We start from the raw sequence: 55,674 nt of genomic DNA, 5'->3' as shown, positions 1-55,674 counted from the left end.
CTACGCGCTGCCGAACATTATCCTGCTGGTCGCCTGGTCAGCCATTGGCATCCTCGCGCTGTTCGCCAAGATCTTCTTCTTCGCGCTGATCATCAGTGTAATCCTGTCGTGGGTCGCCCAGGGCAGCTACAACCCGGCGGTAACGCTGATCAACCAGTTGTGTGAGCCGCTGCTGGCACCGATCCGCAAGATCCTGCCGGCACTGGGCGGGCTGGACCTGTCACCGATCTTTGCCTTTATCGCCATTCGGCTGTTCGACATGCTGGTCATCGCGAACCTGGCGGCCGCGGCCAGCATGCCCCGCGGCCTGACGCTGGCACTCTGACGCCAGTGCCGTTCTACCACTGGCAAGGCAAGGATCTGATCCTCGACTGCCATCTGCAGCCCGGCGCCAAGCGCGCCGAGTTTGCCGGCCAGCATGGCGAACGGCTGAAAATCCGCATCAGCGCACCGCCCGTTGACGGCAAGGCCAACGACGCGCTGATGCGCTTTCTGGCCGACGCCTTTGCGGTCAGCCGCCAGCAGGTCAGCCTGCTCAGCGGCCAGACCAGCCGGCAAAAACGCCTGCTGATCAAACAACCGCTGCAGCTGCCCGAGGATCTGGGTATCAGCCGCTGCTGAATGTTGCACCGGACCAACGCCCTCTTTAGACTGGCGCCTCTATTATTGGCCCTTCGCCTGCCTGCAGCACCCCGGAGCAAGCCTCCTTGCGAAGTCCGGCCAAGCGACACAGGAACAGGTTACCGATGTCCAGACTACCTGCTGACTCCGTCGGCCTGGTCACCCCCCAGCGCCAGACCTTCACCGAGCCTCTACCCCTGGCCTGCGGCACGCCGCTGAACAGCTACGAGCTGGTCTACGAGACCTACGGTGAACTTAACGCCAGCGCCAGCAATGCGGTGCTGGTTTGCCACGCCCTGTCCGGCCATCACCACGCCGCCGGCTACCACAGCGCCGACGATCGCAAACCGGGCTGGTGGGATAACTGCATCGGCCCCGGCAAGGCCATCGACACCAAGCGCTTCTTCGTCGTCAGCCTGAACAACCTCGGCGGCTGCCACGGCTCCACCGGCCCGTCCAGCATCAACCCGGAAACCGGCAAGAGCTACGGCGCCAGCTTCCCGGTACTGACCGTTGAAGACTGGGTCCACAGTCAGGCGCGGCTGGCGGACGTGCTGGGCATTCAGCAGTGGGCTGCGGTGGTGGGCGGCAGCCTTGGCGGCATGCAGGCGCTGCAGTGGGCGATCAGCTACCCGGAGCGCGTGCGTCACTGCGTGGCCATTGCCACCGCGCCCAAGCTGTCGGCACAGAACATCGCCTTCAACGAGGTGGCCCGGCAGGCGATCATTACCGATCCGGACTTCCACAACGGCGACTACGCCGCCTTTGGCGTAATCCCCAAGCGCGGCCTGATGCTGGCGCGCATGGTCGGCCACATTACCTACCTGTCGGACGACTCGATGGGCGCCAAGTTCGGCCGCGATCTGCGCTCCGATCAGCTCAACTACGACCTCACCAGCGTCGAGTTCGAGGTGGAAAGCTACCTGCGCTATCAGGGTCAGGAGTTCTCCGGCCGCTTCGACGCCAATACCTACCTGCTGATGACCAAGGCGCTGGACTACTTTGACCCGGCCGCGGCCAACGGCGGTGATCTGGCGCGAACACTGGCGGTGGTCCAGGCTCGCTGCCTGGTGATGTCGTTCACTACCGACTGGCGCTTCTCGCCGGCACGCTCGCGCGAGCTGGTCGACGGCCTGCTCGCCGCCCGCAAGGACGTCAGCTATCTGGAGATCGAAGCCGCGCAGGGCCACGACGCCTTCCTGCTGCCGATTCCCCGCTATATCGAGGCCCTGAGTGGCTACATGAACCGCATCGAGGTGAACCAATGAGCCTGCGCGCCGATCTGGAGATCATCCAGCAATGGATTCGCCCGGGCAGCCGGGTACTCGACCTGGGCTGCGGCGAAGGCCAGTTGCTGCGCCACCTGCGCGATCACAAGCAGGTGCAGGGCTACGGACTGGAAATCGACCCTGACAAGATCAGCAGCTGTATCCGTCACGGCGTCAACGTGATGGAGCAGAACCTCGACGAAAGCCTCGACAACTTCGAGGACAACAGCTTCGACACCGTGGTCATGACCCAGTCGCTGCAGGCCATGCACTACCCCGACCGGGTACTGGAAGACATGCTGCGCATCGGTCACGAAGGCATCCTGACCTTCCCCAATTTTGCCCATTGGCGCTGCCGCTGGTATCTGGGCACCAAGGGCCGCATGCCGGTATCCGAGTTCATGCCCTACACTTGGTACAACACCCCGAACATCCACTTCTGCACTTTCAAGGACTTCGAGCAGCTGTGCCGGGAGCGCAACATCAAGGTGCTGAACCGCCTGGTAGTCGACCAGACCCACCAGAGCAGCTGGTTGAGCGGCCTGTGGCCCAACATGCTGGGTGAAGTCGCGATCTACCGGGTCAGTCGCTAGTCCAATTTCGAGGAGAACTGCCATGTTTCGTCGTCTCTGCCTGCTGAGCCTGATGATGCTCAGCCTCAACGTGTTCGCCGGCCCCGAGCCCACTCGCTTCGGTGATCTGGTGGTCTACCACAACGTATTCAACAGCACCCTGTTGCAGCCCGATATCGCCGCCAACGCCGGCCTCAAGCGCGGCCCGACCCACGGCGTGATCAACGTCGCCGTGCAGCGGCCGGACGGCAGCGCGGTCGACGCTATCCTCAAGGGCGAAGTGCGCAGCCTGATCGGCCAGCCTGTCGCGCTCGACTTCAACCGCATTCAGGAAGGCGACGCCATCTACTTTGTCGCCAACTACACCTCTACCCAGCGCGGCATTTTGCTGTTCAAGGTCGATATCCAGGCCGAAGCAGGCGCCATGGTGCACAGCCTGAGCTTCCAGCAGGAATTCTTCCCCGATGACCAATAAAACAGCCCTGCCCTTCAGTGAGTTGGTGCTCGCCAGCAACAACAAGGGCAAGCTCGCTGAACTCCAGGCCATGCTGGGTGACAGCATCACCGTCCGCCCGCAAAGCGACTTCACCGATATCGAAGCCGAGGAAACCGGCCTGACCTTCGTCGAAAACGCCCTGATCAAGGCGCGTCACGCCGCCCGCATCTCGGGCCTGCCGGCGCTGGCCGACGACTCCGGACTCGCAGTCGACGCCCTTGGCGGCGCACCCGGCATCTACTCTGCCCGCTACGCAGGCGGTGGCGGTGATGCCGCCAACAACGCCAAGCTGCTTGACGCATTGAAGGACGTACCGGACGCCGAGCGCGGCGCCCAGTTCATCTGCGCGCTGGCCCTGCTGCGCCACGCCGAAGACCCTATTCCCGTCATCTGTGAAGGCGCCTGGCAAGGCCGCATCCTGCATGCGCCCAGCGGCGAGCACGGTTTTGGCTACGATCCGCTGTTCTGGGTGCCGGAGCGCGACTGCTCCAGCGCCGAACTCAGTCCGCAAGAGAAGAACCAGCTCAGCCACCGCGCCCGGGCAATGGCCTTGCTGAAAGCCAGGCTGGGCCTGTGAAGCCACAAGCGGCAAGCGGCAAGCGGCAAGCAAACCCAAACGCCGGCACGGACCGCTTGCAGCTTGAGGGAGCAACGCCCCCGTCTTGTGGCTTGCAGCCGCCGCCCCTGGCGGCATATGTCCACATCCCCTGGTGCGTAAGGAAGTGCCCCTACTGCGACTTCAATTCGCACACCACTCACGATGCCCTGCCCGAGAATGAGTACGTCGATGCCCTGATCGAGGATCTGGAGCAGGATCTGCGCGCGCTCGAAGGCCTGCCCGCTCGCCCGCTGACCTCGATCTTCTTCGGTGGCGGTACGCCGAGTCTGTTCTCGGCCGCCGCGCTGGATCGCTTCCTGCAGGCGCTGAATCAGCGCGTGCCGTTCGCAGACGATATAGAAATCACCCTCGAAGCCAACCCCGGCACCTTCGAGCAAGCCAAGTTCAGAGACTACCGGCTGGCCGGCATCAACCGGCTGTCGATCGGCATCCAGAGTTTCAACGCCGAACATCTGAAGGCGCTGGGCCGCATCCATGATGACCGTGAAGCCCTCGGCGCCGTCGACATGGCGCGTCGCGCCGGCTTCGACAACCTGAACCTAGACCTGATGCATGGCCTGCCGAATCAGGAGCACGCCCAGGCGATGGCCGATCTGGATCAGGCGATGGCGCTCGCACCGGAGCACCTGTCCTGGTATCAGCTGACGCTGGAACCCAACACGGTGTTTTACTCGCGCCCGCCCACGCTGCCCGAGGAAGACATTCTCTGGTCGATTCAGGAGGCCGGGCTGCAGCGTCTGGCCGCCGGTGGCTACGCCCAGTACGAGATTTCCGCCTATGCCAGAAATGGCCGCCGTGCCCGCCATAACCTGAACTACTGGCAGTACGGCGACTTTCTCGGCCTGGGCGCCGGCGCGCATGGCAAGCTGACCGACGCCAATGGCAAGGTGCAGCGCTACTGGAAGACCCGCCTGCCCAAGGACTACCTGAATCCGGACAAAGCCTATCTGGCCGGCAGCAAGACGCTGGACGCAGACGAGCTGCCGTTCGACTTTCTGATGAACGCCCTGCGGCTGGTCGATGGCGTGCCCAGCGCCTGGTACGCCGAGCGCACCGGCCAGTCACTGGAGCAGATCGCCGATACGCTCAATCAAGCCGAGGCCAAGGGCCTGCTCGAGCCCTGGCACCAGCAGCTACGCCCGACCGAACGCGGCCGGCTGTTCCTCAACGACCTGCTGGAAATGTTCCTCTAGGCTGCCTAGGAAGGCCGAGTTCCAACGCCGCCACGCGCATGCAGCACCTTCGCTGGTCGAGCGGGAGCTCGACCCTCCCGAACCCCACAACCATCCCTGCGTGCTCGCCGGGAAGGCCGAGTTCCAACTCGGCCACGCGCACGCAGCAATCTCCATGGTCGAGCAGAAGCTCGACCCTCCCACCTCGCCGCGCTGTGAATTACCATCGCTAACATCAATAGCCCTTGCCGCATGAACGTACAGTCAGCAGAATTGACTCAGTCTGGAAACTGATTTCGATCTCGCCAGTCGGCAAACAGCCGGCGACGACCACACATCAACCGCGGCCCACGGGCACGCAGCAGATCGAACCCGCACCCAACCCGGAGGCCCGATGAATCCCTTCAGCTTTGCCACCACTGCGCAGATCCTCTGCGAATCCGGTTCCGCCAGCCAGCTCGGCGAGCTGTGCAAGGTCCGCGACGCCCACCGCGTAGTGATTGTCACCGACCCCGGCATTACCAAGATTGGTCTGCTGGACGGCGTACTGCCTAATCTGAGCAGCGCCGGCATTGCCGTTGAGGTATTCGATCAGGTCGAGGCAGACCCGCCGGAGTCCGTGGTACTGGCAGCCGTCGAGCAAGCCAAGGCCATGCAGGCCGAGCTGATCATCGGCTTTGGCGGCGGCAGCTCGATGGATGTGGCCAAACTGGTTGCCCTGCTCGCGCACCCGGGCTGCACGCAGACCCTGCAGGACATCTACGGCGTCGGCAATGCCCGCGGCCAGCGCCTGCCGCTAATTCAGGTGCCGACCACCGCCGGCACCGGCTCGGAAGTCACCCAGATTGCGATCATCACCACCGGCGCCACCACCAAGATGGGCGTGGTGTCACCGATTCTGTTGCCGGATCTGGCCCTGCTGGACGCCGACCTGACCCTGGGGCTGCCCGCCCACGTCACCGCCGCTACCGGCATCGACGCCATGGTGCACGCCATCGAGGCCTACACCAGCAAGCTGAAGAAGAACCCGCTGTCCGACATGCTCGCCCGCGAGGCCCTGCGCCTGCTGGCCGCCAATCTGGATGCGGTGGTGCAGGACGGCGGCAACCGCGAAGCCCGCCAGGCCATGCTGCTCGGCGCCCTGCTCGCCGGCCAGGCCTTCGCCAACGCGCCGGTTGCCGCGGTCCACGCGCTGGCCTACCCGCTCGGCGGTCACTTCCACATTCCCCACGGCCTGTCGAACGCGCTGGTACTGCCAACGGTGGTCGAATTCAACGCCCCGGCTGCCGCGCCGCTGTATGCCGAACTGGCACCGCTGATCGTCGGCCCCGGCCTGGTTGCCGGTGACGCCGACAGCCTGACCTCGCAGATGATCAGCGCGTTGGCTGAGCTAAGCCCGCGCTGTGGCCTGCCGAGCCGCCTGCGCGACGCTGGCGTACCGAAGGACGCACTGGAAATGCTGGCCAGGGACGCCATGCTGCAGCAGCGTCTGCTGGTCAACAACCCACGCGAGGTCACCGAAGCGGACGCGCTGGCCATCTACAACCAGGCTTACTGAGCCAAGCGGAGCATTCATGAGTACGAGCAAGCCCACGCGCAGCGATTACCCCTACCTGCACGCCATCACCACCCGCTGGCACGACAACGACATCTACGGTCACATCAACAACGTGACCTACTACAGCTACTTCGACAGCGCGGTGAACAGCTGGCTGATCGCCGAAGGCGGGCTGGACATCCACAACGGTGATCAGGTCGCCTTTGTGGTCAGCTCCAACTGCGATTACTTCGCGCCCATCGCCTTTCCTGACGCCATCGAGATTGGCGTCAAGGTCGCGCGTCTGGGCAGCAGCTCGGTGCATTACGAACTGGCCGTATTCAAGCAGGACCGTGAAGAAGCCTGCGCGGCGGGTCGCTTCGTCCACGTATTCGTCGACCGCGCCAGCAATACCGCCTTCCCGATCCCCAACCGCTGCCGCGCCGCCCTTGAGCGGCTGATGGACCCGATCTGATGCGCCGCAGGTGGCTGTTACCGCTGCTGCTCGGCCCATTGCTGATATCAGCAGGCCCGAGCAGTGCCGAGCCCCGACTGCAGAGCCGGGTGGAGAGTTTTGATGTCAGTGGCGCCACGGTCGACACCATTCGCGCCAGCCTGAACCGCAACCGCCAGCACAGCGCCAACCGGGTCAATTGGAACTTCCGCTGGGAGTCCACGCCCGGTCAGTGCCGCATCACCGAAGCGACCACAGACGTCACAGTGACGGCCTACCTACCGCGGCTGCAGCCCGACCCGCAGCGCGCCACAAGCGTGCAGCAGCAATGGGACAGCTACCTGCTTGCCCTGCAGCTGCATCAGGATGGCCATGTGGAGTTGGCAATGAACGCTGCCAGACAGATCGAGCAGGCGATTCTAAACCTGCCGCCCGCAGCCACCTGCGAGCAACTGCAGCAGGCCGCCAACGCGGCCGGCCGCCGCCTGCTGGAACAGCTCGCCGTCGACGACCGCGAATACGACAAGCGCACCCAGCAGGGGACGCTGGAAGGCGCGCACTTCCCCTGACACTCGCAGGCTTGTCCACTCGGCAACACGGATAGATCGAGCCGGGGCTTTGCCAACACGCCGTACCCCGGCACCGCAGGCCGGCTTGGAAGCCGGCCTCCCGGGAAGGTCGAGCTCCCGCTCGACCAGCGTCAGGCGTGAACCGCTCTATTACGCCATCCCACCCGGCGCAAAGATCTCAATCCAATACCCATCCGGATCACGGATAAAGGCGATGTTGTGCATCTTGCCGTCCTGCGGACGCTTCACGAAGGACACACCCAGTTCCTCAAAGCGCGCGCAGGCCGCTTCCAGGTCCGGCACCGCAAAACCGATATGGCCGAAGCCGCGCGGGTCTTCGTTACCGTTGTGATAGCTGAACTCCGGATCATCTTCGGTGCCCCAGTTGTGGGTCAGCTCCAGCATGGCCGGACGGCCGAAGGTCTGGTGGGTGCGCTCGACCGGATCGTCAGACCAGCTGTCCAAGGCGTTACTGTCGACGGCGGCCAGGAAATACAGGCTGAACTTGCCGGCCGGAAAATCCAACTTCTTCACCAGCGTCATGCCCATCACGCGGGTATAGAAATCCAGCGTCGCTTTCGGGTCCTTGATGCGCAGCATGGTCTGGTTGAAGACAAAGCCCTCGGTAGCCGGATCGCGGTTCTCGCACAGGCCCGGGGCAGATTCAAAGTGACGACTCATGGCAACAGCTCCCATTGGGTAGAAAAAGCCAAAGCCTAACACTGAAAGGCCCGCACACAGAACGTGCGCGGGCGTCGTATCCGGTCAGCATTACGCCAACCGACGCTTCTGCTTTCACAAATGGTGAGAAGCGTCGGCGAGGCCGGCAGTACAAGGCAAAACCGGGAGAAGGTGCGCAGTTTACGAACAGTAAATGAGCAGGCTTCGAGCGGTTTTAACGCAGTAATGCCAACGCAGCCAGCTTCTCAGCGGAACTTGCGCTCTTCCCACCACGGGAAGAACGCTGGCTTGTCCGTGCTCGGACGCAGCTTGAACTCCGGCGCGCGCTTCTCCAGGAAGGAGCTGACGCCCTCTTTCGCGTCCTCGGACTCACCCATAAAGGCAATCGCGCGCGAGTCGATGATATGCGCTTCCATCGGATGATCCGCCGCCATCATGCGCCACAGCAGCTGACGGTTCAGCGCGGCGGACATGGCCGAGGTGTTGTCGGCAATCTCACGGGCCAGCTCACGCGCCGCCGGCAGCAGCTCGTCCGGCTCGTGGACGCTGCGCAGCAGACCGCCCTTGAGCGCTTCTTCGGCGCTGAAGACACGGCCGGTATAGACCCACTCGGCGGCCTGCATCGGGCCAACGAGGCGCGGCAGGAACCAGCTGGAGCAGGCTTCCATGGTGATGCCGCGACGGGCAAACACGAAACCGAACTTGGCATTGGTCGAGGCCATGCGAATGTCAGCAGGCAGGCTCATGGTGACACCGACGCCGACAGCCGCGCCGTTGAAGGCAACGATGACCGGCTTGATGCACTCGTAGATACGCAGCGAGACAGTACCGCCGCCATCACGCAGGTCATCACCCTCGGGCTGATCCTGACGCTTGTGACGGTTGAAGGTATCACCGCCCTTCTCCAGATCCGCACCGGCACAGAACGCACGGCCGGCGCCAGTCATGATCACCACACGCACCGCATCATCGGCATCCGCCGCATCAAAGGCCGCAATCAGCTCACGACGCATCAGGCCGTTGAAAGCGTTCATGCGGTCAGGACGGTTCAGCGTCAACGTGAGGACACCGTCCTCCACCTGGTAATCGAGGGTCTCGTAAGTCATTGGGGCTCTTCCTGTTTGGTCAAATGCCGCCCAGTGTAGAACCGGCCAGTCACGGTAACCAGTTGAGTTACCGTGGCGTATGTGAGGGTATTGGCGGTATGGATGGCAGGGAGCAGCAAACCTCACGCGCGTGCGGATAACTTGCGGCTGGCAAACAAAGCAATAGTTATCCTCACGATCATGCGGATTGTCCAAACAACAACCGGACATACCGCCAACTCCCGGACAAAGGCGAACTCAGAGTTCAGCCCCGGGGCCCTGCACGCAGGTTCTAGCAGTGCATCGCCCGATTGCGCCCCGCATCCTTCGCCGCATACAGAGCGCGATCAGCACGCTTGAAGGTGTCATCAACGCCGGCATCTGTCGGGCGCCAGTCGGTATAGCCAATGCTGACGGTCACACCGGGTAAGCCCGGCTCGCTGATCAGGGCGGCCAGGCGCAGCCGTTCGGACAGCTCACCGGCCTGAGCCATGGTTGTTGCCGGCAGCAGAACGATGAACTCCTCGCCCCCTACCCTGCCGAACACATCAGACTGGCGCAGGGCATCTTCCACATGCCGACAGAAGACCTGTAAGACGCGATCACCGGCCTGATGACCGAACTGGTCGTTAATCGCCTTGAAGTGGTCCAGATCGAGCGAAAGGACTGAAAAAGGCTCTCCGCTCCGCCTGCTGCGCCGGAACAGGTCACTGGCGGCATTGGCCACTGCGCGGCGGCTGCGCACGCCAGTCAACGTATCGACCATGGCAAGGTCTTCAAAATTGCTGCGGATACGCTCGGACACGAGTAGCAAAAAACCGATATTGACGATCACCAGTCCGAAGGTGAAGGTACCGAGATACAGCGCCTGCATCCAGGAGGTATCCAGCATGCCCTGGCCGTCCTGCGGCTGGAACACCGCATGTACCCAGCGCGCACCAAATACCAGGGTGGAGAAGCAGACCCAGAAACCGGTGAACGTGACACCCAGCAGATACTGCCGGTGATCGCTGCGGCGCTGGAAGATCGCCATTGCAAACACGATGGCATGCATCAGGCTGGCGGCAAACACATAGCCGGTCAGACTCAGGTAACGCCCACGCAGGCTGTCCTCGACGTGGGTAAAGTAGGCCTGGCCGATCCAGGCAACAACAAACAGCACCACCCAACCCTTGAGTCTCGGCTGCTGACCGAAGTAGCGGGCGCTGCCGATCCAGTACAGGGTATAGGCCAGCATGGCGGCGGTATTCGGGATCGTATAGGTAAGCCAGTCGAGGGCCTCACCACGCAAACTGATCAGCAGCCCGGAGAACATGGCCAGCAGCGAGCCGGCCGCCCAGTGACGATACCCCGCAATAGCAGGAGTGCTGGCGCGACCCATCAGCAGCAGAACGATACCCATCACAGCCATCAGCAAGCTGGTCAGCATGATCAGGGTACCGGGATCGTATACGGGTGTTACATCCATCGATTGCACGTCGTCATCGGGTTCCTTCTTATTATGTTCCATGGATGGGGTAAGGGCACGGAAAGAGTGGCGGATTGCCACTTTTTAGCCTGCCAGCGCAGCGTTCAGCCGTAACGCGGCATCGCTACAGTGTGATCGGCTCTGCACCCTGGCAACCCGACAGCCAACCGTCATCCGGCTGTAACCTGAATGTTATTTCCTTGTCGCACTCTGGCAGCCGACTCACACGCTGCCCGTTGAAACGAGGACCCTCATGCATTCAGTTCGCCGCTATCTGCGCCACCTGTGGCTTTCGTTCGCCCTGCTACCCGGCCTGGCCAGCGCCCATGTACTGGAGATCCACGGCTCCAATACCATCGGCGCTACGCTTGCGCCGATGCTGATGACCGGTTTTCTGCAGCAACTGACCGGTAACCCGGTGACGGCCAGACCGACCGGGACAGCCAACGAAACGGTGCTTGCCACCAGCTACAACGGCAAGCCGATGACAGTGCTGGTCGCGGCGCATGGCACGAGCACTGGCTTCAGCGCACTGGCGGCGGATCACGCCGATATCTGGGCCGCATCACGTCGAGTCAAGGGCAGCGAGCGCGAGGCCATGACCTCGCGAGCCGACATGACCAGCCCGGACAGCGAGCATGTAATTGCAATTGATGGCCTGGCGATTCTGGTACACCCCTCCAACCCGGTCGAGCAGCTCAATATCGATACGCTGGCGCGCGTCTTCGCTGGCGAAATCAGCAACTGGTCCGAGGTTGGCGGCCCGGATCGACCAATTCGGATCTATGCCCGTGACGAGCAATCCGGCACCTGGGATACCTTCAAGGAGCTGGTGCTGGCCGGACGCTACAACCTGACGCCGAGCGCGCAGCGTTACGAGTCGAACGACCAGCTGTCGAACGACGTGAGCAACGACCCGTCCGGTATCGGCTTTGCCGGCTTCGCCTCGGCGGGCAACAGCAAGCTGCTGGCGATTGCCGACGGCAACGCCCCGGCGCTGAGACCCAGCGCGCTGTCGGTCGCCACCGAAGATTATCCACTGGCCCGCCGGCTGTATCTGTACACGGCAGGAGACACCGGCGAGCCACTGGCAAGGCAGTTTATCGAGTACGTTCAGAGCCCGACGGGACAGGCGATTGTGGCCGAATCAGGCTTCTTTTCGCAGACCCCCTTTGCCGTCGACCTGCCGCCGGATGCCAGCGTGCCCGATACCTTCAGGCGCCTGACCGAAAATTACCAGCGCCTGTCGGTCAACTTCCGCTTTGCCGAGGGACGCACCCAGCTGGATAACAAGGCCCGGCGTGACCTGCAACGCGTACAGCAGTATCTGGAGGGCACCGGCAAGACCGGTCGCGACCTGATGCTGATCGGTTTTGCCGACCAGCAGAGTCACGAACTGCGGGCGCAGATGATCTCCGAGCTGCGCGCGCTATCTGCCGCCAAGGCGCTGCGGGAAATGGGCACTCGGGTACAGGGGTATGTCGGTTACGGACACTACATGCCGGTCGGTTCAGCCGGCGGGGAAAGTGGCGCGCGTCGTAATGGGCGGGTTGAGGTGTGGGTGCGACGGTAATAAAGCGGCAGAGAGCCGCCGTCAACTCAGCGCGCCAGGCAAATACCCAGCGCCATCAGCCCCGGTACCAGCAGGCTTTGCAGCACATTGCTGCGCAGAGCCAGCAACAGGTCGCCATCCGGACGACCGAGCCACAGGCTATGCAGACCCAGCGCGAAAGCCGGCAAGGCCAGCAGACTGGCAACCGGCAACCAGCCCGCCAGCACGGCCAGCAGCAGCACCAGCAAGGCCAGCAACCAGTTGGCCGCATAGACCCGGCGGGCCAGCGCCGGCCCGTACCGCAGCGCCAGATTGTCGCGGCCGACGCGGCGGTCGGCGTCGCAATCGGGAAGCTGGTTGAGCAGTAACAGGTTATTGATCAGCGCCCACAAGACCACGCCGGCCGCCAGCCCGGCGGCCGTGTATTCACCGGCCAGTACGCGCTGGCTGCCGAGCAGCATCAGCAGACCGAAGCCGGTACCCGGCGCCAGCAGACTGAGCCAGCGATTGCGGGTAATCCACGGGCTATAACCGGCCACCAGCAGCACGCCGGCGATGCCGACCGGCAACAGGCCGGGGCCGGTACGCCAGCTCAGCCACAGGCCGATCAGCCCGGTCAGCAGCAACAGCGTCAGGCCCAGCGCAAGGGCGGCCGACGCAGCGTGCGGGTGCGCCGGCAGGTAGCCACTGCCGCCACTGAAGGGCGTGCGCTCGGTGTGCAGATCCAGGCCGCTGCGAAAGTCGGCGTACTCGTTCAGCACATTGACTGCGCCATGTGCCGCCAGCGCGCCCAGCAACACCAGCAGCCAGTCACTCTCGAGCAGCAACGCCGGCGGGGTCAGCGCCGCGCCCAGGGCCACGGTGACCAGTGCCAGCAACAGAAACGGCGGGCGCAGGGTAAGCAGTAATCCCATAATCATTCGTCCAGCTGGAAACCTCCGTTGATCCGGCCATCGGCAGTGCCTTGCCAACGCTGGAAGGCGCACACTTTACCCACGTCCAGGCCCCGCCAACAAGCCGATTACACCTGTCTGCTCTGGCCAGACCGGCACTCTTCGCCAGCAAAGGGGCAGTAGCACCTGCAGGATCGTGCAGAGTGTCCGATACTGATGGTGATTACTGAATGCAGGATGCCCCATGCTGGATTTTTTCCTGGTCGTTTTATTTGGCCTGCTCACCTTTGCCGCGATTGTGCTGTTCTACCATCACTACCTGTGGAAGCGCCTGCGCAGCCCGCGTCACGAACAGTGGGCTCTGGGCGCCTTGATGGGGCTGGGCAGCCTGTTTGTCATGCTCTCGGCGGTCGATGTGGGCGACGGTGTGCTGCTCGATGCACGGGTGTTGCTGATGGGCTTTGCCGCCCTGCTGGCAGGCTGGCGCGGAGCGCTGGCGGCCCTCATGATCACCCTGCCAGCACGTCTGCTGATTGGCGGAGCAGGCGCCTATATCGGCTGTCTGACGCTGCTCATGGCGCCGCTGATCGGTCTGGCCTGGCGGCAGTTCGAGGCGCGCCTGAGCTGGGGGCCGTCCTGGCGCTTTCTGGTGTTCGGTGCCCTGCTGCAGCTGTCACTGGGGACTATCATGCTATTCCCGGAACCACAGCGCACCCTGGCTCTGAGGGATGCCGTCTTGCCCTTGCTGGTACTGAACATGATTGGCGCACTGCTGGCAGGCTGGATGGAACTGGGTATCAACCAGAGCGTCGTACGTGCCGAGCGCTGGCGCAGGAGGGCACTGACCGACGATCTGACCGGCCTGGGAAATCGACTGCAACTGACCGAAACCATTGAACGCAAGCTGCAGGAAATTAAACAGCAAGGCGGCTCCTTTGCCCTGATTTCACTGGATCTCGACAACTTCCGCCACATCAACGATACGCTGGGACACAAAATCGGCGACGCAGTGCTGGTGGCCATCGCACGGCGTCTGTCTGACTCACTGACCCCGCAGGATATGCTCGTGCGTGTGGCGGGCGACCAATTTGTCGTCATGATGCCCTCGGCGTCGGCAAACGAGATTATTCAGCACGCCAGACAGCTGCTCAGCACGGCAGCGGCGCCGCTGCAGATCGAGCACTACGTGTTGCTGCTGACCGCCAGCATTGGCGTGGTCTGGTCACCACAGAACGGGGCCGAGTCCCGCCTGCTGCTGCAAAACGCCGAAATCGCCATGTATCGATCCAAGTACCGCGGACGCAATCAGGTCACCTGCTTTGACGACAACATGCGCACTGAACTGGAGCGCCAGACCGGCCTGACCCAGGCACTGCGGCTGGCACTGGAAAGCAAACGCGACCTGCGACTGGTGTTTCAGCCCCAGTTTTCACTGGTTGACCGACACCTGACCGGGGCAGAAGTGTTGCTGCGCTGGCGGCAACCGCAGTTTGGCGACATCAGTCCGGCGGAATTTGTTCCGCTGGCCGAACAGGCCGGTCTGTCAGGGCTGCTCGACCGCTTTGTAATGGAACAGGCCGCGATCCAGCAGGCCGCCTGGGTCCGGGCGGGCTTCAATCTGAAACTCTCGATCAACCTGTCCGTGCTCAGCCTGCGCGTCACAGGCCTGGCAAAGGAGATTCTTGCATTGCTCGGCAAATACGACATACCCGCGCAATTGATGGAAGTCGAGGTGACTGAGTCGGTCGACCTTGAAGGGTCCAGCGAGGCGATGGCCGAAATTCTGCAATTACGGGCAGCCGGCGTCAGCATTGCACTGGACGACTTCGGTACCGGCCATTCTTCCCTGAGCTACCTGCAACACCTGCCCCTGGATATCGTCAAGATCGATCAGAGCTTTATTCGCAGCATTCAGCCCACAGAGTGCCCGGGCAATGCCATTTTGCGGGCCATCATCGCCCTGGCCAAGGCCCTGCACCTGGAGATCATTGCCGAGGGCGTGGAAACGGAGGAGCAGCACCGCTGGCTTGCCGCAGAGGGCTGCGACATCGCCCAGGGTTATCTGCATGGCAAACCGGTGGAAAGACTGGAGTTTGAGCAGCGGTACCTGCGGCAATCAGCCTGAGCGGCTCACTCGACCCGCTCGAACTTGAGATCCCAGACGCCGTGCCCCAGGCGCTCGCCACGGCGCTCGAACTTGGTCACCGGGCGCTCTTGCGGGCGCGGCACGTAACCGGCGTCACCTGCCTGGTTGCGATACCCCGGCGCGGCGCTCATCACCTCAAGCATGTGCTCGGCGTAGTGCTCCCAGTCGGTGGCCATGTGGAACACGCCACCAACTTTCAGCTTGCGGCGCACCTGCTCGGCAAAGGCCGGCTGCACAATGCGGCGCTTGTTATGCTTCTTCTTGTGCCACGGGTCCGGGAAGAACAGCAGCAGCCGATCCAGGCTGCCGTCCGGAATGCAGCGGTTGAGCACTTCGATCGCATCGCAGTCAAATACCCGTACGTTGCTCAGGCCGCTGGTCAGCAGACCATTGAGCAGCGCCCCCACACCCGGGCGGTGTACTTCAATGCCGATAAAATCCTGCTGGGGCGCAGCCGCTGCCATCTCCAGCAGCGAGTGGCCCATGCCGAAGCCGATCTCCAGCGTACGCGGCGCACTGCGACCAAACAGGGCGTCCAGATCGAGCATGCCCTGATCCAGGCTCAGGCCGAAACGCGGCCAGCCCTGATCAATCCCCTTCTGCTGACCTTCGGTCATGCGGCCGGCACGCATGACGAAACTGCGAATGGCGCGGCGCGGTGGGCTCTCGGGGTTCGGGGTGTCTGCGCTTTCGGGCAGTTCGGGAGTATCAGACATGGGCAACTCGGTAATGATTCGGATGAGACAGCGCCCCGCAGGGCGCCTGACAAAAGGATAGCCTGCTCAGCGCAGGGTGCCGTCCAGCGGCGACGAGGCCGAGGCGTACAACTTGCGCGGCATGCGGCCAGCCAGATAGGCAGCGCGACCAGCCACAACGGCGTGGTGCATCGCCTGGGCCATCAGCACCGGGTGATCGGCATGGGCAATGGCACTGTTCATCAGCACACCGGCGCAGCCCAGCTCCATCGCGATGGTCGCGTCGGAGGCGGTACCAACCCCGGCATCCACCAGCACCGGCACGGTGGCTTCTTCCAGAATGATGCGCAGGTTCCAGGGGTTGCAGATGCCCATGCCGGAGCCGATCAGACCGGCCAGCGGCATCACCGCAACGCAACCCATGGCCGCCAGCTCGCGGGCGATGATCGGATCATCGCTGGTGTAGACCATGACGTCGAAGCCGTCCTTGATCAGCACCTCGGCCGCCTTGAGGGTTTCCACCACGTTCGGGAACAGGGTCTTCTGGTCGGCCAGTACTTCCAGCTTGACCAGCTTGTGCCCGTCCAGCAGTTCACGGGCCAGACGGCAGGTACGCACGGCTTCTTCTGCGGTGTAGCAACCGGCGGTGTTCGGCAGGATGGTGTAGCGATCCGGCGGCACCACGTCCAGCAGGTTGGGCTCGTCCGGGTTCTGGCCGATATTGGTACGGCGAATGGCAACGGTCACGATCTCGGCGCCCGAGGCTTCGATGGCGCGGCCGGTCTCGTCCAGATCCTTGTACTTGCCGGTGCCGACCAGCAGACGGGAACGGTAGCGAACGCCGGCGATTTCCAGCGCGTCCTGGGTCATATCAGTCATCAGGTTCTCCAGCGAAGGGATTGGGTTAGCCGCCACCGATGGCATGCACGATCTCCACCCGATCCCCTTCGGCCAGACGGGTTTCGGCGTGCTGACTGCGCGGCACGATATCGAGGTTCAGCTCAACCGCCAGACGCTTGCCGGTCAGCCCCAGGCGGGCGATCAGCTCAGTCAGGGTCAGCGGCTGGTCGAGGTGATAGGGCTCACCGTTCAAATGAATCTGCATGGGCGGCTCGGCAACGACGGATGGAGATAATAGGGCAGCTCAGCGCGGTCAATGTTGACCGGCGACAAGGGCGCTATGATAACGCCCTTTGCCACCCGCTGACCACGGCGGATCAGAGCGTGCGCCAGACGGCGAGCCCCAGACACAGCCAGGCCACCAGCCAGAGCACGCCGCCGAGCGGAGTAATCATGCCGAGCTTGCCGATGCCGCTGAGCGTCAGCAGATAGAGGCTGCCGGAAAACAGCACGATACCCAGCGCAAAGAGCACACCGGTGGCTTTGAGCAAAGTGCTGTCCGGGCTGCGCAGCAGCAGCAGCGCCACCCCGATCAGCGCCATGGTGTGCCACAGCTGATAGCTCACGCCGGTCTGAAATACATTCAGCATGTTCTCGGACAGTTTGCCGCGCAGCCCGTGGGCAGCAAATGCGCCCAGTGCTACGCCGGTGAAACCACTCAGTGATGCCAGTAACAGCAGCCATTTGGCCATGCTTTGCCCCCTCGGTTTATACTCCGGACCAACTCACTGGCCGGATTCCCATGTTCAAACTCATATTGCGCAAGACCGCCAAGTGGCTCCTGATTGTCGCCCTGCTCAGCCTGCTGCCCGTACTGGTGCTGCGCTGGGCGCCTGCGCCCGGCTCGATGCTGATGGTCGAGCGCTGGATCAGCCAGCGTGACGACGCCGACTACCGCCGCCAGTACCAGTGGCGGCCCTACGCGCAGATCCCCGACAGCATGAAAATGGCGGTAATCGCTGCCGAAGATCAGCATTTTGCCGACCACTACGGCTTTGACCTCAAGGCCATTCGCGCCGCCGTCGAACATAACATGCAGGGCGGCAATCTGCGCGGCGCCAGCACCATCAGCCAGCAGGTAGCGAAGAACCTGTTCCTCTGGTCGGGCCGCAGCTATCTGCGCAAGGGGCTGGAGGTCTGGTTTACCGCCGGTATCGAGCTGCTCTGGCCGAAGCAGCGGATTCTGGAGATGTACCTGAACATCGCCGAGTGGGACAAGGGCGTCTACGGCGTCGAGGCCGCGTCACGCCACCACTTTGGAATCGGCGCCAGCTATCTGTCCAGCCAGCAGGCTGCGCAACTGGCCGCGGTGCTGCCCAGCCCGCTCAACTGGGACGCGGCCAGCCCGCCACCCCACGCCCTGCGCCGCGCCAACTGGATTCAGCGCCAGAGCAGACAGTTGGGCGGGCGCCACTATCTGGATCGAATGGAAGCAGGCAAGCCGTTGCCGGACTGGCTGACAGTGCGGTATTGGCGCAATCGACTGGATATCTGAGCCCGGCGGCTTACTGCTCCGCCGGCAACGCGTCGCGCAACCCAAACATGATCGAATGCGCCTGCTCTTCACCAACGGCAACCACCGCCCCCTCCTTCGGATACACCCAGGCTTCGCCCTCGCTGACCGGCAGACGCAGATCCGGATTGCCGAAGGTGCCCTGCACCTGCGCCAGTGACATCGGCTCGTTGGGGATCAGGCTCAGGCGCACGACCTGACGGTCTTTCAGGGCATCACCCACCGCCGAACTGATCGGCTGATCGGGCAACTCCGGCTGCCAGGCCTGTGCCTGCACCAGACTCTCGGTCTGCTCCGGCGTCAGACCGATGACCGCCTGCACGCGCCAGCTCAGATCGTCACTCTCCATGGTATGGCGGCTGACCAGCAGCGGCTTGCCTTCAGCGCTGATCATCCACAGAGTGCCGTGGCCCAGCGCCGCGCCGGCGTCTGCCAGGGTCAGGCGCTGGGCCTGCAGGGGCTTGAGCAGGGTGTCCTGATATTGTCCGTACCACGCCATCGGCTCCGGCGCGGCCGGCCGCGACTGCCAGTAACCGAAGGCATAGAAGGCGAGAATCACCACGGTGAACAGTGTGGCCAATCGCACACCCTGACGGCGCGTCATGCAATACTCCTTGATCTTGTTATGGAAACGGAAAAAATGTGCTTTTCTCGCCGCTGGCGGTGTCAGCGGCCACGGCATGCCGTGGCCCTACGGCTCGGTACAGCACGAGAAACCTAAACCGGGGTACCTGCGACACCAACAAAAAGGGCATCCTGCGGATGCCCCTTTGCGATCAGTGCTGCAAGCGTCAGACTTCAACCTCGGCTTCGAGGTTCTTCTTCAGCTTGTTCATGGCGTTCTTTTCGAGCTGACGAATACGCTCGGCAGAGACCTGATACTTGGCTGCCAGCTCGTGCAGCGTGGCCTTCTCTTCGGCCAGCCAGCGCTGGTAGAGAATGTCGCGGCTGCGCTCGTCCAGCGCCTCCAGACCGGTCAGCAGGCTGGCGCTGGCACTGTCGGACCAGTCGGCCGACTCCAGCTGGGTAGCCGGGTCATAGCGCTTGTCTTCCAGATAATGCACCGGTGCGTAGGCCGCATCGTCGTCATCGTCCTGCGCGCCGTCGAAGCCAAGGTCCTGACCGTACAGACGGCTTTCCATCTCGCGGACTTCACGCTCGGCAACACCCAGGTCGGCAGCAACCGCCTCGACTTCGTTCTGCGACAGCCAAGCCAGCTTCTTCTTGGCGCTGCGCAGGTTGAAGAACAGCTTGCGCTGGGCCTTGGTGGTTGCGACCTTGACGATCCGCCAGTTGCGCAGGATGAACTCGTGAATCTCGGCGCGAATCCAGTGCACCGCGAAGGAGACCAGGCGCACGCCCATCTCCGGATTGAAACGCTTGACCGCCTTCATCAGGCCAACGTTGCCTTCCTGCACCAGATCGGCCTGCGCCAGACCGTAACCGGAATAGCTGCGGGCGATGTGCACGACAAAACGCAGGTGAGACATGACCAGCTGACGCGCAGCTTCCAGGTCTTCGTGGTAGTACAGGCGATCAGCCAGCACCCGCTCCTCTTCCGCACTGAGAATCGGAATGGCGCTGACGCTTTGAATGTAGGCTTCGAGATTGGCTCCCGGAGCCAAGGTATGAACAGGCTGCAATGCAGTGCTCATGTTCGAACTCCCCAAATAAAGACGACTGAGTGTATCACCGCAAAATAGGACTGTGAACGTAACCTAAAGTTCAGCGTGGCGGCAAGCGGCAAGCCCAACCAGGATGTTTCCGGCGGGCGGCCGGTGAACGGCTTATCCCGGCGTTTACTGCCGCGCCGCACTCGACGGGTAAACGCGCCACTAGACGCCTCGCGGGTTGCGCTTGAAGCTTGCGGCTTGTCGCTTGCGGCTGCCTTATTGCGGCTCAATCGCCCGCACGTGCTGCCCAACCGCCAGCCAGGCACCGGCCAGCCCGAGCACCATGGAACCGAACACCAGCGCCAGCCCATCGGTAAAGGGCATGCCGAACAGGGCGAACTCGCTTTGGTACAACGCGGCAACCCGCTCGACGGTGACATTCAGCCAGGCCAGACCCAGCGCCAGCAGCACCCAGGCCAGCACCCCGGCGAGCAGGCCATAAAGCACACCGATATAGAGGAATGGGCGACGGACGAAGGCATCGGTGCCGCCCACCAGCTTGATCACCAGAATCTCTTCACGGCGGCTTTCGATGGCCAGCCGGATGGTGTTGGCCATAACCAGCAGCAGGGCGATGATCAGCAAGACGCCAAGGCCGCCGGCAAAACGTTCGAACATCGCCAGAATCGCCGCCAGCCGCTCAACCCAGAGCAGATCAATCTGCACCTGTTCAACGCCGTCAATGGCGACCAGGCGATCACGCAGTGGCTCCAGCGCCGAAGCGCCGCCATCGATACTCAGTGGCGTGACCACAATCACGCTCGGCAGCGGATTGTAGTCGAGCTGCAGCAGGGCATCACCCATGCCGGCGTGCTGCTGGAACTCGGCCAGCGCCAGATCCTTGTCGAGCAGCTGCGCCTGCGCCACACCCGCCAGCTGGCGTATCTGCTCGGTCAGGCTCTGCTGTTTCTCGGCGCTGACGTCATCGGCCAGATACACGGAGATCTGCGCCGCCTCCTGCCAGTTCACCCCCAGTTGCTTGACCTGGCCGATCAGTACCGACAGGCCCATCGGCAGCGCCAGGGCGATGGTCATTACCAGCACCGTCATGGCGCTGCTGAACGGATAGTGACGCACCCGCACCAGCGCCTGACGGGCACTGTCACGGTGGCTGCCGAACCAGCTGCGCAGCGGGTGACGCCAGTCGCGCTGGGAGCGCGCCGCCCCGCTGGGTGTCTTGCGGCGGCCTGGCTGGGGTTGCTTGGCGCTCATCAGGACTCTCCATCGGCCAGCAGACGGCCTTGATCCAGCGTCAGGGTGCGGTGATGCAGGCGAGCAATCAGCGGCAGGTCGTGGCTGGCGATGATCACGGTCACGCCAACCCGGTTGAAGTCTTCAAACAGCGCCATGATTTCCGCCGACAGCTCGGGATCGAGGTTACCAGTCGGCTCGTCCGCCAGCAGCAACGCCGGCTTGTGCACCACCGCACGGGCGATACCGACCCGCTGCTGCTCGCCGCCAGACAGCGCGATCGGGTAGCTGTTTTCCTTGCTCAGCAGGCCGACCTTGTCGAGCGCGGCGCGCACCCGGCGCCCTACTTCGTCAGCCGGGGTGCCGTTGATAATCAGCGGCAGGGCGACGTTGTCGAATACGGTGCGGTCGAACAGCAACTGGTGATTCTGAAACACCACGCCGATCTGCCGACGCAGATAGGGAATGTCGTCACTGCCGAGGTCACGCAGGTTCTGACCGCCAACGTGCACGGCGCCGCTGCTGGGGCGCTCCATGCACATGATCAGCTTGAGCAGGGTGCTCTTGCCCGCGCCGGAGTGGCCGGTAATAAACACCATCTCGCCGGTCCGGATATGGAAGCTGAGGTTATCCAGCCCCTGATGCCCGTTGGGATAGCGCTTGCTGACCTGCTCGAAGCGAATCATTTATGGCTTCTGTCCAAACAACGCGGCAACAAAATCCGGCGCGGTGAAGGGGCGGAGGTCGTCGATCTGCTCGCCCACACCGATAAAGCGGATCGGCAGACCGAACTGCTTGGCCAGCGCGAAGATCACCCCGCCCTTGGCGGTACCGTCCAGCTTGGTCAGGGTCAGACCGGTCAGGCCAACCGCCTGGTCGAACAGCTTGGTCTGGGAAATGGCGTTCTGGCCGGTACCGGCGTCGAGCACCAGCATCACTTCATGGGGCGCGTCGGGGTCCAGCTTGGCCATGACGCGCTTGACCTTGGCCAGCTCGTCCATCAGGTGGTCCTTGTTGTGCAGGCGGCCAGCGGTGTCGGCGATCAGCACGTCAGCGCCACGGGCCTTGGCGGCCTGCAGGCCGTCAAAGATCACCGAGGCAGAATCCGCACCGGTGTGCTGGGCAATCACGCCAATCTGGTTGCGCTCACCCCAGACCTGCAGCTGCTCGACCGCTGCGGCACGGAAGGTGTCGCCTGCGGCCAGCATGACCTGCTTGCCTTCGCCCTGCAGCCGCTTGGCCAGCTTGCCGATGGTGGTGGTCTTGCCGACGCCGTTCACACCGACCACCAGAATCACGTAGGGCTTCTTGCTGCTGTCGATTTCCAGCGGCTTGGCGACATGCGCCAGCAGCGCTTCCAACTCATCCTGCAGGGCACGGTAAAGCGCCTTGCGACTGGACACCTGACGGCGGGTCACGCGCTGCTGCAGGGTTTCCATGATCATAGTGGTGGCTTCAATGCCGACGTCAGCCATCAGCAGCCGGGTTTCCATGTCTTCGAGCAGTTCGTCGTCTATTTCCTTTTCGCCGAGGAACAGGTTGGCCATGCCTTCGCCGAGGTTGACGCTGGTCTTGGACAGGCCCTGACGCATGCGTGCGAAGAAGCCCTTGGCCTCCGGCTCGGCGACCGGTTCCGGGGTTTGCTCGACCGGCGCCTTCTGGCCCAGCTCGGAAAACAGCGAGGCAGCCGCCTCACGGGCCGCGGCTTCGCGGCCCTCAACGGTATTCAGGTCGCCAGTGAGCGGGGCTGGTGCATCGGCCTGCGGCTCAGCGGGCGCCGGCTCTTCCCGGCGGCGTGCCCAGCCAAACAGCCCTTTCTTTTCAGGCTTGGCGGAGGTCTTGGCATCGGGGTTTTGCGGTTTGTCTTTGGAACCAAACATGAAGAGTCACTATCTGAGTTCGACGGCGAATGCTTCGCCATATTGAAGGTTGGGTTATCCTACCCCACTTCCGCCAACGGCGGTATGACCCAGCGGCAGGCGGTACGCCGGTCTGCGCGCAGGGTCTCACGATTACCGCGCTGTATAACAGGACACCTGCATGTTGCGCTTGCGTACTCTCCTGCTGCTGCTTCCACTGCTGACGCCGACGGCCATGGCCGACAGCCGGCAACCGACCCATAGCTACACACTCGACAATGGGCTGAACGTCATCATCCGCGAGGATCACCGTGCGCCGGTGGTGGTCTCGCAGGTCTGGTACAAGGTCGGCGGGGTTGACGAGCCACCGGGGCAGACCGGCCTGTCCCATGCGCTGGAACACATGATGTTCAAGGGCAGCGAACACCTTGAACCCGGCCAGGCCTCGCGCCTGCTGAGCAGTCTTGGTGCCAGCGAAAATGCCATGACCAACCGCGACTACACCGCCTATTACCAGATGCTCAGCCGCGATCAGCTGCCGGTGGCACTGGAGATGGAGGCCGAGCGCATGCACCTGCTGACCCTGCCGGAAGACGAGTTCCTGAAGGAGATCGAGGTCATCAAGGAAGAACGTCGCATGCGGGTAGACGACAACCCGAACGGCGTCGCCTACGAGCGCTTCCTCGCCCAGGCCTACACCGCCAGCCCCTATGCCCAGCCAGTGATCGGCTGGATGCACGACCTCGACCGCATGCAGATCGAAGACCTGCGCGCCTGGTACAAGAGCCACTACGTGCCGGGCAACGCCACATTGGTGATTGTTGGCGACGTCTACCCGGAAACCGTCAAGCCGCTGGTCGAGCGCTACTTCGGCGCGGTGCCGGCCGGCCCGCTGCCGGTGGTACGCAAGCCGCTGGAGCTGCCGGTCATTGGCGAGCGCAGCCTGACCCAGCATCTGGATCTGCAGCTGCCGAGCCTGCTGCTCGGTTTCAATGTGCCCTCGCTCAATACCGTCAGCGAGCCATGGGAAGCCCACGCTCTGCGTCTGCTCGACGCCGTGCTGGACGGCGGCTACAGCGCCCGCCTGCCAAGCCACCTGGAGCGCGGCGACGCCATCGCCACCTCGGTTGGCACCGGCTACGACGCCTTTACCCGCGGCGACAGCCTGTTCGTTTTCAGCGGCATTCCCAACGAGGCGCGCGACATCGACCTGCCCACGCTGGAAGCCGCCATCTGGAAAGAGATTGACGCAATCAAGCAAGCCCCGCCGAGCGCCGAGGAGCTGGCCCGTGTGCAGGCCCAGGTGGTGGCCGGACTGGTCTACGCCCAGGACAACATCATGCAGCAGGCCAACCGCATCGGCGAACTGGTCACCGTCGGCCTGCCGTGGCAGCTGGTCGACAACGATATCGAAGCGTTGCAAGCGGTTACCCCCGAGCAGGTCAGCGAGGTCGCCCGCCGTTATCTGGTCCGCGAACGTCTGACCCGCAGCTACAACCTGCCGAACGCCCGTGAGGAGCAGCAGCCATGAGCCAGAGCAAACCCTTTTCCGTGCTGCGCTGGCTGATCGCCCTGGTCGCCCTGGGTGGCATGCTGTTTCTGCTGATGGAGCGTGCGCCTGACAGCCAGCCTGCACCTGATACCCCCGCCGTTGCCCAGGCACCTGACGACGGCCCGGCCGATACCGCCACCGAGGTCTTCGGCTCGCCACTGCCGGCGCTGAGTTCGCTGGAAGAGCTCGATCTGGACACCCCGCCCGCCCGCCGCGGGCTGGACCTGCAGCACTGGCAAACCCGTCAGGGAACGCCGGTGTACTTCATGCACGCCGGCGAGCTGCCGATGCTCGACATTCAACTGCTCTACGCCGCTGGCGCCAGCCGCGACGGTGAGCTGCCCGGGCTGGCCATGTTCACCAACGCCATGCTCAACGAGGGTACCGGCAGCCTGGATGCCGGTGATATTGCTGCCGGCTTCGAGCGCCTCGGTGCGCAGTTCGGCAACAGCTCGCACCGCGACATGGGCCTGATCAGCCTGCGCACCCTGACCGCCGCCGACAAGCTGGATCCGGCACTGACCCTGTTTGCGCAGATCCTGTCCAAACCCAGTTTCCCCGAGGCATCGCTGGAGCGCATCCGCGAGCAACTGCTGGCCGGCCTGCGCTACGCTCGCCAGCGCCCCGGCAGCCAGGCCAGCGAGGCGCTGTGGAGCACGCTGTACCCGGATCACCCCTACGGCATCCCGCCAGATGGAACCGAAGACAGCCTAAAGGCCATCAGTCGGTACGATCTGCAGCGCTTCCAGCAGACCTACTACAGCGCCGGCAACGCGGTGATCGCATTGGTCGGCGATATCGACCGCGCCCGGGCCGAGCAACTGGCTCAGCACCTGGCCGATGCCATGCCGCAAGGACCTGCTGCCGAGCCAACGCCACCAGCGGAAAAAATCGCAGCCAGCAGCCAGCACATCGACTTTGCCAGCAGCCAGACCCATGTGCTGGTGGCCCAGCAGGGCATGAGCAGAACCGATCCGGACTACGCCGCGCTGTACCTCGGCAACCAGATCCTCGGTGGCAGCGGCTTTGGCTCGCGACTGGTCGAGGAAGTGCGCGAAAAACGCGGGCTGTCCTACAGCGTCGGCAGTAACTTCAGCGCGATGCAGGCCCCCGGCCCGTTCGTGATCTCGCTGCAGACCCGCAGCGATCAGGCCGAACAGGCGCTGGAGGTGGTCAACCAGACCCTTGACCGCTTTATCAGCGAAGGTCCGACCGATGCCGAAGTGAACCGCGCCAAGCAGCAACTGCTCGGCGAGTTCCCGCTCAGCACCGCGAGCAATTCGGCGATCGTCGCGCAACTGGCAGCCATCGGCTTCTACGACCTGCCACTCAACCACATGCAGCTGTTCCTCGACCGTGTTCAGGCGCTGACCGCAACGGACATTCGTGAGGCCTTTGCCCGGCATCTGCCCGCCAGCGAGCGCGTAGTGATCACCGTAGGGCCGCCGCAACCACCCGCAGAACCCGAAGACAATGCCGACCAGCCGAGCGCGGCGGCAGAGCAGGAGCCCAGTGCATGAAGTCCAACCAGGCCAAGGCCAGAGTCAGCCAGCTGCGCATCATCGCTGGCGAGTGGCGCAGCCGCCGCTTCACCTTTACCGAACAGCCGGGCCTGCGTCCGACCCCGGACCGGGTGCGCGAAACACTGTTCAACTGGCTGAGCAGCGACGTACCCGGCGCCCATTGCCTTGATCCATTCACCGGCAGCGGCGCGCTGACCCTGGAGGCTCTGTCGCGCGGCGCCGCCAGCGCACTGGCCGGCGACCTCAGCCGCGACGTGGTACACACCCTGCGCGGCCATCTGCAAACGCTGAACTGCGACCGTGCCGAGGTAATCCAGCAGGACGGCCTGTCACTGCTGGCCGGCACGCCACCAAGGCGCTTTGATCTGGTGTTTCTCGACCCGCCGTTCCGTCAGGAACTGCTGGAGCCGGCCTGCGCGGCACTGGAAGCCAACCAGTGGCTGGCCGACGACGCGCAGATCTACATCGAAAGCGAACAGCCACCAAGTCAGCTGGCGCTGCCGGGCAACTGGCAGCTGCACCGCGAAAAGCGCGCCGGCCAGGTCTGGTACAGCCTGTGGCATCGGCAGGCTTGAGCAGCTTCCGACCGTCGCGCTGGCTGCCCGGCGGTCATCTGCAGACCCTGTTTGGCCCGTTGCTGCGACGCCCGCCGAGGCTCGAGCGTAAGCGCGAACGGCTGACGCTGGCGGACGGCGATTTTCTCGATCTGGACTGGTTCGGCCCGGATCACGCCGGGCAACCCTGCGTGATTCTGCTGCACGGGCTGACCGGCAGCTCCAGCTCGCTGTACATCCTCGGCCAGCAACAGCAGCTGGCCAAACTCGGCTGGCGCAGCGTCGCGGTCAACTGGCGCGGCTGCTCGGGTGAGCCCAACCACAGCGCCCGCGCCTACCACTCAGGCGCCAGCGACGACCTGGCCGAAGTCGTCAATCATGTGTTGTTGCGCTACCCCGGCCGCACACTCGCTGCCGCCGGCTTCTCCCTCGGTGGCAACGTGCTGCTGAAGTATCTGGGTGAGTGCGCGCATGAATGCCCGCTGCAGGCTGCGGTCGCGGTGTCGGTGCCGTTTCGTCTGGATGAATGCGCCGACCGCATCAGCGTCGGCTTTTCCCGCGTCTACCAGAGCCGCTTCATGCGCGACATGCTGGCCTACGTCAGCAATAAGAAGCGGCTGTTCAGCCACCAGGGCTGGCACAGCGAGCACGCACGGCTGGATGCGCTGGGTTCACTCGACGGGATGGATACCTTCTGGGATTTCGACGGCCGGGTGACCGCCCCGCTGCATGGCTTTGCCAGTGCCGAGGACTACTACCGGCGCTGCAGCAGCCGCTATTTTCTCGGCTCGATCCAGGTGCCTTGCCTGCTGATTCAGGCCGCCAACGACCCCTTTGTCTACCCACGCAGCCTGCCGCAGCTGAGCGAGCTGGGGCCTCGCACCGAGTTCGAGCTGCATCAGGGCGGCGGTCACGTCGGCTTTATCGAAGGCTTGCCGTGGCGCCCACGCTACTACCTTGAGCGGCGCATTCCCGGCTGGCTGGCGCTGCAGCTTCAGGCCTCAGGCAGCTCGGCGTAATACTCGCGCAGCATCGCCTCAACCCGCGGCCGCGCCGCGTCACTCAACAACCCAAGTTCCTGCGCCAGCACCTGATAGACCGCACGGCGCTGCATCTGCGGGGTCAACTGAGCCTGTGGATCAGTCAAAACGGTAGTGCAGAGAAAGTTGGTCCAGCTGTTCATCAGCAGCCAGCTGTTGAGTGCCAGCACCTCGGCGTTGGCGTAGCGGGCGTCGAGAATGCCGGCGTCGATGGTGCCCTGAAATATCCCCTCAACCGCCTGCAGTGCCCGCCGCGAGAACAGGCGGTAACGCTCGGCCACCTGCGCATCGCTGGCCAGCAGGTGCTCAAGGTCGCGCTGCAGGAAACGGTAGCGCCACAGCGACTCACTCAGACTCTCGACGTAACGTGCCTTGTCATCCAGATCCAGCCCGCGGTCGGTCGGCAGCGCCAGACTGTCTTCCAGCTCGCGCTCGTAGTGATCAAACAGCTCGGCGATGATCTGCTGCTTGTTGCGGAAGTGGTAATAGAGATTGCCCGGCGACATCCCCAGATGAGCGGCGATGTGGTTGGTGGTGACAGCGCGCTCGCCCTGCTCGTTGAACAGCTGCAGACTGGCTTCAAGAATACGGTCGCGGGTTTTCATGGCAGTAGATCGGCTTCGCTTGCTGAATATTTGACACTTTAGAGCAATTACTCTAAAACTTGCATCCCATACCCCTGGCTGGCGGGCACTAGAGTTCAACCGGCAGCCGAAAAACAACAACAGTGGTGAAAACCACAGGTCAGCCCACGGGAGGCCCCATGGTAGCCGATATTGCTTATCTGCAAGAGCAACAGCAGTCCATCAGCCGCATGCAGGCATTATTCGAGTCACAGCGCGCGGCCTTCCGCAAGGCGCCCATGCCCTCGGCCGACGACCGTATCCGGCACCTGAAAGCACTCAAACAGGCCATCCTGAAACATCAGCAAACGCTCATCACCGCCATCAGCGAAGACTTCGGTCGCCGCTCGGCAGACGAAACCCGCCTGGCCGAGATCATGCCCTCGCTGGAAGGCATCCACTACGCCTGCAAGCATGTGAAGCGCTGGATGAAGCCCTCCCGGCGCAAGGTCGGCCTGGCCTTTCAGCCGGCCAAAGCCGAGGTGGTATACCAGCCGGTTGGCGTGGTTGGCATCATTGTGCCGTGGAACTATCCGCTGTTTCTGGCCATCGGCCCGCTGGTCACCGCCCTGTCGGCCGGCAACCGGGCGATGATCAAGATGAGCGAATCCAGCCCCCGCACTGCAGAGGTGCTGGAGCAATTGCTCAGCGAGATATTCCCCGAAGAGCAGGTCGCCGTCGTCACGGGCGAAGCCGATGTTGGCGTTGCCTTCTCGAAACTGCCGTTCGATCATCTGCTGTTCACCGGTGCCACCAGCATCGGGCGCCACGTGATGCGCGCGGCCGCCGATAACCTGACACCGGTCACCCTGGAACTGGGCGGCAAATCGCCGGCGATCATCTCCGCCGACGTACCGCTGAACGACGCGGCCGAGCGCATCGCCTTTGGCAAGGGCGTCAATGCCGGTCAGACCTGCGTCGCGCCGGACTATGTTCTTTGCCCGCGCAACCGGGTGGAGGAGTTTACCCAGGCGCTGTTCAGGCAGTTTGCGCAGATGTACCCGAGCCTGCGCGATAACGCCGACTTCACCCAGATCATCAACCCGCGCCAGTATCAGCGCCTGCAGGGCTACCTGAGCGATGCGGCCGAGAAAGGTGCACGTATCCTGCCGGTCAACCCGGCCAACGAAGACCTCGGCGACACCCGCATCATCGCCCCCACCCTGCTGCTCGACGTCAGCGACGACATGAAGGTCATGCAGGACGAGATTTTCGGGCCGCTGCTGCCGATCCTGCCGTACGACAGCCTGGACGCCGCGCTCGACTATATCGCCGAGCGCCCGCGCCCGCTGGCGCTCTACTACTTCGGCTACGACAAGGCCGAGCAGCGACGGCTGATGGAGCAGACCCACGCCGGCGGCATGTGCATCAACGATGCGCTGCTGCACGTTGCCCAGGATGACATGCCGTTCGGCGGCATTGGCGCTTCCGGCATGGGCCACTACCATGGCCACGAGGGTTTTCTCACCATGAGCAAGGCCAAGGGCGTGTACATCAAGCAGCGCTACAACGGCGCCAAACCCATCTATCCTCCCTACGGTGGCGCACTGCTGAAACTGGTGTACAAACTGTTCCTGCGCTGACACGGCGCCGATGAAATCCGGCAGGCCCGCCCTGCCGGCAACAACAAGAAGACAGAACATGTCAGACACGACCTCTCCCAATCTCGACCGGCGCAGCCTGCTCAAGCTCGGTCTCGGCGCCAGCCTGATGCTTGGCACCGCAGGCCTGACCGCCACCCTGAGCGGCTGCAGTTCCTCCGGCCCTGCCGGCAGCATGGCGGTGCTGCGCGAATCCGACCTGCCCCTGCTGGCAGCGCTGTTTCCCGCCGCAGTCGGCCCGCACCCGGCCTTTAGCGAAAACAGCAATGCCATCCAACTGGCCATCGCCCAGCTTGACCGCTCCCTGCACTACAGCTCGCCGTTTGTTCAGAGCGAGGTGCTGAACCTGCTGGGCATGCTCTCGATGCCGCTGACCCGTGGCCCGCTGACCGGCATCTGGGGCGACCTGGCCACGGCCAGCCCGGACCAGCTCGAGGCCTTCCTGCTGCGCTGGCGTGACAGCCGCTTCGAGCTGCTGCGCAAGGGGCACAAAAGCCTGCTGCAACTGCTGCACATGGCCTGGTACGCCACACCCCAGTCCTGGGCTGCCGTTGGCTACCCCGGCCCGCCCATTATCTGACTTCGACTGCAGGGAATTACCATGCCCGTACCCGATCTGTTTTTGCAGGGAATTGAGCGCGGCTGGCAGGTCATCGACGCCAGCGCCCTCGCCCAGGAAACCACCCTTGAAGCCGACGTCGTGATCATCGGCACCGGCGCCGGCGGCGGCACCAGCGCGGAAATTCTGGCCAACGCCGGCCTGCGTGTGCTGCTGGTGGAGGAAGGCTCGCTGAAAACCTCCAGCGACTTCAAAAATGACGAAGCCAAGGCCTACGCCGAGCTGTATCAGGAAGGCGCCGCCCGGGCCACCGCCGATGCCGGGATCGGTATTCTGCAGGGCCGCACCGTAGGCGGCACCACCACGGTGAACTGGACCAGCAGCTTCCGCACTCCGGACCAGACGCTGGCCCACTGGGCTGAGGCGCACGACGTCAAGGGCCTCGACAGCGCCAGCATGGCGCCCTGGTTTGCCCGCATGGAAGAACGCCTCGGCATTGCCCCCTGGGCAGTGCCACCGAATGCCAACAACGATGTGATTCGCCTGGGTTGCGAGAAACTCGGCTACCACTGGAAAGTGATTCCGCGCAACGTGCGCGGTTGCTGGAACCTTGGCTACTGTGGCACCGGCTGCCCAACCAATGCCAAGCAGTCGATGCTGGTCACCACCCTGCCCGCAGCGCTGGAGAAGGGCGCGGTGCTGGTACACAGCGCCCGTGCCGAGCGCCTGGTCTTCGAGGGTGATCGTGTCAGCGAAGTGGAGTGCCGGGCGATGGACGCCACCCTGAGCCAACCGAGCGGGCAACGCCTGCGCCTGCGTGGCCATCATATCGTGCTGTCCGGTGGCGGCATCAACAACCCGGCGCTGCTGCTGCGCTCGAAAGCGCCGGACCCGCACCAGCGGGTCGGCAAACGCACCTTCCTGCACCCGGTCAACCTGACGCTGGCCCAGTACGACCGCGATATCCACGGCTATTACGGCGCGCCACAGTCAATCTACTCGGATCATTTCCAGTGGGATCAGGGCACCACCGGCCCGGTCGGCTACAAGCTCGAAGTGCCTCCCATGCAGCCCAGCATGACCTCGACCCTGATGGGCGGTTTCGGCTTGCAGCATCTGCACCACATGGCCTCATTGCCGCAGAGCAATATCCTGCTGGCACTGCTGCGTGACGGTTTCCACGAGCAGAGCCAGGGCGGCAGCGTGGCACTGCGCGACAATGGCGATCCGCTGCTCGACTACCCCGTTACCGACTACCTCTGGGATGGCGTTCGCCGCGCCTTCCTCAGCATGGGCGAAATCCAGTTTGCCGCGGGCGCCAGGGCGGTGATGCCGAGCCACGCCCACGGCCGGCTGAGCACCAGTTGGGCGGACTATCAGGAGCAAGTTGCCGGCCTGAGCTACCGCCTGCACGACGTGCGCCTGGCCAGCGCCCACGTCATGGGTGGCTGCGCCATGGGCGAGGACCCGACGCGGGCGGTGGTCAACAGCCAGGGCCGCCATCATCAGCTGGAAAACCTGTCGATCATCGACGGTTCACTGTTCCCGACCAGTATCGGCGCCAACCCGCAGCTGTCGGTCTACGGCCTTGCAGCCCGCCTGGCCAGCCAGCTGGCAAGCGACCTGGGCTAACCGGCAAAGCGGCGGTGCCTGATGGGTGCCGCCGCTCTGCATCTGGGTTTTCGCTGGTTGTTGAGCTACCATCTGCCTCTCGACAACCTCTCATCAACCCAGCCGCAGGACCCGATCACGCATGAACACCGTACTCTACCCCGGCACCTTCGATCCCATCACCAAAGGTCATACCGATCTGGTCGAGCGGGCATCACGGCTGTTTGATCGGGTCGTCGTCGCCGTCGCCGCCAGCCCGAAGAAGAACCCGGCATTCCCGCTCGAGCAGCGGGTTGAACTGGCACAAACCGTACTGGGCCATTTGCCCAACGTCGAAGTGGTGGGCTTTTCCTCACTGCTCGCGCACTTCGTCAAAGAGGTCGACGCCAACGTCCTGCTGCGCGGCCTGCGCGCGGTATCCGACTTCGAATACGAATTTCAGCTGGCCAACATGAACCGGGTCTTGGCGCCGGACGTTGAAAGTCTGTTCCTCACGCCGTCGGAAAAATACTCCTATATTTCCTCTACCCTGGTGCGCGAAATCGCCGCGCTGGGTGGCGACGTCACCAAGTTCGTTCATCCGGTTGTCAATGAGGCGCTGATTCAGCGCTATCACGCCTGAAGCTGCGGAGAGTAGGCCCATGTCCCTGATCATCACCGATGACTGCATCAACTGTGACGTCTGCGAGCCCGAATGCCCCAACGGCGCCATCTCCCAGGGCGAAGAGATTTACGTCATTGACCCCAACCTGTGCACCGAGTGCGTCGGCCACTTCGACGAGCCCCAGTGCCAGCAGGTCTGCCCGGTCGACTGCATCCCGCTCGACCCGGACAACGTCGAGAGCCAGGAGGAACTGATGGAAAAATACCGGATCCTCACCGGCAAGGCCTGACCATGCTCGGTCTCAGCGTGCGACAACTCCCCCGCCTGCTCGGCCTGACCGCCCTGCTGGCGCTCGCTGCGCCGCTGCTGGCCGCCGACGGCCCCGGCCGCAACGCCGTTGCCAGCGCCCACCCGATCGCCACCGAGGCGGGCCTGCAAATCATGGCCGACGGCGGCAACGCCTTTGATGCGGCCGTCGCCGTCGCCGCCACGCTGGCGGTGGTCGAGCCCTACAGCTCCGGTATCGGTGGCGGCGGCTTCTTCCTGCTGCGCCAACCCGGCAACCCCGACCAGCCCTACCGCTTCATCGACGCCCGCGAGACCGCACCGGGCAAGGCGGGTCGCGACCTTTACCGCGACGCCAACGGCGAAGTTCAGCGCGACCCGGCCATCAACGGCCCGCTCGCCGCCGGCATTCCGGGCATCCCGGCCGCGCTGGTGCACCTGGCCAGCCACTATGGTCGGTTGCCGCTGGCCCAGTCGCTTGCCCCGGCCATCGACGCCGCCGAACAGGGTTTCACCAGCAGCGAGCATTACCGCACCCTGGTCGGGTATCGACTGGACGCCATGCAGCGCGACACCGAGACCGCACGACTGTTTCTGCGCAACAACCAGGCGCCCGAGGTCGGCACCCTGATCACCCAGCCGGAACTGGCCGCCACTCTGCGGGCGATTGCCAGCAACGGCCGCGACGGCTTCTACCGCGGCCCGGTTGCCGAACGACTGCTGAGCGGCGTGCAGGCCGCCGGCGGCGTCTGGCAGCAGCAGGATCTGGATAACTACCGCGTCATTGAGCGCAGTCCGATCCGCTTTGTCAGCGGCGGCTATCAGGTCATCAGCGCGCCGCTGCCGTCGGCCGGCGGCATTGCCCTGGCGGGCATTCTGCAGGCATTGCCCGCCCTGCCGGCCAGCGCCAATGGCTCGATCCAGCAGACCCACCAGTTGGTCGAGCTGATGCGCCGCACCTACCGCGACCGCGCCATGCTGCTCGGCGACAACGACTTCGTCCCGGTCCCGGTTGCCGAACTGACCTCCAAGGCCTACGCCGTGGCCATGGCCCGGGATATCGACCCCGAGCGCGCCACACCGAGTAGCGCCCTGGGCCCGCTGCGTGACTTCCATGAAGGCACCAACACTACCCATTTCTCGCTGATGGACGCCGATGGCAATGCGGTATCGGCCACCCTGAGCATCAACCTGCCGTTTGGCGCGGCCTTTACCCCGCCCGGCACCGGCGTGCTGCTTAACAACGAGATGGACGATTTTGCCGCCGACCCCAGCGGCAGCAACGCCTACGGGCTGGCCGGCAGCGAGGCCAACGCCATCGCTCCGGGCAAGCGCCCGCTGTCGAGCATGACCCCGACCATGCTGGAGAACGACCGCCAACTGGCACTGCTCGGCACCCCGGGCGGCAGCCGCATCATTACCATGGTGGCGCTTGGCGCACTGGAAGCAATGCACGGCGAGCCGGTCGAGCGCTGGGTCAGCCGTCCGCGCTTCCACCATCAATATCTGCCTGACCACATTCAGGTCGAAGACAGCGCCTTCAATGCGCAGCAGCGCAAGGCGCTCGAAGCCATGGGCCACCGCATCGAGCCGGTTGGCCGGGACTACGGCAACATGCATGCGGTGTCATGGAACAAGGCTGACAACAGCGTCAGCGCCGCCAGCGATCCGCGCGGTATTGGCAGCGCCGAAGTCCGACCGGCTACCCCTGCGCAGCCTGTTGCCCCCTAAGAGGCTGATTAGCGGACGACGAAAAGACATTACGGCCAGCGTTGATACTGCTAAGCTGCACGCGGGTCTCACTGCTCCACCCCGTCAGAGGTTACCTGTCACACCTGCGCAGCTCCCTTGCGCGTCCGACCGGCTCTGGCGAGACCTTCCACGGTGCGTTGCAGAGCGCTGCCGGGGCTCGCTGTGCTTTTCATCGCAAAAGCAGAGCGTATCGCCCAAGAATCCTGTATAGTGTCGCCCTATTTTCAAACCCGGCTATCAGAGAGTGCCATGACTGATCTATCCCTTTACCGCAATATTGGTATCTTCGCCCACGTTGATGCCGGTAAGACCACCACTACCGAACGTATCCTCAAACTCACCGGCCGTATCCACAAGCTGGGTGAAGTACACGAGGGCGAGTCCACCACCGACTTCATGGAACAGGAAGCCGAGCGCGGGATTACCATTCAGTCCGCTGCTGTCAGCTGCTTCTGGAAAGGCCACCGCTTCAACGTCATCGACACCCCCGGCCACGTTGACTTCACCGTAGAAGTGTATCGCTCGCTGAAGGTTCTCGACGGCGGTATCGGCGTATTCTGTGGTTCCGGCGGCGTTGAGCCCCAGTCCGAAACCAACTGGCGCTACGCGAACGACTCCAAAGTATCCCGTCTGATCTTCGTCAACAAGCTGGACCGTATCGGTGCCGACTTCCTGCGCGTAACCGAGCAGGTCAAGAACGTACTGGGCGCCAAGCCGCTGATCATGACCCTGCCGATCGGCCGCGAAGACACCTTCACTGGCGTGGTTGACCTGCTGACCCGCCAGGCTTACGTCTGGGACGACACCGGCATTCCGGAAAACTACAGCATCCAGGAAGTCCCGGCCGACATGGTCGACGACGTCGAAATGTACCGCGAGCAACTGATCGAAACTGCCGTGGAAATGGACGACGACCTGATGATGGCCTACATGGAAGGCGAAGAGCCGGCCATCGACGACATCAAGCGCTGCATCCGCCTGGGTACCCGCGATCTGGCGTTCTTCCCGACCTACTGCGGCTCCGCGTTCAAGAACAAGGGCATGCAGCTGGTTCTCGACGCCGTTGTTGATTACCTGCCGTCCCCGACTGAGGTCAACCCGCAGCCGCTGACCGACGAAGAAGGCAACCCGACCGGCAAGTTCGCCATCGTGTCTCCGGACGAGCCCTTCCGCGCACTGGCGTTCAAGATCATGGACGACCGTTTCGGCGCCCTGACCTTCTGCCGCATCTACTCCGGTAAGCTGGCCAAGGGTGACACCATCCTGAACTCCTTCACCGGCAAGACCGAGCGCGTCGGCCGCATGGTAGAAATGCAGGCTAACGAGCGTAACGAACTGACCAGCGCCCAGGCCGGTGACATCATCGCCATCGTCGGCATGAAGAACGTTCAGACCGGTCACACCCTGTGCGACCCGAACAACGAGTGCACCCTGGAAGCGATGGTCTTCCCCGAGCCGGTAATTTCCATCTCCGTTGAGCCGAAAGACAAGGGCTCCACCGAGAAAATGGGTATCGCGATCGGCAAGATGGTTGCAGAAGATCCGACCTTCCGCGTTGAAACCGATCCGGATTCCGGCGAAACCATCCTCAAGGGCATGGGCGAGCTGCACCTGGACATCAAGGTCGACATCCTCAAGCGTACCTACGGCGTTGAACTGGTTGTTGGTCAGCCGCAGGTTGCCTACCGCGAAACCATCACTCGCGAAATCGCCGACAGCTACACCCACAAGAAGCAGTCTGGTGGTTCCGGTCAGTACGGTAAGATCGACTACGTCATCCGTCCCGGCGAGCCGAACTCCGGCTTCACCTTCAAGTCCAGCGTTGTTGGCGGTAACGTTCCGAAGGAATACTTCCCGGCCATCGAGAAGGGCTTCGCCTCTCTGATGGGCACTGGCCCGCTGGCTGGCTTCCCGGTTCTGGACGTTGCCTTCGAACTGACCGACGGTGGCTACCACGCCGTTGACTCCTCGGCCATCGCGTTCGAAATCGCGGCCAAGGGTGCGTTCCGTCAGTCCATGCCGAAGGCCGGCCCGCAGATGCTGGAGCCGATCATGAAGGTTGACGTGTTCACTCCTGAAGACCACGTTGGTGACGTTATCGGCGACCTGAACCGTCGTCGCGGCATGATCGCAGGCCAGGAAGCCGGTGTAACTGGCGTCCGCATCAAGGCTGATGTACCGCTGGCAGAAATGTTCGGCTACATCAGCACCCTGCGTACCATGACCTCCGGTCGCGGCCAGTTCTCCATGGAGTTCTCGCACTACTCACCGTGCCCGGCCAACGTTGCCGAAGCCGTGATCGCGAAGGAAAAAGAGAAGCGCGCAGCCAAGAACTAAGGCTCGCGTTACTCGGTAGTAACAAAAAACGCCTGATGCAGTGCATCAGGCGTTTTTTTATGCCTGCCATGCCTGGAATGTAGCCACTGAAAACGGCCGCCGAACGTCCGGCGCTGCAGCTCAGGCAGCGGCGGTCAATGCCGCACGGGTGTAGATCATGTCGTGCGCGGCGCGCAGATTGCTGCTGATCTCCAGCAGGTAATGCAGGTCGTTGATCAGACTGGTCGCCTGCCAGCCGTCCAGCTCGCCAGAGCGCAACTGCTGCTGGAGACGCTGCTCAAACTGACTGCGGAACAACTGCTCCTGATCCAGGTAGTCCGCCGACTGCTGCTGGTCGGCAGCCCCCGACAGCGAGTCCGACTCTTGCCGTGCCTGACTGCCAAGCAGTAATCGCCCCTGCTCCCGCAGCAACCGGTAGCCCTCACGCAGAGCCGGCCGCGGACTCTCAACATGCTTGCGCAGATTGGTTTGCAGGTGCTTGGCCGCCTTCACCGCATCAACCAGATCCCGTGCTGCCAGATTCACATCCATCAACGCCTGTTGCTGCTCAGGCAGCAATTCGCAATCCAGATGCCCGATAAAGTCGACAATATCAGCGTAAATACCCTTGATGTGCTGATGATAGAGCGCATCGGCGTCCTCTCGCTCGGCCAGTGGCGGCACCGAAAGCACCTCACCCAGCGCCGGTTCGCGGGTCATGTCCTGGCGAAACTCGCTCGGCAGATACAGCGCCGACGCAATGACCTGCCGGCTGGTCGCGGCCAGGTGCCCAAGCTCCTGCTGCAACACCCTGACCGCAGTATCGGCATGCAGTCGGGCAGCGCCGTCCAGATACAGCGCGCGGGAACGCGGACGCTCCGCAAGCTCGTCGTTGACCGGCTCAGCTGGCGGCGGCAGCAAGCGGACCAGCACGCGCACCAGCAGCGGCACCCAGGGCAGCATCAGCACCAGCCCCAGCAAATTGAACAGGGTATGGAATAGCGCCAGCTTGAGGGTAAAGGCCGTCTCCATGATACCCAGCCAGGCCGACAGCGTGTCCACCAGCTGGGCCAGCAGCGGCAGAATGGACAGCGCTACCGCGGCGGTCAGCAGATTGAACAGGATATGCGCCGCCGCCAGCTGACGTCCGGCGTTATTGGCGCCAACAGCGGCAATCAGCGCGGTTACCGTAGTCCCCAGATTCGCACCAACAGCCATCGCCAGGGCATTGCTGTAATCCAGCTGACCGCTGGCCAGTGCCGCCAGGGTAATCATCAGGGTCGCGTGACTGGACTGCATCAGCACCGTCGCCAAAACCCCCAGCAGCGCATACAGCAGCACCCCCTGCCAGCCCTGGACACGATACGCGGAGAGATCGAACAGCTGCTGCATCCCGTCGAATCCGGCCTTCATCAGATCGATACCGAGAAACAGCAGACCAATACCCAACAGCACCTGGCCGGTGCCGCGCCAGCGCGCCGCACTATTGCGCTCGAACAGCACGCCGAGTACCAGCAGCGGCATGCCAACCTGGGCCAGATCGACTTTCAAACCTACCAGGGCAATCAGCCACGCACCCGTAGTGGTCCCCAGATTGGCACCGAAGACGATACCAATCCCCGCCGTCAGACTGATCAGCCCGGCGCTGAGAAAGGCAATGCAAAGCAGGGTAATAAGCGAACTGGACTGCACCAGCGCGGTACTGACCGTACCAAAAGCGAGACTTTTCCAGAGACGATCGGTACTGGCAGCCAGCCAGCGCTCCAGAGCGCCGCCGGTAAAGGCCCTGAAGCCGTCTTCCAGATAGCGCATGCCGAGCAGAAACAGGGCAACACCGGCGAAGAGCTGGGCCATCGACTGCTGCTTGAGAAACAGCAGGACAACCAGCACCAGCCCGAAGGCCATGCCAAGCGGGCGCAGCGTCGCCAATCGCGAGCGAAGCAGCCGACCGGCATTGAGCGCATCAGCCATCAGCAGCTCCCCGACAGGGGGATATCAGCGCCAACGTCGATACTCCTGGCGCGTCAATCAATTTCAGCGAATCTCTTCCTGCTGCTGGCGACCGTAGCCGGCACGGGTGCAGCCCAGGCAGCGAACAAAGGTTTCTTCCGCCGGGCGGATAACCAGTTCATGACCGGCTTCCGAAACATTTCCACCCATGGCACTGAACGGCAAGCTGACCAGAAAGGCGCCGGCCCCGACGACCGTCACGCCCAGCAGCAGCGGACGGGCAATGATCAGGTCACCCATCATGGCGAAGTAGCCAGGCTTGTCCTGCTGGTAATCGTTGTAGGAATCGGCCGCCATGACGCTGGCGCTCATAAGCAGACCGGCAACAAGTGCGGTGGAATGACGTAACAGGCGCATAATTAATCCCTGGTTGTGGCCCGAAAGGCATTGATCTGGTGGCCGGCCCGAACTCCTGCGGACTCACGGCATCGCCCTCATTGTAGGCACAATCCCGGCATTACGGAACGTGCCAGACAAAATTTGCGAACCAGGCCGCCACGCCGGACAGCGCTATCGCTGGCAGTGTCGGCAGAACACCGTACTGCGCTGGCCAAGGCGACATTCCGACAACGTAGTACCGCACTGCTTGCACAGCTCGCCGCGGCGGCCATAGGCAAACAGCTCCTGCTTGAAATAGCCCGGCTGGCCATCACCACCTACGAAGTCACGCAGGGTCGTTCCACCCTGCTCGATGGCTTTGGCGAGAATGCGCTTTATTTCCTCGGCCAGTTGCTGGTAACGCTGACGACTGACACGTCCGGCTTCGCGACGCGGATCGATACCGGCAGCAAACAACGCTTCGGTCGCATAGATATTGCCGACCCCGACTACCACCGCGTTATCCATGATAAACGGCTTGATGGCCATACTCTTGCCCCGTGACAACTGATACAGGCGCTCACCATCAAAGGCGTCAGACAGCGGCTCCGGCCCCAGCTTGCCGAGCAGTGCATGCGGCTCGTCCGCTCGGGCCCAGAGCAGTGCGCCGAAACGACGCGGATCGGTGTAGCGCAGCACCATGCCTGAATCCAGCTCGATATCGACATGATCATGCTTGCCCGCCGGCGTACCCGCCGGCACCAGGCGCAGGCTGCCCGACATACCCAAATGGCCGATCAGGGTGCCGCCACCAATCCGCATCAGCAGGTACTTGGCGCGACGATCTATACATTCGAACAACTGCCCTTCGATCTGGATCGCCAGATCCTCCGGAATCGGCCAGCGCAGACGGCGGTCACGCACGACAAGACGCGTCACCCTGCGCCCTTCCAGGTGAGGTGCAATCCCGCGACGGGTTGTTTCAACTTCAGGTAATTCAGGCATGTCAGCTCTGCAACCAGTAGGTAACGAAAATCAGCAACAACAGCAACGGCAGAACACTGGCGACAAAGCGCCCATTCCAGCCAAAGGCGACCCGGTAGGGTGACTCGCCACTGTAGCGCGACAGAATCAGGGTCGAGGGACCGAAGGGCGAGAAGATCATCGCCAGAGAGAAGCCACACATCAGACCCACAGCCGGCGTCATGATCGGCACGCCCAGCAGCGACAGCTGCGCCAGCAGGCCCGCCGTCAGCGACAGCGACACAATGGGCGCTAGCCCCAGCACTGCCAAAATGATGGTACTGAACAGGCTGCCGATCGCCAGCAGCACGTTGTACTTGGGTTCCTGCGCAAGCCACGCCGCAATCTGCTCAAGCGGTGCTACCGCGCCCAGCACTCCGCCCAGCAACGCGGCGCAGCCAAAGATGAACATCTCGTTGTGCATGCTGACCATATTGTCGGTCACTTCCTGCAGCACCTGCGCAGGCTTGCGTTCGCGCCACAGCAGGTAGCTGATGACACCAGCCGGCACCAGCACCATCGCCGCCTGCGACGCGCTGAGTGTTGTCACGGAAGCCAGCAGGCCGATGGCACCAAGCCCCAGCAGACTGCCAACCAACAACTGCGGCATGCCATCAGCCTTGCTGCTGTCGCCAATATTGTCGCGCAGCGCCAGCAGTCCGCGGGTTTCCCTGCGCCAGCCGACCACGATCATCATCAGCGCAGCAACCGCGCCGTAAGGCACCATGGTGCTCCAGGACTGCTCGGGCATTTCCCGCGAGATGATGGCGATGGTCACGCTGGTTGGCGCCAGCAGCGGCACCAGAGCAAACCCTCGCAACGTCGTCACCATGACGCTGCGCAGACCGGCACGGCGCTGCTCCTCGCTCAGCGAATAACGCTTGAGATGCTCACTCAGGGTGCCACAGAGCAGATTCATCATGCCGAAATTGAGAATCGAGCCAATGCTGCCGGCAGCCAGCACGTAGCGCGGATACAGCACGACCTTGGAGCCGGACAGCAGCGCCTTGTGCAGCTCGCGCAACTGCGGCAGACGCTGCGCCAGCAACTGCATCAACCCCAGCGCACCCAGAAAGCTGGTGTAGTAAGCCACCGAACTGGCCAGCTTTGGCCAGAGCTCGGCACCTGGACGTGCCAGCACGATGGCCGCCACCAGCACTGCCAGCGTGCCGATCCCGAGCCAGCGCGGATAGGGGTTCAGGCGGGTGAAAAAGCGCAGGAAATAGACAGCAAAGGCGCCAGCAGCAAGCCAGCTCAACCAGTGCTGGTGACTGAGCAGCCCCGCCAGCTCAAGAGCAACGCCAAGCGGCAGCAGCGCCGCACTCACGGCAGATCCTTGCGGTAAGCGCCCTTCTTGAATACACCTTCGCCAAAGCCGATCAGCCTGTCGTTCTGGTCCAGCAGGTCACAGCTGGCCATGAAAATCTTGTGCCCCGCGTTGCGACAGGTGGCAACGGCACGCACATGGGTGCCGACCGGAGCGGTTGAAGTGAAGTTGGTATTGAGCGACAGGGTAATGGCAACCCGACGCTCCTGCGGCGATGCCGCCCAGGTGCCGCACAGCCCCATGGCGATATCAAGCAGACTGGCGGTCACCCCACCGTGCAACGAGCTGGCGTTGTTCATGTGCTTTTCGGTCAGGGTCAGGCCGACAACAGCGCGCCCCTCCGAGTACTCTTCCAGCTGGGCACCAAGCTCCTGAAAGAAGCCGGTAACGGTACGGGCAATGGCCTGACGTTCATCTTGATTCACGGGTGCGACACCTTTTATTCACTACACTCGATCTGGCTGGCCAGCGGGAGAGCGCGACGGGCGAGCCTGCCCGGCACGCAATGACGGCCAGTTTGAAGAGCGCAAGTATGCCACGCACAAGCGCCGCCAGACTGTCGCCAAACTTGCACTCCTACAGCGCAGGATTTAATCTCGCAGCACTTTAAACGAAATACCGTTTCGCCATGCGAAACAGAGCGTACTTCAGGAGGCAAAGCATGTTCAAGCGGATTGGCGTCATCGGCGCCGGAGCCATGGGGCGTGGTATCGCCCAGCTGTTCGCCAGCAGTGGTCAGCAGGTTCTGCTGTTCGATACCCGTGCAGAGGCCATCGACGATGCACTGGCCTTCAACCGCAACCTGCTGCAGCGCGCCCAGGCCAAGGGCAAGATGACCGAAGCCGAGCTGGAAGCGACCGTCGCGCGCATGCAGCCGGCTGCCAAGCTGACCGATCTGGCCGACTGCGACCTGGTAATCGAGGCCATTGTCGAGCTGCTGGAAGTCAAACAGAAGCTGTTCGCTGACCTGGAAGCCATTGTCAGCACAGACTGCGTGCTGGCAACCAACACCTCCTCGCTGTCGGTCACCCGCATCGCCAGCACGGCCAAGCATCCTGAGAGGGTAGCCGGCTTCCACTTCTTCAATCCGGTGCCGCTGATGAAGATCGTCGAGGTCGTGCGCGGCGAGCGCACCGACGAGCGTCACATTCAGTCTCTGGTAGCGCTGGCCGAACAGGCCGGTCACTTCCCGGCGATCACCCCGGACACCCCCGGCTTCCTGGTCAACCACGCCGGCCGTGCCTTCGGTACCGAGGCCCTGCGCATGCTCAGCGAAGGCGTTGCCAGCGTGCAGCAGATTGACCGCATCCTGCGTGACGGCCCGGGCTTTCGCATGGGGCCGTTCGAGCTGTTTGATCTGACCGGTCTGGACGTTTCCCACGCGGTGATGGAATCGGTCTACGAGCAGTTCTATCACGACCCGCGTTACACCCCATCCTTTATTGCAGCCCAGCGTGTTGCCGCCGGCCTGCTGGGTCGCAAGACCGGTCAGGGCTTCTACCGTTACGAAGACGGCCAGAAGATCGAGCCGTCCGAGCCGCAGCCCGAGACCGTGCTGATCACTCGTCCTTTCTGGCTGGAAACCGATGATGACGCGCTGCGCAATCAGGTCGCAGACGTATTGACCAAGGCAGGCGCCACCCTGGAAACCGGCAGTAAGCCGTCGGACGACGCCATCTGCCTGGTCACCCCGCTGGGCGATGACTGCAGCACCGCGCTGACCCAACTGGGTCTGCCGGCTGAACGCACGCTGGCACTCGACAGCTTTGCCAACTGGGAAAAACGCCGCACGCTGATGCGCCAGCCCGCCGCCAGTGCCGATGTTGTCGCCCAGGCGCGCCAGGCCCTCAGCGCCGATGGTGTACCCGTCGAGGTGATCAACGACTCTCCCGGCTTTGTCATCCAGCGCCTGATCGCCAGCGTGGTCAATCTGGGCTGCGAAATCGTGCAGAAGGGCATTACCACCCCGCAAACGCTGGACCGCGCCATTCAACTGGCGCTGGGCTATCCCAAGGGCCCGCTGGCCTTCGGTGAGCATTACGGCGCAGCCAACATTCTTGCCGTCCTCAACAACCTGCAGACCAACTATGGCGAGCCGCGCTACCGCCCCAGCCCCTGGCTGCGTCGTCGCGTACAGCTGGAACTGCCTTTGACCACACCCGATTTCCAGGAGTAAGAGCATGACTGCCTATATCTATGATGGCCTCCGTTCGCCTTTCGGCCGCCACGCCGGCGCCCTGGCCAGCGTGCGTCCCGATGACCTGCTGGCCGAAGTCATTCGTGCCGTAGTCACCCGCAACCCCTTCGAGGGTCAGGACTACGAAGACGTGGTCATGGGCAATACCAACCAGGCCGGTGAAGACGCGCGCAACGTCGCCCGCCATGCCGGTCTGCTGGCCGGTCTGCCACAGGAAGTCGCCGGCGTCACCGTCAACCGCCTGTGCGGTTCCGGCCTCGCGGCCATTCTCGACGCCGCCCGTGCGGTCAAGTCCGGTGAAGGTGAGCTGTTCGTAGCCGGTGGTGTTGAAAGCATGAGCCGCGCGCCATTCGTTATCGCCAAGAGCGAAAGCGCCTACAGCCGCGACTTCCGCGCCTTCGACAGCACCATCGGCGCGCGCTTCCCGAACCCCAAGGTCGAGAAGCAGTACGGCGATGACACCATGCCGCAGACCGCCGACAACGTCGCTGCCGATCTGGGCATCAGCCGTGAGGAAGCCGATACCTACGCCGCTCGCAGCCAGGCGCTGTACGAGAAGGCTCGCGCTGACGGTTTCTTCGCCGAAGAGATACACCCGGTCGAAGTTTCCCAGGGCCGCAAGAAGCCGGCGAAGGTGATTGATCAGGACGAACATCCGCGCCCGAGCAGCGATCTGGCTGCCCTGTCCGGTCTGCGCCCGCTGTTTGAAGGCGGCGTGGTTACCGCAGGCAACGCGTCTGGCGTCAACGACGGCGCTGCTGCGCTGATCATCGGCAGCGAAGCCATTGGTCAGAAGTACGGCGTCAAGCCGCGCGCCCGCATCCTGGCCGGCGCCGTGTCCGGTGTCGCTCCGCGCGTCATGGGCCTGGGCCCGGTCGAAGCCTGCAAGAAGGCACTGAGCCGCGCGGGCCTGACACTGGATGACATGGACGTGATCGAGATCAACGAGGCCTTCGCCTCCCAGGTCCTCGGCTGTGCCAAGCAGCTGGGTATCGCCTTCGATGACCCGCGCCTGAACCCGAACGGCGGCGCCATCGCAGTCGGCCACCCGCTCGGCGCCTCCGGCGCGCGCCTGACCCTGACCGCCCTGCGCCAACTGGAGCGCACCGGCAAGCGTTACGCACTGGTCAGCCTGTGTATCGGCCTGGGCCAGGGTGTGGCGGCGGTGATCGAGCGCGTTTAACGCGCTCGCGGAGCTACAAGCTACAAGCTACAAGCTACAAGCTACAAGCTACAAGCTGAGAACCCCTGCCTCGTCCTGGTTTGGGTTTTAGCTTGCGGCTTGAAGCTTGCGGCTTGAAGCTGATAGCTTCTACCCCTCATTCCCTGTCAGCGACCCCTTGCATGCAGCTCAACTCCAGCAGCCCCTTTGAATGGCTCGGTTCCGCCATCGGCAGCGTCGTCCGCGTTGTTATCGACAGCCTGATCTGGCTGTTTACCATGCTGAGCAATGCCAGCTCCGATTTCATCAACGGCTTTTCCCGCGCCCTGGGCGTCAACAGCAACCTGTTGAGCATCGCCGCGGTGATTCTTGGCCTGTTTTTGATCTACACCGGCGTGCGGGCCTTTATCCGCCGCAAGATCGTACTGGGGATCATCTGGGTCCTGCTCGGGCTCTGGCTATTGAGCGCCCTGATCAATTGACACGCGCTTGTCGGCAGACCGGTGCATAGTAGTATTTCGGTAGTTTTCGGCTAAAAAATCTGAGGAGAACACCATGGGATTCGCATTTTCCAATGAACTGGAACTGACCAGCAGCGCCTTTGCCAACAACGGCGCCATCACTGCCAGGCACACCGGCGACGACGTTGACGTGTCTCCCGCCCTAAGCTGGAAGAACGCACCAGCGGGTACCAAATCCTTTGCCGTCATCTGTCACGATCCGGATGCCCCGCTGATTTCCGCCAACGGCACCTACGGCTTTGTGCACTGGGTGCTGTACAACATTCCGGCGAGCGTCAGCGAACTCGCCGAAGGCTGCGCCGACTACACCCAGGGCGTGAACAACTTTGGCAACAGCGGCTACAACGGTCCGCTGCCGCCGGAAGGTCATGGCCAGCACAAGTACTATTTCTGGGTTATCGCGCTGGACGCCGAGCTGAATCTGCCAGCCGGACTGTCGCTGTGGCAACTGCTCGAGAAGATCGAGCCACACGCCAAGGCCATGAACCGGCTGATTGGCACCTATCAACGCGGCTAACTCCCCTGTTGCGGCACCTGCAACGGGTGCCGCAACGCTGGCAGACAGCCGCACCGAATCAGCTCCCGCCCCGCTTCTCCCCAGTCGATAGCGCCGGATTCACAGCATCAAGCTTGCTGGTCTACGCATTCAACAGCAGCCTATTATGACCGTCATATTGAATCGCTCCCGCCGTAACGGAATCCCGCAAATGACCGAAGCCCCCCCCCACAACCATGCCTTTGACCGTGCCATTGCGCTGACCGCGGCTGGCCCCAACCTGTTCAAGGGCAACGTCGACGACAGTTTTCAGAACATGGTCGGGCCATTCGGCGGCGTGACCGCAGCCATCCTGCTCAACGGCGCCTTACAGCACCCGGAACGTATCGGCGAGCCGATCTCGCTGACCGTCAACTTTGCCGGCCCGGTCCAACTCGGCGACTTCGAGCTGGAAACCATCCCCCTGCGCACTAACCGCTCGACCCAGCACTGGCTGCTGCTGCAGAAACAGAACGGCGAAGTTGTCACCAGCGGTACCGCGTTCTTCGCCACCCGCCGCGAGACCTGGTCAGAGCAGCAGCACAACATGCCTGCAGCACCGGCCGCTGACAGCCTGCCGCGGGTGGAACGTGGCGAGCGCAACTGGTTTCGCAACTATGATTTTCGCTACGTTTCAGGCTTGTTTGACCCTGGCCGTGGCGACGGCAACCCCGAGGACGCCCACAGCGAAACCCTGTTGTGGACCCGCGACAACCCTCCCCGGCCACTGGATTTCGCGTCACTGACCGCGCTGGGCGACGTATTTGCGCCACGGATTTTCCACCGCCGTCAGCGCTTTACTCCCGCCGGCACAGTGTCGCTGACCCACTACTTCCACGCCGATACCGATCAACTGGCACGCGCCGGCGACCGCCACCTGCTGGGCCAGGCCCGGGCGACACGCATGCACAACAATTATTCGGATCAGATCGCCCACCTGTGGAGTGATGACGGCCAGCTGCTGCTGACCACCACCCAGGTTGCGTATTTCAAGGAATAAACAGAATGGAAAGGTCGAGCTCCCGCTCGACCTGCAAGGCTTCGAGCACCGCTATGGCCGAGTTGAAACTCGGCCCTCCCGTTACCCCTGCAGACCGACAAACGCCTCACGCAGCGGCGCATGCAGAAGCGCACGGGTCTCCCGGTAGGCGCGGCGATTCAGCCCGGCCAGCTGTCGGGTCTTGGCACGGGCACGCTGAAGCAGTTGCTCCGCCGGCTGCAGCTCATCAAAGAAACCGACTTCCAGCGCGCCGGCCGAGGCAAACACCTCGGCCTGCAACACACAGCGGTTGAGCCACTGAGGCGACAGCCGTGCCCGCGCCTGCAACATGGCGCCATCGGGCATGGTCATGCCGATGGCCACTTCATTCAGCGAGACGCGGTAATCGCCTTCAGTGCCCAGTCGGTAATCAGCCAGCAGCAGCATAAACGCCGCCTTGGCCATGGCATGACCGGTGGCAGCAATCACCACTGGCGCGGGATAGTCGAGCAGCGCCAGCGTTAGCCGGTCACCGGCTGCGCGCATGGCATCACAGGCCGGCCCACCGGCATCGATCAGCTTGCGGTCATAACCGCCGCTGAACACGCCGGGACGGCCGCTGATCAACAGCGCGGCGTCCGCCTCCGCCGCCTTGGCAATGGCCGCGAGCAACTGTTCCAGCATGCTTTCCGACAGCGCGTTGACCTTGCCGTCGTCCAACCGGATTTCGGCAATGCCATCTGCAATGGTCAACTGCAGCGGCGCGCTCACGCCTTGGCCTCACCGCGCGCTTCGTCGCGCAGCACCCGACGCAGCAGCTTGCCGACAGTCGACTTGGGCAGGTCGTCGCGAATCTCGACGTGCTTGGGAATCTTGTAGCCGGTCAGATTCTCGCGGCAGTGGGCGATGATGGCCGCTTCATCCAGAGTCGCATCGTTGAGGCTGACAAATATCTTGATCGCCTCGCCGGTCCGTTCGTCCGGCACGCCAACGGCAACACACTCGCGAATGCCGGCATGACGCATGACCGCGTCTTCAACATCGTTGGGATAGACGTTGAAGCCGGAGACCAGGATCATGTCCTTCTTGCGGTCCACCAGCTTCAGGAAGCCCTCCTCGTCCAGCAGGCCAACGTCGCCGGTCTTCAGCCAGCCGTCTTCGGTAAAGGTTGCGGCCGTCTCATCCGGACGGTGCCAGTAGCCCTGCATCACCTGCGGCCCCTTGATCAGCACTTCGCCCGGCTCACCACGCGGTGTTTCCTTACCGTCGTCATCTACAGTCTTGACCCAGGTATCGATTACCGGCTGACCGATAAAGCCTTCCTTGTAAGGGGTCTTCGAGGTCGAAGCGACCACCACAGGAGAGGTTTCGGTCAGGCCGTAACCTTCCCGCACCACACTGCCGGTGCGCTCCTGCCAGCGGCGGGCGATCTCGGTGTTCAGCGGCGCACCTCCGGAGTTGACCCACTTCAGCCGGCTGAAGTCGACACTGTCGAAGTCCGGGTGATTCATCAGCGATACAAACAGCGAGTTGATGCCGGTCAGCAGGGTGAACGGATGGCGTTTCAGGTCGGCGATCATGCCATCGAGATCACGCGGATTGGTGATCAGGATGGTATGGAAACCGGTAAAGACCGAGGCGATGCAGTTCGCGGTGAAGGCAAAGATATGGTACAGCGGCAACGGCGAGACCCGCACCTCACCGCCATAAGTCACGTCGCCTTCCTTCAAGATGCTGACTGCCTGCAGCACGTTACAGAGAATATTGCGGTGGGTCAGCATTGCGCCCTTGGAGACACCGGTAGTACCGCCGGTGTACTGCAGCAGCGCCAGGTCGTCCAGTTCACGATCGATGGTCACCGGGGCCAGCTCGTCACCCAGACGCAGCGCCTGCATAAAGCGCACTTCATCGGCGGCACTCGCGTCGTACTGCGGGTTGCTGAAGTCATCCATACTGGTGACGATCAGCGTTTCGATCTCGGTCTCGTCCTGGATCTTGCGCACCAGCGGGATCAACTTGTCGAGTACTACCACCGCACGGGCGCCGGAGTCGGCGAACTGGTGGCGGGTTTCGTAGGGGGTGTACTGGGGGTTGGTGTTGACGATCACCAGGCCGGCGCGCAGCGCGCCGAAGATAGCAATGGTGTATTGCAGCAGGTTGGGCAACTGAATGGCCAGTCGATCACCCGGCTGCAGGCCGGCATGCTGACGCAGGTAGCGAGCAAAGGCATCGGCCCTGCCACGAAGCTGGTTAAAGGTCAGAGTGTCGGCACCGCAGGAGAACGCAGGCTGGTCGCCATAACGACGGCAGGATTGGTCAAGAATATCGAAGATCGTGGTGTGACCCAGCTCTGCCAGTTGTGCGCTGACGGCGTAATGCTCAGGAGTAGACATCTCAGCCTCTTGTTTTTGAACTATTGTTTTGCACTGCGAAATGAAATACCAAAAAGATGCTATTCTATTCGAGGCAGGCTGTGCAATGATCGAGACAGTCGGCATTGCCCCCGGTAACAAAACAGCAACAGAGTGTCAGTGTGTCACTGTGCAGAACCATTGATCGTGATATCGTTCCGCGCTCTGACCATAACAATAAAAGAAAGCATCAAATCACATTCGGCCGCACCCTCCGATGGGCCACAAGGTATACAACCCAATGAAAGATGAGTTGGAAGCAACAGTAAAGGAATCCCCTGCCAAGGATCGCAAGTTCGTCGAAGCACTCTCTCGTGGGTTGGACGTGTTACGCGCCTTCAGTCAGGGCTCGGTGGTCATGGGCAATCAGGACATCGCCCGCATCACCGGGCTGCCCAAGCCGACCGTGTCGCGCATGACCTATACCCTGACCAAGCTCGGCTATTTGAGCTACTCAACCCAGCTGGAAAAATACCAGCTCGACTCCGGGGTGCTGGCACTGGGATATGCCTATGTGTCCAACCTGCGGGTACGCCAGCTCGCCAAGCCCTATCTCGACGAATTCGCCCGCAACACCAATACCTCGGTCGGCCTGACCTGCCGAGATCGTCTGTCGATGATCTACGTCGAAAACTGCCGCCCGTCGGAATCCACCTCGCTGCGCATGGATGTGGGTGAACGCCTGCCGCTGGCCACCACCGCCGCCGGCCGGGCCTACCTTGCAGCCATGAAGGAAGACGAGCGCAGCCACCTGCTCGATGCCATCCAGGCGCGCAACCCGGATACCTGGCCCGAACTGCAGGCCTCCCTGCAACGCAGCTTTGACGAGTATCAGCAGCACGGCTTCTGTCTGTCGCTCGGCGACTGGGACCGCAACGTCAACGCCGCCGGCGTCCCCCTGCACCTGCAGGACGGCAGCCTGATGGTCCTGACCTGCGGCGCACCCTCCTACCTGGTGTCCGAAGAGCGGGTCAAAAACCAGCTCGCCCACCAACTCGCCATGCTGGCGCGGGATATCGAGCGGCTTGGGGTTTAACCCCAGCGGCAAGCCGCAAGCTTCAAGCTGCAAGAAAACCCGGCCCTGTGTTAGCCGGGTTTTTTGTGCCCACCTGAAACAACGTTTTCCCGGTTCGGGGTTCGCTTGAAGCTTTTCGCTTGCAGTTTGCAGTTTGCAGTTTGCAGTTTGCAGTTTGCAGTTTGCAGTTTGCAGCTTGCAGCTTGCAGCTTGCAGCTGTGATGAATCCAGCGGTCGCTAGCGACCGCTGGATTCATCACCTTAACTAATAAACCGCCATTTCCCCCACCGGGGGCATCGACAAGCGGTTTTATTTTTTGTATTTTGCCTAGCGAAACGCGGTTTCACTATTTCGCCTAGTGAAACGCCATCCCCAATCCTGACGGAGGTCAAGCATGTCGGACGTGGTCACTCTGGAGCGCAAAGGCGCCATCGCGGTCATCACCGTGAACAACCCACCGGTCAATGCGCTGGGTATTGCCGTGCGCGAAGGTCTGCAGCAGAGCTTCAACGCCGCCGAAGCCGATCCGGACGTAAAGGCAATCGTACTGGTCTGTGAAGGCATGACCTTCATGGCCGGCGCGGACATCAAGGAATTCGGCAAGCCGCCGAAGGAGCCGAGCCTGCCTGAAGTCGTCAACGGTATCGAAGCGGGCAGCAAGCCGAGCGTTGCGGTCATCCACGGCACCGCGCTGGGCGGCGGTCTGGAAGTCGCCGTCAGCTGCCATTACCGCATCGCCGTCAAGAGCGCCAAGGTCGGTCTGCCGGAAGTCAAACTCGGCCTGCTGCCGGGTGCCGGCGGTACCCAGCGTCTGCCGCGTCTGGTTGGCGTAGCCAAGGCACTGGACATGATCGTCAGCGGCAACCCGATCGGTGCCGCGGAAGCGCACGACCTGGGCGTGATCGACGAACTGGTTGAAGGCGATCTTACCGCTGCCGGTATCGCTTTCGCCGAGAAGTTGCTGGCCGAAGGCAAGGGCCCGCGCCGCACCGGCGAGCGTACCGACAAACTGGAAGGCGTCGACAACGCCGCAGCAGTCGCTGCCAAGCGCGCCGAAATCGAGAAGAAGATGCCCGGCCTGTTCTCGCCCCAGCGCTGCGTCTCTGCCGTTGAAGCTGCCTTCGCCCTGCCGCTGGCCGAAGGTCTGAAGCGCGAGCGCGAACTGTTTGCCGAGTGTCTGGTGTCGCCGCAGCGCGCCGCCCTGGTTCACGCCTTCTTCTCCGAGCGTCAGGCCTCTAAGATCAACGACCTGCCGAAAGACACACCGGTGCGCGACATCAAGTCCGCCGCGGTCATTGGCGGCGGCACCATGGGTGTCGGCATCGCCATCTGCTTTGCCAACGCCGGCATCCCGGTCAAGATCCTGGAAATCAGCAGCGAAGCACGCGACAAGGCACTGGAGCGCGCCCGCGACACCTACGGCATGAGCGTCAAGCGCGGCAGCCTGACTCAGGACGCGCTGGAAAAGCGCATGAGCCTGATCAGCGGTGTAACCGATTACGCTGACCTGTCGGACGTCGACGTGGTTGTCGAAGCCGTCTTTGAAGACATGGGCGTCAAGCAGAAAGTCTTCGAAGCACTGGACGCCAACTGCAAGCCGGGCGCCATTCTGGCTTCCAACACCAGCTCGCTGGATCTGAACCAGATCGCCCAGTTCACCAAGCGCCCGCAAGACGTGGTTGGCCTGCACTTCTTCAGCCCGGCCAACGTCATGCGCCTGCTGGAAGTGGTACGCGGCGAGAAGACCAGCTTCGAAGTACTGGCTACGGCCATGGCAATCGGCAAGAAACTGAAGAAAGTCTCTGTCCCGGTTGGGGTTTGCGACGGCTTCGTCGGTAACCGCATGGTGTTCCAGTACGGTCGCGAGTCCGAGTTCCTGCTGGAGGAAGGCGGCACGCCGGAGCAGATCGACGGCGCCCTGCGCAAGTTCGGTCTGGCCATGGGCCCGTTCGCCATGCGCGATCTGTCCGGTCTGGACATCGGTCTGGCCATTCGCAACCGTCAGCGTCAAACCCTGCCGGCCGAATTCAAGCTGCCGACGGTACTCGACAAGATGGCCGAAGCCGGCCTGCTGGGTCAGAAAACCGGCAAGGGCTTCTACGTCTACGAGAAGGGCTCGCGTACTCCGCTGCCGAACCCCGAGCTGCCGGCCATCATGGAAGCCGCCTCGAAAGAACAGGGCATTGAGCGCCGCGAACTGAGCGATGAGTACATCATCGAGCGCACCATCTATGCGCTGATCAACGAAGGTGCCAAGATCCTGGAAGAAGGCATTGCCCAGCGCGCCAGCGACATCGACGTCATCTACCTGAACGGCTACGGCTTCCCGGCCCACCAGGGTGGCCCGATGTTCTATGCTGACTCGATCGGTCTGGATCGCGTATACGCCCGCATCTGCGAGTTTCACGAGCAACACGGCGCCTGGTGGAAACCGGCCGCCCTGCTGGAAAAACTGGCCAAGGAAGGGCGCAAGTTCGCCGATCTGTGATGAATCAGCGCGACCGGTGACGACACCGGTCGCCAGATACCCGTATTACAACGAGGACACAAAATGGAAATCCATTACTCCCCCGAACAGCTCGCCTTCCGCGACGAAGTGCGTGAATTCCTCAAGCAGGAACTGCCTGCCGACATCGCTGCCAAGGTCAAACTGGGCAAGCACCTGCACAAGGCCGACCACGAGCGCTGGCAGAAAATTCTGTCCAAGCGTGGCTGGTACGCGCCGGGCTGGCCGGTCGAGCACGGCGGCACCACCTGGGGCCCGATCGAGAAGCACATCTTTGACGAAGAGTCCGCCGCCTTCGGCGCACCGCGTCTGGTGCCGTTCGGCGTCAACATGGTTGCCCCGGTAATCATCAAGTTCGGTACCGAAGAGCAGAAAGCCAAGTACCTGCCGCGTATCCTCGACGGCACCGACTGGTGGTGTCAGGGTTACTCCGAGCCGGGCGCCGGTTCCGACCTGGCATCGCTGAAGACCCGCGCCGTGCGCGATGGCGACTACTACATCGTCAACGGTCAGAAGACCTGGACCACTCTGGGCCAGCACGCCAACTGGATCTTCTGCCTGGTGCGCACCGATCCGGAAGCCCAGCAGCAGCGCGGTATCTCCTTCCTGCTGATCGACATGGCCACCCCGGGTATCACCGTTCGTCCGATCATCACCCTGGACGGCGATCACGAAGTCAACGAAGTCTTCTTTGACGACGTCAAGGTTCCGGTTGAGAACCTGGTCGGCGAAGAGAACAAGGGCTGGACCTGCGCCAAGTACCTGCTGACCCACGAGCGTACCGGCCTGGCAGGTATCGGCGCATCCAAGGCCGCGCTGACCAACCTCAAGCGCATCGCCTCCAAGCAGCAGAAGAACGGCAAGCCGCTGATCGAAGACGCCCTGTTCCGCAGCCAGATCGCAGAAGTGGAAATGTCACTGATGGCCGCTGAAATGAGCACCCTGCGCATCGTCGCAGCCGCCTCCGAAGGTGGCGTACCGGGCTCGGAAAGCTCCATCCTGAAAGTACAGGGCACCGAAATCCGCCAGGCCATCACGCACCTGATGCGCAAGGCACTGGGCCCGTACGCGCTGCCCTTCCTGCCGGAAGAGCTGGACCTGGACTTCGATGGCGAGATGCTGGTCGACGACTACGCTGCCTCCCCGGCGTCGCAGTACTTCAATATGCGCAAACTGTCGATCTTCGGCGGATCCAACGAGATCCAGAAGAACATCGTCTCGAAAATGATTCTTGAGCTCTGAGGAGGCTGACCGTGGATTTCAAACTGACTGAAGAGCAGCAGATGCTGCAGGAAACCGCAGAACGCCTGGTTCGCGACGTTTACGACTTTGAAAGCCGCAAGGCATTCAGCGAGAGCGAAGCCGGCTTCAGCACTGCATTCTGGCAACAGCTGGGTGAGCTGGGCCTGACCGCCATTCCCTTCTCCGAGGAGCTGGGCGGTTTCGGCGGCACCGGCGTTGAGACCATGCTGATCATGGAACAGCTGGGCAAGGGCATCTGCCTGGAACCCTACATGGAATCGGTCATTCTGGCCGGTGGCCTGATCGGCCAGCTGGGCAGCGACGCCCAGAAAGAAGAGCTGCTGGGCGGCATCGCCACCGGCGAACTGCAGGCTGCGGTTGCGCTGGACGAGCTGAACAGTCACTACGATCTGGCCAACGTCACCACCACGGCTTCCGAGCAGGGCGGCGCGTGGGTCCTGAACGGCCGCAAGGGCGTGGTGATCGGCGGTCAGACTGCCGGCAAGATCCTGGTTTCTGCCCGTACCGCAGGTAACAACCGCGACGAACAGGGCATCAGCCTGTTCGTGATCGACCCGAGTGCAGCCGGTGTTAGCCGCCGTGTCTACGCGACCGTTGATGGCCGCAAGGCATGCGAGCTGTTCCTCGATAACGTCAAGGGCGAGCTGCTGGGCGAAGCCGGCAATGCCTATGACGCCATTCGCTACCAGAGCGGCCGCGCCATCGCCGCCCTGTGTGCCGAAGCGGTCGGCGCCATGCGCACCGCCTGCGACCTGACCCTGGACTACCTGAAGACCCGCAAGCAGTTCGGCGTGCCGATCGGCAAGTTCCAGGTTCTGCAGCACCGCATGGTCGACATGATCAGCGAACTGGAACGCGCCACCTCCATGGCAATCCTGGCAGCCTGTCTGGCTGACGACGAAGACAGCGCCGAGCGCAGCGCCAAGCTGGCCGCCGCCAAGTTCGTCATCAACCGCGCTGGCCGCTATGTTGCCGAACAGTGCATCCAGCTGCATGGCGGCATCGCCATGACCTGGGAGTACAACGGTGCTCACTACGCCAAGCGTCTGGTCATGATCAGCCACCAGTTCGGTGATGACGACCACCACCTGGAAGCCTATGCTGCTCAGCTGAGCGTCGCGTAAGTTCCTTCCGGACAGCCGGGCTGGCGTCAATCGGTCGCCAGCCCGGCATTTTTGTCCAGCAAAGCGACAATTTGTACTTTCGGGCGCTCACTCTGCCCGGTATCCTATGCAGCCCTTTTAATGTCATGCGCCCGCGGGCGTCTCAAGACTTGTGGAGGACTAACGTCCATGAAAATCCTCGTTGCCGTTAAGCGCGTGGTCGATTACAACGTCAAGGTTCGCGTCAAGGCCGATAACTCCGGTGTTGACCTGGCCAACGTCAAGATGTCGATGAACCCCTTCTGCGAAATCGCCGTGG

Annotated in this window: 54 protein-coding genes and 1 pseudogene (1 of these 55 only partly in view); 34 read left to right on the top strand and 21 right to left on the bottom strand. The window is 62.9% G+C overall.

Going from position 1 to position 55,674, the window contains the following annotated elements:
* The 10 genes from B7O88_RS11285 to B7O88_RS11240 form a co-directional block, all read left to right on the top strand.
* On the top strand, nt 1–325 hold the 3' portion of the coding sequence (locus B7O88_RS11285) for a YggT family protein (RefSeq protein WP_088276047.1). The gene continues 266 nt to the left of window position 1, outside the view; the window shows 325 of its 591 coding nt (coding positions 267–591); its start codon lies off the left edge, out of view; it ends in the stop codon at nt 323–325.
* 5 nt (nt 326–330) lie between these two features.
* Nucleotides 331–621: a DUF167 family protein gene (locus B7O88_RS11280; protein WP_088276045.1), complete on the top strand. Its 291-nt coding sequence runs from the start codon at nt 331–333 to the stop codon at nt 619–621.
* Nucleotides 622–746: 125 nt separating this feature from the next.
* Nucleotides 747–1,889, top strand: a complete 1,143-nt coding sequence (gene metX / locus B7O88_RS11275) for a homoserine O-succinyltransferase MetX (protein WP_088276044.1) — start codon at nt 747–749, stop codon at nt 1,887–1,889.
* A gap of 2 nt (nt 1,890–1,891) precedes the next feature.
* Nucleotides 1,892–2,482 (top strand): methionine biosynthesis protein MetW, encoded by a 591-nt coding sequence (gene metW, locus B7O88_RS11270; protein WP_088276147.1) that lies wholly within the window; start codon nt 1,892–1,894, stop codon nt 2,480–2,482.
* Nucleotides 2,483–2,504: 22 nt separating this feature from the next.
* Nucleotides 2,505–2,936 (top strand): DUF4426 domain-containing protein, encoded by a 432-nt coding sequence (locus B7O88_RS11265; RefSeq protein WP_088276042.1) that lies wholly within the window; start codon nt 2,505–2,507, stop codon nt 2,934–2,936.
* Nucleotides 2,926–3,534 carry an RdgB/HAM1 family non-canonical purine NTP pyrophosphatase gene (rdgB, locus tag B7O88_RS11260; RefSeq protein ID WP_172409666.1) on the top strand — a complete coding sequence of 203 codons (609 nt, stop codon included), beginning with the start codon at nt 2,926–2,928 and terminating at the stop codon, nt 3,532–3,534. Before B7O88_RS11265 ends, rdgB begins: the two co-directional genes overlap by 11 nt.
* 92 nt (nt 3,535–3,626) lie before the next feature.
* On the top strand, nt 3,627–4,769 hold the full coding sequence (hemW, locus tag B7O88_RS11255; RefSeq protein ID WP_235005778.1) for a radical SAM family heme chaperone HemW: 1,143 nt from the start codon (nt 3,627–3,629) through the stop codon (nt 4,767–4,769).
* 373 nt (nt 4,770–5,142) lie between these two features.
* Entirely contained in the window at nt 5,143–6,306 is a 1,164-nt protein-coding gene (locus B7O88_RS11250) for an iron-containing alcohol dehydrogenase (RefSeq protein WP_088276040.1), read from the top strand.
* A gap of 16 nt (nt 6,307–6,322) precedes the next feature.
* Nucleotides 6,323–6,760: an acyl-CoA thioesterase gene (locus tag B7O88_RS11245; RefSeq protein ID WP_088276038.1), complete on the top strand. Its 438-nt coding sequence runs from the start codon at nt 6,323–6,325 to the stop codon at nt 6,758–6,760.
* The gene (locus B7O88_RS11240) at nt 6,760–7,308 is read left to right on the top strand and encodes a DUF922 domain-containing protein (RefSeq protein ID WP_088276036.1); all 549 of its coding nucleotides are present in this window, start codon (nt 6,760–6,762) and stop codon (nt 7,306–7,308) included. The genes B7O88_RS11245 and B7O88_RS11240 overlap by 1 nt, the downstream gene beginning before the upstream one ends.
* A 150-nt stretch (nt 7,309–7,458) precedes the next feature.
* Here the strand turns inward: B7O88_RS11240 and gloA are convergent, their stop codons facing one another.
* The 3 genes from gloA to B7O88_RS11225 form a co-directional block, all read right to left on the bottom strand.
* Nucleotides 7,459–7,989 carry a lactoylglutathione lyase gene (gene gloA, locus B7O88_RS11235; RefSeq protein WP_088276034.1) on the bottom strand — a complete coding sequence of 177 codons (531 nt, stop codon included), beginning with the start codon at nt 7,987–7,989 and terminating at the stop codon, nt 7,459–7,461.
* 245 nt (nt 7,990–8,234) lie between these two features.
* A complete protein-coding gene (locus tag B7O88_RS11230; RefSeq protein ID WP_088276032.1) occupies nt 8,235–9,095 on the bottom strand; it encodes a crotonase/enoyl-CoA hydratase family protein in 861 nt (286 codons plus the stop codon).
* A 271-nt stretch (nt 9,096–9,366) separates the two neighbouring features.
* Nucleotides 9,367–10,584 carry a GGDEF domain-containing protein gene (locus tag B7O88_RS11225; RefSeq protein ID WP_088276030.1) on the bottom strand — a complete coding sequence of 406 codons (1,218 nt, stop codon included), beginning with the start codon at nt 10,582–10,584 and terminating at the stop codon, nt 9,367–9,369.
* A gap of 211 nt (nt 10,585–10,795) precedes the next feature.
* Here B7O88_RS11225 and B7O88_RS11220 point away from each other — a divergent pair, with 211 nt between their 5' ends.
* Nucleotides 10,796–12,115: a substrate-binding domain-containing protein gene (locus B7O88_RS11220; protein WP_088276029.1), complete on the top strand. Its 1,320-nt coding sequence runs from the start codon at nt 10,796–10,798 to the stop codon at nt 12,113–12,115.
* Between the two features lie 26 nt (nt 12,116–12,141).
* Here the strand turns inward: B7O88_RS11220 and B7O88_RS11215 are convergent, their stop codons facing one another.
* Complete coding sequence (locus B7O88_RS11215; protein ID WP_235005777.1) at nt 12,142–13,008, bottom strand: prenyltransferase; 867 nt, start codon at nt 13,006–13,008, stop codon at nt 12,142–12,144.
* 223 nt (nt 13,009–13,231) lie between these two features.
* Between B7O88_RS11215 and B7O88_RS11210 the strand changes: the two genes are divergently transcribed.
* Nucleotides 13,232–15,112 (top strand): putative bifunctional diguanylate cyclase/phosphodiesterase, encoded by a 1,881-nt coding sequence (locus B7O88_RS11210; protein WP_088276026.1) that lies wholly within the window; start codon nt 13,232–13,234, stop codon nt 15,110–15,112.
* A gap of 5 nt (nt 15,113–15,117) precedes the next feature.
* On the opposite strand, the gene trmB is transcribed toward B7O88_RS11210, so the two are convergent.
* From trmB to B7O88_RS11190, 4 genes are all read right to left on the bottom strand, one after another.
* Entirely contained in the window at nt 15,118–15,765 is a 648-nt protein-coding gene (gene trmB / locus B7O88_RS11205; protein WP_459562087.1) for a tRNA (guanosine(46)-N7)-methyltransferase TrmB, read from the bottom strand.
* A gap of 150 nt (nt 15,766–15,915) precedes the next feature.
* Nucleotides 15,916–16,707: a thiazole synthase gene (locus tag B7O88_RS11200; RefSeq protein WP_172409665.1), complete on the bottom strand. Its 792-nt coding sequence runs from the start codon at nt 16,705–16,707 to the stop codon at nt 15,916–15,918.
* Between the two features lie 25 nt (nt 16,708–16,732).
* On the bottom strand, nt 16,733–16,933 hold the full coding sequence (thiS, locus tag B7O88_RS11195; RefSeq protein WP_088276023.1) for a sulfur carrier protein ThiS: 201 nt from the start codon (nt 16,931–16,933) through the stop codon (nt 16,733–16,735).
* 112 nt (nt 16,934–17,045) lie between these two features.
* The gene (locus tag B7O88_RS11190) at nt 17,046–17,420 is read right to left on the bottom strand and encodes a DUF423 domain-containing protein (RefSeq protein WP_088276021.1); all 375 of its coding nucleotides are present in this window, start codon (nt 17,418–17,420) and stop codon (nt 17,046–17,048) included.
* 50 nt (nt 17,421–17,470) lie between these two features.
* Here B7O88_RS11190 and mtgA point away from each other — a divergent pair, with 50 nt between their 5' ends.
* Nucleotides 17,471–18,223, top strand: a complete 753-nt coding sequence (mtgA, locus tag B7O88_RS11185) for a monofunctional biosynthetic peptidoglycan transglycosylase (RefSeq protein ID WP_088276019.1) — start codon at nt 17,471–17,473, stop codon at nt 18,221–18,223.
* 10 nt (nt 18,224–18,233) lie between these two features.
* Here mtgA and B7O88_RS11180 read toward each other — a convergent pair whose 3' ends face one another.
* The 5 genes from B7O88_RS11180 to ftsY form a co-directional block, all read right to left on the bottom strand.
* Nucleotides 18,234–18,845 (bottom strand): hypothetical protein, encoded by a 612-nt coding sequence (locus B7O88_RS11180; protein ID WP_088276017.1) that lies wholly within the window; start codon nt 18,843–18,845, stop codon nt 18,234–18,236.
* A 187-nt stretch (nt 18,846–19,032) separates the two neighbouring features.
* Complete coding sequence (rpoH, locus tag B7O88_RS11175; RefSeq protein ID WP_088276015.1) at nt 19,033–19,896, bottom strand: RNA polymerase sigma factor RpoH; 864 nt, start codon at nt 19,894–19,896, stop codon at nt 19,033–19,035.
* Between the two features lie 234 nt (nt 19,897–20,130).
* The gene (ftsX, locus tag B7O88_RS11170; RefSeq protein ID WP_088276013.1) at nt 20,131–21,126 is read right to left on the bottom strand and encodes a permease-like cell division protein FtsX; all 996 of its coding nucleotides are present in this window, start codon (nt 21,124–21,126) and stop codon (nt 20,131–20,133) included.
* A complete protein-coding gene (ftsE, locus tag B7O88_RS11165) occupies nt 21,126–21,791 on the bottom strand; it encodes a cell division ATP-binding protein FtsE (RefSeq protein WP_088276011.1) in 666 nt (221 codons plus the stop codon). Before ftsE ends, ftsX begins: the two co-directional genes overlap by 1 nt.
* The gene (gene ftsY / locus B7O88_RS11160) at nt 21,792–22,985 is read right to left on the bottom strand and encodes a signal recognition particle-docking protein FtsY (protein ID WP_088276009.1); all 1,194 of its coding nucleotides are present in this window, start codon (nt 22,983–22,985) and stop codon (nt 21,792–21,794) included.
* A 160-nt stretch (nt 22,986–23,145) separates the two neighbouring features.
* On the opposite strand from ftsY, the gene B7O88_RS11155 reads away from it, so the two are divergent.
* The 4 genes from B7O88_RS11155 to B7O88_RS11140 are packed head-to-tail and all read left to right on the top strand — an operon-like array spanning nt 23,146 to nt 27,612.
* Nucleotides 23,146–24,495, top strand: a complete 1,350-nt coding sequence (locus B7O88_RS11155) for a M16 family metallopeptidase (protein WP_412779071.1) — start codon at nt 23,146–23,148, stop codon at nt 24,493–24,495.
* A complete protein-coding gene (locus tag B7O88_RS11150; protein ID WP_088276007.1) occupies nt 24,492–26,036 on the top strand; it encodes a M16 family metallopeptidase in 1,545 nt (514 codons plus the stop codon). The genes B7O88_RS11155 and B7O88_RS11150 overlap by 4 nt, the downstream gene beginning before the upstream one ends.
* Nucleotides 26,033–26,614: a 16S rRNA (guanine(966)-N(2))-methyltransferase RsmD gene (rsmD, locus tag B7O88_RS11145; protein WP_088276005.1), complete on the top strand. Its 582-nt coding sequence runs from the start codon at nt 26,033–26,035 to the stop codon at nt 26,612–26,614. Before B7O88_RS11150 ends, rsmD begins: the two co-directional genes overlap by 4 nt.
* The gene (locus B7O88_RS11140) at nt 26,611–27,612 is read left to right on the top strand and encodes a hydrolase (protein WP_088276142.1); all 1,002 of its coding nucleotides are present in this window, start codon (nt 26,611–26,613) and stop codon (nt 27,610–27,612) included. The genes rsmD and B7O88_RS11140 overlap by 4 nt, the downstream gene beginning before the upstream one ends.
* Here the strand turns inward: B7O88_RS11140 and B7O88_RS11135 are convergent.
* Entirely contained in the window at nt 27,588–28,238 is a 651-nt protein-coding gene (locus B7O88_RS11135) for a TetR/AcrR family transcriptional regulator (protein ID WP_088276003.1), read from the bottom strand. The genes B7O88_RS11140 and B7O88_RS11135 overlap by 25 nt on opposite strands.
* 158 nt (nt 28,239–28,396) lie before the next feature.
* Here B7O88_RS11135 and B7O88_RS11130 point away from each other — a divergent pair, with 158 nt between their 5' ends.
* The 7 genes from B7O88_RS11130 (at nt 28,397) to fusA (ending at nt 37,005) form a co-directional block, all read left to right on the top strand.
* A complete protein-coding gene (locus B7O88_RS11130; RefSeq protein ID WP_088276001.1) occupies nt 28,397–29,839 on the top strand; it encodes a coniferyl aldehyde dehydrogenase in 1,443 nt (480 codons plus the stop codon).
* Between the two features lie 58 nt (nt 29,840–29,897).
* Nucleotides 29,898–30,437, top strand: a complete 540-nt coding sequence (locus B7O88_RS11125) for a twin-arginine translocation pathway signal protein (protein ID WP_088275999.1) — start codon at nt 29,898–29,900, stop codon at nt 30,435–30,437.
* Between the two features lie 21 nt (nt 30,438–30,458).
* Nucleotides 30,459–32,048 carry a GMC family oxidoreductase gene (locus B7O88_RS11120; RefSeq protein WP_088275997.1) on the top strand — a complete coding sequence of 530 codons (1,590 nt, stop codon included), beginning with the start codon at nt 30,459–30,461 and terminating at the stop codon, nt 32,046–32,048.
* Nucleotides 32,049–32,169: 121 nt separating this feature from the next.
* Entirely contained in the window at nt 32,170–32,649 is a 480-nt protein-coding gene (gene coaD / locus B7O88_RS11115; RefSeq protein WP_088275995.1) for a pantetheine-phosphate adenylyltransferase, read from the top strand.
* A 19-nt stretch (nt 32,650–32,668) separates the two neighbouring features.
* Nucleotides 32,669–32,920, top strand: a complete 252-nt coding sequence (locus tag B7O88_RS11110; protein ID WP_088275993.1) for a YfhL family 4Fe-4S dicluster ferredoxin — start codon at nt 32,669–32,671, stop codon at nt 32,918–32,920.
* A gap of 2 nt (nt 32,921–32,922) precedes the next feature.
* A complete protein-coding gene (gene ggt / locus B7O88_RS11105) occupies nt 32,923–34,647 on the top strand; it encodes a gamma-glutamyltransferase (protein ID WP_088275991.1) in 1,725 nt (574 codons plus the stop codon).
* Between the two features lie 270 nt (nt 34,648–34,917).
* Complete coding sequence (fusA, locus tag B7O88_RS11100; RefSeq protein WP_088275989.1) at nt 34,918–37,005, top strand: elongation factor G; 2,088 nt, start codon at nt 34,918–34,920, stop codon at nt 37,003–37,005.
* Nucleotides 37,006–37,125: 120 nt separating this feature from the next.
* Here the strand turns inward: fusA and B7O88_RS11095 are convergent, their stop codons facing one another.
* From B7O88_RS11095 to B7O88_RS11075, 5 genes are all read right to left on the bottom strand, one after another.
* A complete protein-coding gene (locus B7O88_RS11095; protein WP_088275987.1) occupies nt 37,126–38,955 on the bottom strand; it encodes a Na/Pi cotransporter family protein in 1,830 nt (609 codons plus the stop codon).
* A gap of 63 nt (nt 38,956–39,018) precedes the next feature.
* A complete protein-coding gene (locus B7O88_RS11090) occupies nt 39,019–39,351 on the bottom strand; it encodes a multidrug transporter (protein WP_088275985.1) in 333 nt (110 codons plus the stop codon).
* A 153-nt stretch (nt 39,352–39,504) separates the two neighbouring features.
* Complete coding sequence (mutM, locus tag B7O88_RS11085) at nt 39,505–40,317, bottom strand: bifunctional DNA-formamidopyrimidine glycosylase/DNA-(apurinic or apyrimidinic site) lyase (RefSeq protein WP_088275983.1); 813 nt, start codon at nt 40,315–40,317, stop codon at nt 39,505–39,507.
* Nucleotide 40,318: 1 nt separating this feature from the next.
* Nucleotides 40,319–41,662, bottom strand: a complete 1,344-nt coding sequence (locus B7O88_RS11080; RefSeq protein WP_088275981.1) for a hypothetical protein — start codon at nt 41,660–41,662, stop codon at nt 40,319–40,321.
* Nucleotides 41,659–42,087 carry a PaaI family thioesterase gene (locus B7O88_RS11075; RefSeq protein ID WP_088275979.1) on the bottom strand — a complete coding sequence of 143 codons (429 nt, stop codon included), beginning with the start codon at nt 42,085–42,087 and terminating at the stop codon, nt 41,659–41,661. Before B7O88_RS11075 ends, B7O88_RS11080 begins: the two co-directional genes overlap by 4 nt.
* Before the next feature lie 236 nt (nt 42,088–42,323).
* On the opposite strand from B7O88_RS11075, the gene B7O88_RS11070 reads away from it, so the two are divergent.
* The 5 genes from B7O88_RS11070 (at nt 42,324) to B7O88_RS11050 (ending at nt 47,077) form a co-directional block, all read left to right on the top strand.
* Nucleotides 42,324–43,838, top strand: coding sequence for a 3-hydroxyacyl-CoA dehydrogenase (locus tag B7O88_RS11070; protein ID WP_088275977.1), 1,515 nt, complete (start codon nt 42,324–42,326; stop codon nt 43,836–43,838).
* Nucleotides 43,839–43,842: 4 nt separating this feature from the next.
* The gene (locus tag B7O88_RS11065; protein ID WP_088275975.1) at nt 43,843–45,042 is read left to right on the top strand and encodes a 3-oxoadipyl-CoA thiolase; all 1,200 of its coding nucleotides are present in this window, start codon (nt 43,843–43,845) and stop codon (nt 45,040–45,042) included.
* Between the two features lie 161 nt (nt 45,043–45,203).
* On the top strand, nt 45,204–45,503 hold the full coding sequence (locus B7O88_RS11060) for a hypothetical protein (protein WP_088275973.1): 300 nt from the start codon (nt 45,204–45,206) through the stop codon (nt 45,501–45,503).
* 73 nt (nt 45,504–45,576) lie between these two features.
* Nucleotides 45,577–46,059, top strand: coding sequence for a YbhB/YbcL family Raf kinase inhibitor-like protein (locus B7O88_RS11055; RefSeq protein ID WP_088275971.1), 483 nt, complete (start codon nt 45,577–45,579; stop codon nt 46,057–46,059).
* A 190-nt stretch (nt 46,060–46,249) separates the two neighbouring features.
* On the top strand, nt 46,250–47,077 hold the full coding sequence (locus tag B7O88_RS11050) for an acyl-CoA thioesterase (RefSeq protein WP_088275969.1): 828 nt from the start codon (nt 46,250–46,252) through the stop codon (nt 47,075–47,077).
* 81 nt (nt 47,078–47,158) lie between these two features.
* On the opposite strand, the gene B7O88_RS11045 is transcribed toward B7O88_RS11050, so the two are convergent.
* Both B7O88_RS11045 and B7O88_RS11040 read right to left on the bottom strand, forming a co-directional pair.
* Nucleotides 47,159–47,827: a crotonase/enoyl-CoA hydratase family protein gene (locus B7O88_RS11045; protein ID WP_088275967.1), complete on the bottom strand. Its 669-nt coding sequence runs from the start codon at nt 47,825–47,827 to the stop codon at nt 47,159–47,161.
* Nucleotides 47,824–49,449 carry an AMP-binding protein gene (locus B7O88_RS11040; protein WP_088275966.1) on the bottom strand — a complete coding sequence of 542 codons (1,626 nt, stop codon included), beginning with the start codon at nt 49,447–49,449 and terminating at the stop codon, nt 47,824–47,826. The genes B7O88_RS11045 and B7O88_RS11040 overlap by 4 nt, the downstream gene beginning before the upstream one ends.
* Nucleotides 49,450–49,708: 259 nt before the next feature.
* Between B7O88_RS11040 and B7O88_RS11035 the strand changes: the two genes are divergently transcribed.
* From B7O88_RS11035 to B7O88_RS11015, 5 genes and pseudogenes are all read left to right on the top strand, one after another.
* Entirely contained in the window at nt 49,709–50,503 is a 795-nt protein-coding gene (locus tag B7O88_RS11035) for an IclR family transcriptional regulator (RefSeq protein ID WP_088276141.1), read from the top strand.
* 374 nt (nt 50,504–50,877) lie between these two features.
* Complete coding sequence (locus tag B7O88_RS11030) at nt 50,878–52,971, top strand: 3-hydroxyacyl-CoA dehydrogenase NAD-binding domain-containing protein (protein ID WP_088275964.1); 2,094 nt, start codon at nt 50,878–50,880, stop codon at nt 52,969–52,971.
* 63 nt (nt 52,972–53,034) lie between these two features.
* Complete coding sequence (locus B7O88_RS11025; protein ID WP_088275962.1) at nt 53,035–54,231, top strand: acyl-CoA dehydrogenase family protein; 1,197 nt, start codon at nt 53,035–53,037, stop codon at nt 54,229–54,231.
* A gap of 11 nt (nt 54,232–54,242) precedes the next feature.
* Nucleotides 54,243–55,376: an acyl-CoA dehydrogenase family protein gene (locus tag B7O88_RS11020; RefSeq protein WP_088275961.1), complete on the top strand. Its 1,134-nt coding sequence runs from the start codon at nt 54,243–54,245 to the stop codon at nt 55,374–55,376.
* Nucleotides 55,377–55,544: 168 nt separating this feature from the next.
* Nucleotides 55,545–55,674 (top strand): annotated as a pseudogene (locus B7O88_RS11015) (electron transfer flavoprotein subunit beta/FixA family protein); the annotation flags it as partial.

This window comes from Halopseudomonas aestusnigri, assembly GCF_002197985.1.
GTDB lineage: Bacteria > Pseudomonadota > Gammaproteobacteria > Pseudomonadales > Pseudomonadaceae > Halopseudomonas > Halopseudomonas aestusnigri.
This window is presented reverse-complemented; position numbering and strand designations above follow the sequence as displayed.

What these genes read in the sequence shown, in the direction of transcription:
- ggt (WP_088275991.1), top strand. Translation starts at nt 32,923, where the DNA reads ATGCTCGGTCTCAGCGTGCGACAACTCCCCCGCCTGCTCGGCCTGACC.
- rdgB (WP_172409666.1), top strand. Translation starts at nt 2,926, where the DNA reads ATGACCAATAAAACAGCCCTGCCCTTCAGTGAGTTGGTGCTCGCCAGC.
- B7O88_RS11050 (WP_088275969.1), top strand. Translation starts at nt 46,250, where the DNA reads ATGACCGAAGCCCCCCCCCACAACCATGCCTTTGACCGTGCCATTGCG.
- B7O88_RS11055 (WP_088275971.1), top strand. Translation starts at nt 45,577, where the DNA reads ATGGGATTCGCATTTTCCAATGAACTGGAACTGACCAGCAGCGCCTTT.
- B7O88_RS11180 (WP_088276017.1), bottom strand. Translation starts at nt 18,845, where the DNA reads ATGACGCGCCGTCAGGGTGTGCGATTGGCCACACTGTTCACCGTGGTG.
- B7O88_RS11245 (WP_088276038.1), top strand. Translation starts at nt 6,323, where the DNA reads ATGAGTACGAGCAAGCCCACGCGCAGCGATTACCCCTACCTGCACGCC.
- ftsX (WP_088276013.1), bottom strand. Translation starts at nt 21,126, where the DNA reads ATGAGCGCCAAGCAACCCCAGCCAGGCCGCCGCAAGACACCCAGCGGG.
- ftsY (WP_088276009.1), bottom strand. Translation starts at nt 22,985, where the DNA reads ATGTTTGGTTCCAAAGACAAACCGCAAAACCCCGATGCCAAGACCTCC.
- B7O88_RS11035 (WP_088276141.1), top strand. Translation starts at nt 49,709, where the DNA reads ATGAAAGATGAGTTGGAAGCAACAGTAAAGGAATCCCCTGCCAAGGAT.
- B7O88_RS11250 (WP_088276040.1), top strand. Translation starts at nt 5,143, where the DNA reads ATGAATCCCTTCAGCTTTGCCACCACTGCGCAGATCCTCTGCGAATCC.
- B7O88_RS11040 (WP_088275966.1), bottom strand. Translation starts at nt 49,449, where the DNA reads ATGTCTACTCCTGAGCATTACGCCGTCAGCGCACAACTGGCAGAGCTG.
- B7O88_RS11220 (WP_088276029.1), top strand. Translation starts at nt 10,796, where the DNA reads ATGCATTCAGTTCGCCGCTATCTGCGCCACCTGTGGCTTTCGTTCGCC.
- B7O88_RS11200 (WP_172409665.1), bottom strand. Translation starts at nt 16,707, where the DNA reads ATGACTGATATGACCCAGGACGCGCTGGAAATCGCCGGCGTTCGCTAC.
- thiS (WP_088276023.1), bottom strand. Translation starts at nt 16,933, where the DNA reads ATGCAGATTCATTTGAACGGTGAGCCCTATCACCTCGACCAGCCGCTG.
- B7O88_RS11130 (WP_088276001.1), top strand. Translation starts at nt 28,397, where the DNA reads ATGGTAGCCGATATTGCTTATCTGCAAGAGCAACAGCAGTCCATCAGC.
- rsmD (WP_088276005.1), top strand. Translation starts at nt 26,033, where the DNA reads ATGAAGTCCAACCAGGCCAAGGCCAGAGTCAGCCAGCTGCGCATCATC.
- B7O88_RS11065 (WP_088275975.1), top strand. Translation starts at nt 43,843, where the DNA reads ATGACTGCCTATATCTATGATGGCCTCCGTTCGCCTTTCGGCCGCCAC.
- B7O88_RS11240 (WP_088276036.1), top strand. Translation starts at nt 6,760, where the DNA reads ATGCGCCGCAGGTGGCTGTTACCGCTGCTGCTCGGCCCATTGCTGATA.
- B7O88_RS11090 (WP_088275985.1), bottom strand. Translation starts at nt 39,351, where the DNA reads ATGCGCCTGTTACGTCATTCCACCGCACTTGTTGCCGGTCTGCTTATG.
- B7O88_RS11155 (WP_412779071.1), top strand. Translation starts at nt 23,146, where the DNA reads ATGTTGCGCTTGCGTACTCTCCTGCTGCTGCTTCCACTGCTGACGCCG.
- rpoH (WP_088276015.1), bottom strand. Translation starts at nt 19,896, where the DNA reads ATGAGCACTGCATTGCAGCCTGTTCATACCTTGGCTCCGGGAGCCAAT.
- B7O88_RS11150 (WP_088276007.1), top strand. Translation starts at nt 24,492, where the DNA reads ATGAGCCAGAGCAAACCCTTTTCCGTGCTGCGCTGGCTGATCGCCCTG.
- B7O88_RS11135 (WP_088276003.1), bottom strand. Translation starts at nt 28,238, where the DNA reads ATGAAAACCCGCGACCGTATTCTTGAAGCCAGTCTGCAGCTGTTCAAC.
- B7O88_RS11120 (WP_088275997.1), top strand. Translation starts at nt 30,459, where the DNA reads ATGCCCGTACCCGATCTGTTTTTGCAGGGAATTGAGCGCGGCTGGCAG.
- B7O88_RS11060 (WP_088275973.1), top strand. Translation starts at nt 45,204, where the DNA reads ATGCAGCTCAACTCCAGCAGCCCCTTTGAATGGCTCGGTTCCGCCATC.
- B7O88_RS11025 (WP_088275962.1), top strand. Translation starts at nt 53,035, where the DNA reads ATGGAAATCCATTACTCCCCCGAACAGCTCGCCTTCCGCGACGAAGTG.
- trmB (WP_459562087.1), bottom strand. Translation starts at nt 15,765, where the DNA reads ATGCGTGCCGGCCGCATGACCGAAGGTCAGCAGAAGGGGATTGATCAG.
- B7O88_RS11215 (WP_235005777.1), bottom strand. Translation starts at nt 13,008, where the DNA reads ATGGGATTACTGCTTACCCTGCGCCCGCCGTTTCTGTTGCTGGCACTG.
- B7O88_RS11110 (WP_088275993.1), top strand. Translation starts at nt 32,669, where the DNA reads ATGTCCCTGATCATCACCGATGACTGCATCAACTGTGACGTCTGCGAG.
- coaD (WP_088275995.1), top strand. Translation starts at nt 32,170, where the DNA reads ATGAACACCGTACTCTACCCCGGCACCTTCGATCCCATCACCAAAGGT.
- B7O88_RS11125 (WP_088275999.1), top strand. Translation starts at nt 29,898, where the DNA reads ATGTCAGACACGACCTCTCCCAATCTCGACCGGCGCAGCCTGCTCAAG.
- B7O88_RS11190 (WP_088276021.1), bottom strand. Translation starts at nt 17,420, where the DNA reads ATGGCCAAATGGCTGCTGTTACTGGCATCACTGAGTGGTTTCACCGGC.
- B7O88_RS11230 (WP_088276032.1), bottom strand. Translation starts at nt 9,095, where the DNA reads ATGACTTACGAGACCCTCGATTACCAGGTGGAGGACGGTGTCCTCACG.
- metX (WP_088276044.1), top strand. Translation starts at nt 747, where the DNA reads ATGTCCAGACTACCTGCTGACTCCGTCGGCCTGGTCACCCCCCAGCGC.
- B7O88_RS11030 (WP_088275964.1), top strand. Translation starts at nt 50,878, where the DNA reads ATGTCGGACGTGGTCACTCTGGAGCGCAAAGGCGCCATCGCGGTCATC.
- gloA (WP_088276034.1), bottom strand. Translation starts at nt 7,989, where the DNA reads ATGAGTCGTCACTTTGAATCTGCCCCGGGCCTGTGCGAGAACCGCGAT.
- B7O88_RS11095 (WP_088275987.1), bottom strand. Translation starts at nt 38,955, where the DNA reads ATGGCTGATGCGCTCAATGCCGGTCGGCTGCTTCGCTCGCGATTGGCG.
- mutM (WP_088275983.1), bottom strand. Translation starts at nt 40,317, where the DNA reads ATGCCTGAATTACCTGAAGTTGAAACAACCCGTCGCGGGATTGCACCT.
- ftsE (WP_088276011.1), bottom strand. Translation starts at nt 21,791, where the DNA reads ATGATTCGCTTCGAGCAGGTCAGCAAGCGCTATCCCAACGGGCATCAG.
- B7O88_RS11070 (WP_088275977.1), top strand. Translation starts at nt 42,324, where the DNA reads ATGTTCAAGCGGATTGGCGTCATCGGCGCCGGAGCCATGGGGCGTGGT.
- B7O88_RS11265 (WP_088276042.1), top strand. Translation starts at nt 2,505, where the DNA reads ATGTTTCGTCGTCTCTGCCTGCTGAGCCTGATGATGCTCAGCCTCAAC.
- mtgA (WP_088276019.1), top strand. Translation starts at nt 17,471, where the DNA reads ATGTTCAAACTCATATTGCGCAAGACCGCCAAGTGGCTCCTGATTGTC.
- B7O88_RS11210 (WP_088276026.1), top strand. Translation starts at nt 13,232, where the DNA reads ATGCTGGATTTTTTCCTGGTCGTTTTATTTGGCCTGCTCACCTTTGCC.
- B7O88_RS11225 (WP_088276030.1), bottom strand. Translation starts at nt 10,584, where the DNA reads ATGGAACATAATAAGAAGGAACCCGATGACGACGTGCAATCGATGGAT.
- fusA (WP_088275989.1), top strand. Translation starts at nt 34,918, where the DNA reads ATGACTGATCTATCCCTTTACCGCAATATTGGTATCTTCGCCCACGTT.